Below are 57,221 nucleotides of genomic sequence, written 5' to 3' on the forward strand. Positions count from 1 at the left end.
GGGGTAACGGGATGTCCGTACTTACCCATGCCGGGTTAGATGCGGTTCTGGCGCTATCTACCTCTTCCAAAGCTATTCAGGGTAGAGTGCTTATGGAATCCAAAAAAACAGCCGTTGAAATTGGTCGTCTCCTGGGTGATGTTCAGTAAAGGTCACACGACCAGAGTGCGGAAAGCCCCGGCAGGTCAAAGGATGGATAACGTTGTCCACTGTAAAGATTGAAAAAGAGCTGGAAATGCTATGCCAGAGGTCCAGCGATATCCGGTTATGCATGGTCGTTTCATCTGACGGGCTCGTTATTGCCCATCAGGGCAATGTAAGTGAGCCGGACCTTTTTGGTGCCTATTTTTTAGAGCTCAAGGTGGTTTGTGAAAAGATTCTTACGGAACTGGAATACGAAGGAATAGAAGAAATTTACATTCGCTCGAAGTCTGGAGCGATAACGCTTTTCCCTATCTTCGACAAAGGGTATCTGGCGTGTATGTCATCGGCTAGCATGAACGCAGGTAAAGCTCAGATTCTGGCGTGGAAGTATGTCAGAAAAATCACTGAATGTTTCTGAGTACTTTGACAGTTTGCTCTCAGCGGCTGAAAATTTCCCGGGAGCGCTGATGAATTGCGGGCAATTACCCGGCGTGATGCCGGGATCAGAAGGCAGGCCCGTTTTTTACTGGTCTGCCTTTTTCATTTTGCTGTCTTTCATGTGATCTTTCATTTCGTCTTGCATCGGCTTTTTGTTGTGATCCATAGTTTCACCATTGTCTTTCATGTCCATGGCGTCTTTCGCCATACCATCGCCTTCCATCTTGTGGCTCATTTTATCTTTCTTCATATCGCCATGTGCCATAGACGATTTCATATCGTCTTTCATTGCGTTTTCCCCGGCATCCATGTTACCAGCCAGAGCAGTGCTTGCCATAAAACCGAATACGCAGGTTGCAGCGATTGTCATGAGTTTGTTCATTGTTTGTTCTCCTGGGTGATTTCGGCCTGCCCGGCGAGCCGGCCTGGGAACAATGATGTGCGGTCGCTGTAACGGGGCAATCACGAGGTGTTCAAAAATTTATAGCGGAACCTTAACGAATCTGTAACGGGCGGCAATATCTGTGCTTTCGTAATGCCCCTATGGAAGCTGCTCCCGCCAGCGCTTGACCCTGACCTGGACTTTGATAGCGTCAATGATTTCAACGATCAGCGCGATGAGGGCCTCGTTTCTGGCCTCTGTACTATCCGGCTTGCCCGGCCCCCGAATGAAGGTGTTCACTATGTCTTCAATAAAGGCGTGGTTTGATGAAGAGGCAAGATCTTCAAGAATCTGTTGGATAACATTCGCGACAATATCACCTACTGCATCTTCCAGGGTTTCCTGAATGGTTGAGCCCACAACGGGCAGATATTTCAATCGCGACAGTTCCACATTCTGCTTCAGGGCATGATTAACCCTGTCTTCCAGGTAGCTTCTTAAGGCCCCACGGTTAGGGACATAGCCTTCTTTAGCAGCCTCGGCTACCCGTTGTGAGATCCAGCCGGATAGCATCTCCCGCCGCGGATAAAGAATGTCGTTCTGGATTTTCTCAAACAGCGGAGAGCCGAGTTTTAACTCATGCTGAACACCACTCAGCACTTTCACCACAATGCGATCTGATAGTTCCTCCATGAAGGCTTCGTAGTAGAAATTTACGAAGCGGTAGATGCCGGTACTGGTAACGTCGATGATCTTGTACTGGTGCAGGCGATACACAATGGAAATAACCCGCAGAATCCGCAGGAACCGCAAGCTTCCGACCGGGATACAACCCACAAGATCGTACCAGTGAATAAAAGGGTAAAAGTACCAGCGGTCGTACACTTTGGTCCGGATGGCATAGCCCCAGCGAACAAAGAATTCGGTCAGAAAGACCGTTACAAACATGAAATCATAGAAGATGAAATTTTCGTGTACAGGCTGATACAAGGAGTGGAATGCAGGTAGCTGCTCTTTCAGAACACTTTGAATGGCGGCAAAGTTATAGATTGAATCCCAGATTATAAATGCGAGGTTGATGATCAGAAGGCCCAGCATCAGGAAGTCGATAATGAACCAGGTAAGCTGGTGACTGGATTTCAGGTTCTCGCGGTTTATTTTCAGCATTCGCTGGTATCCGTCCTCTGTGGTGTAATAGCGCTCGCAGATCGTTTCACAGGTTAGCGTATTTGAACCCGGCCGACGAATTGTCCCGGCGCGGATTAACTTGACCGGTCGACATTAAACTCTCACGCTTGAGCGATAATCACTTTCATCATTCCCATTGCGACCAACACTGAAACAGCCGGATGCTATTATTTGATCACATTTTGAAATCTGGTCTGATCCGGCTGCCGGGCCTGCTGCTTTTGCTGTGGTCTACTCTGAGTCTGGCTCAGCAAGTGGAAGTTAGCGTTGATGGGGACTATCCGGAGCTCCAGGAAAATGCTGAAGCGTTCATCGGCGAGGTAGATGGCCGGAGTGCCGGTAATCTTCGTCGATACGCCTCTACAGCAGTTAAGCAGGCCGGTAAGGCATTGCGCGCGCTGGGTTATTACAACCCCACAATGACCTGGAAAATAGATGAGGGTAGTTCGGATGACCTTCCCCGGTTGCTTCTGAATATCACGCCCGGGGATCCGGTCCGGATTAAATCCCGAAATGTTGAGATTCGCGGCGAGGCCGCTTCGGACGCACTTTTCACCGACAACCTGCCTGAGCACCCTGCCAAAGGCGATGTCCTGGATCATGGCGAATACACCAGTCTCCGGAATACCCTTCAGACCCGCGCGCGGCGTCGAGGCTACTTTGATGGCCGGTTTGTTACCCGTACTCTTGAAGTAGATCCTGAAGCCGGTACTGCCGATATTACGATTGTGTTTGAAAGCGGTGACCGGTATCGGCTTGGAACAGTTACCTATGAAGAAGGATATTGGTTCGATCGTCGACTCCTTGATGAGTTTGTGACGTTTGAACCGGGCGTTGCCTATCACGCAGATCAAATAGCAAAACTCAACAGCGATCTTCTTGGCAGTGGTTATTTTTCAGGTGTGGACATAGATGCCACGCCCGGGAGCGCAGAAAATGGTGTGATTCCTGTTCGGGTAGGGCTGACTCGCCGAAAACCCCGGTCCCTGGCCACCGGCCTCGGCTTTTCTACAGATGTAGGGCCTCGCTTCCGGGGTACCTGGAGGGAGCACTGGATTAACCCGATGGGGCACCGGCGAGGTGCTGACACTGAACTGTCAGAGCCCCGACAGAATCTGAGTACCTGGTATGAATTGCCGCTTGATCCTCCCATGACGGATCTGATCCGGCTTACGGCGGGTTATCAGCGTGAAGATATCGAGAATGTTGAATCAGAACTACTGACACTGGGACAGCAATGGCAGCATCAGCTCGATGAGGGCTGGCTGCAGGTGTTGTCTGTGCGTTGGGAAGGCGAGCGTTTCAACATTGGCGATGATGAAAAAGGAACCAGCTCCCTGCTGTTACCCGGTGTGGGCTATTCCAAACTGCAGGTTGACTCGCCGCTGGATCCGTCCCGGGGATATCGTTTGCAGTTTGATGTGAGCGGCTCCCACAGAGCAGTGCTTTCCAATGTTGATATCCTGCATGTTAACGCCATTGCCAAAGGTCTGTTTACACTCGGGGGTAGACATCGCTTTCTGTCGCGTTTTCAGTTCGGGGGTGTAGCGACTAACCAGTTTGAGGATGTACCCCCTTCGCTGCGTTTCTTTGCCGGTGGTGACCAGAGCGTTCGCGGCTATGCCTATGAAAGCTTGTCTCCGGAAAATGAAAACGGCGTCAAGGTAGGTGGCCGCTATACCATGGTGGGTAGTGCGGAATACCAGTATCAGTTTGCAGAGAAATGGCGTGCGGCCCTGTTTGTTGACCATGGCAACGCGATTAATGATCTGCTTGATCCCCTTGCGACGGGTGCAGGCGCCGGTATTCGCTGGATCAGCCCTTTGGGGCCCTTGCGTCTGGACATCGCCAAGGGGCTGGACCCCGAGCTTGGTGGCGGCTGGCGGATTCACTTCTCAATGGGGCCGGAGCTGTGACAGAAGCACATAAGGCCAACGGAGCGTCGGATAACGCAGAGCCGTCTCAGAGTATGCGGAGGGGGCGTCTTCGGTTCTGGTTGCTGCTGCTCATCGGGTTGTTCGTGCTCTTACCGGTGGTGCTGGTTTCAGCAATCTTGCTGGCATTGCGTTCAGAGCCGGGCACTGCCTGGGTTATTGATCAGATACCCGGGCTTAGCGCTGTTAATGACCATGGCTCCCTGTTCGGTACCTGGCAGGCGGATCATCTTGAGTGGCGGGGGTACGGCGTTGATGTGGCGGTTGAGTCACCGGTCATCGATTGGTCACCGTCCTGTCTTTTTGATCTGCAAGTATGCCTGGAAACGTTTCATTTAAAGCAGCTGGACGTCAGTGTGCAGCCATCCGGACAGGAGTCTGCCCCGGCCGGGGACATCAGTCTGCCAGAACTGGAGTTACCCCTGGGGCTTCGGGCCAATAGTGTGATATTGGGCAGGTTCACATTCAATGGCAGCAAAGTGTGGGACAGGTTTGAGCTGGGTGCTGGTGGTTCCGGGGCTGACTGGAAACTCGAGCGGGTCTATTATCAGCTTGATGATTATATCGTAGTGGCTTCCGGCCGCCTTGAAACGCGTCGGGACTGGCCGGTTAATCTTGAGGTAAACGCCAGCCTGCCGCCGCCCTATGGTGAAACCTGGACGGTTGACCTGGCGCTTTCGGGCAGTGTTCGGGACCTGGTACTCGCAGGCCAGAGCCGCGGCTACCTGAACGCCGCTCTCGAGGGCAAGGTTCAGCCATTGGCGGCAGATCTGCCGGCACGATTGCGGATAACCTCGAAAGAGTTCCGGGCGGCCGAAGCCTTGCCCGAAACCCTGATACTGAAAGACTGGTTTGTTGAGGCCAGGGGCAGCCTGCAGCGAGGATTTACAGCGACCGGGAAGGCCAGGCTTCCGGGCACAGAGGGGCCGGTCGATCTGGCGCTCGCCGGCCTGGTAACTACTGTTGAGGCTCGCGATATCCGGCTGGAGCTTTCCTCGACGGATGGGAGCGCCCAGGGTGATACCGATAAGACACCGCAAACACTTGTGGTTACCGGTAGTGCGCAATGGCAGGGCGGGCTCAGTGCAGAAGCAAAGGTACAACTCCGCCAGTTCCCGTGGTACTCACTGATTGCTGGGATGGACAAACCGCCCGTTGCGCTTCAAAAACTGGACGGTGATGCCGTTTGGCGTGATGGTCGTTATCGGGCGAACCTGACAGCTGAAGTTGACGGGCCTCTGGGCCCGGCAGAGTTGGCGACGGCTATTGATGGTGATATGAATCATGTGCGGTTGGCGGAACTTTCTGCATTGACGGGAGCTGGCTCGCTTTCAGGCGATGGCTCTGTGAATTTTTCCGGCCCGCTGACCTGGCAGGCAGCCCTGGATCTCACGAATTTCAATCCCGGGTATTGGGTGCCAGTTCTTGAGGCAAGTCTCAGTGGTCAGGTCACCACAGAAGGGCAGCTTACAGGCGGGCCGGTTCCAGCGATGAAAGCCGACTGGGATCTGGATGGGCAGTGGCGCTCCAGCCCGACGGTTGCTACTGGTCGACTTGACACCTCAAGCGGTGACTGGGTTGTGCCGGAACTGACACTGATTGTTGGTGACAACCGCCTCGAAGGCAGTGGTAAGTGGGGCAGGGAGTTGCAGGCTAATCTGGGGCTCAAACTGCCGGAACCGGAGAAAATACTTCCGGGGCTTGGTGGAGAAGCGGAGCTTCAGCTCAAGCTTGCAGGAACCTCCGGTGCCCCCCTCGCAGAGTTAACGGCAAGTGCGGTCAAGCTGCGCTGGCAGGACCTTCTGGTGGTTGACAGTTTAAGCCTGGATGCGCAGCTGGAATCCGGATTTCGTATGGATACCGAATTGCGGGGCAAGGGTATTGTTATTGCGGGGCAGAATATAGAGTCTCTTTTGGTCAGGGCTGAGGGTACCCGGAGCGGCCATGCGGTTGCTGTTGATGTCCGTCACGAAGAAGCTCGAGTGCAGCTGGATTTTCAGGGTTCTGCCGCTCAGTCCTGGGCAAGCTGGCAGGGAGAACTGGCTCGCGGTGTTATTGATTTGCCGGGACCGGAGCAGAGCTGGTTGCTGGAATCGCCCGCCGGGCTGGATTACGCAGACACCGGAGAGCTCAGGTTTTCGGCTCACTGCTGGCGCTGGCAGCAGAGTTCTGTTTGTGCAGATGACCAGACCCTGCTGCCGGTACCTGTCATTGCCTACCGTATTGATAGTCTGCCTGCCTCGGCTTTGGCTCCGCTCCTGCCAGAGACCTTACGCTGGTATTCGGATATTAACGGCCAGGTTGGCTTTACTTCCACTGAAAATGGCCCCGATGGCAACATAACGCTCGATGCCGGTGAAGGTAGATTTGAGCTTCTTCTGGATGGTGAGTGGGAGAGTCTGGGTTACGACACACTTGCGACAGAACTGCATCTCAAACCGGATGAGGCGGACGTCGCGTTGCGGGTGTCGGGCCCTGAACTGGGTAGTCTTTCGGCGAGTATGACCCTGGATCCTATGGCGGATGGCCGCCCGGTTGAAGGTCAGTTCAGGCTGGAAGGTCTTGATATAGCGTTGGCGGGGCTTTTCGCCGGGCTTGAAGAGGTGGCCGGAGAGGTGAACGGTGAGGGTCGCATCTCCGGGCCGCTGATGAAGCCTGCGGTACATGGAGAGGTAAGTTTAACCAAGGGCCGGGTCGTGGATCCTCGCCTGCCTTTGCCCATGGATGAAGTGACCGTGAGTGTTGAACTGGACGGTTATTCTGCGGAAGTCAGCGGGCGGATTGGCAGCAACGGTCACAGTGAGGCCTTTATCCGCGGCGGGATTGACTGGCAGGATGCACCAGGCGGTGAGATCCGTATTACTGGTGACAGGCTGCCGTTCAGCCTGGAGCCATACGCTCACCTGGAGGTAACGCCGGATTTTGCTATTGAATTCCGCAAGGGAGCCTTGCGTGTGGAAGGCCGAATCGAAGTGCCTCGGGGTAGTATCGAGATAAAAGGTTTGCCGGCCCAGGCTGTCTCGGTTTCCGAAGATGAAGTTATTGTCGGAGTAGAACCGGAGGAGCCCCTTGTCCGCTCCATCGATATGGATGTCACTGTTGTTGTGGGTGAAGACCAGGTGAGTTTTGTTGCGTTCGGTGTGACAGGTGATCTGGAGGGCACACTGAGAATAGGTAACGATATGGACACCCGGGGCACACTGCAGCTTGTGAATGGCCAGTATGAAGCCTACGGCCAGGAGCTGGAATTGCGGCGCGCCCGATTGTTGTTTGTTGGTAGTCTTGTTCAACCCTACCTCGATATCGAAGCTGTCAGGCAAGTCGATACGGTCGTGGCGGGGATTCGCCTGAGTGGCTCGGTTCAGTCACCAACTACCGAGGTATTTTCCAGTCCGGATATGCCCCAGTCAGATGCTCTGTCTTATGTGGTGCTTGGTCGGGCACCGGGGGGGCAGACGGATGATGGCCAGATGAGCCAGGCAGCAATATCTCTGGGACTGACTCAGGTAAATAAGGTAACTGGCGAGATCGGAGAAGGTTTTGGTATTCGCGACCTGACGCTGGAAGCCGAGGGCAGTGGAGACCAGGCGTCGGTTGTCGCGAGTGGTTATCTGACCGACGAACTGAGTATCCGCTACGGGGTGGGAATTTTTGAACCGATCAGCACCGTGGCACTGCGTTATGATCTGGGCAAACACTTCTATCTTGAAGCTGCCAGCGGCCTGGCAGCTTCTCTGGATATTTTCTATACCCGGGATTTCTGAGTTCAGTCCAGTTCAAACGTCGCATTTACCGATGCGCTGATTTCCCGTTCTCCGACACTGGAGATGGAGTCGGCCCCTCTTGCCTCGGATGCCATCATCATTGGCACGGGGCGATGGCCACCATTGACGTTGATAGATACTACGTCTCCGCATTGCTGGTTCATCTGCTGAGCAACAAATTCGCAACGGGATTTCGCATCGGCCAGTGCGAGTGCCAGTGCTTCGCGCTCCATGCTCCCTTCTTCGGAGTGAAAAAACTGATGCGGGCCCAGGTTGTAATTGAGCCCGAGTGCCTGGGCCTGCTGCAGAAGCGGGTTCAGCAGCGATAAATCCGTAATGACAAAACTGATGGTCTGCGAAGCAACGGCCCGCTTTTCGGGTTCTGCTTCTCTCGTCTCGACCGGCAGCGTGCGGCTGTAAAGGTTCACCGACGCATCCGTGTACTCCTGAAGTTCCGGCCTGTATTTGCTGATTCCCTCGTGCCATTGCTGCACCATCGATGCCACCTGGGCTGTAGCGTTTGCAGGTAACTCGTGCTCTGCGGTGGCAGTGAACTTAAGGCGGGCACTGTCGGGTTCATAGCGAACCCTACCCTCTCCCGTGAGAGAGACCTCGCCGGCCATGACTAAACCAGGTGCCAGTAGTGGTAAGGCCCACCAAATAAGGGTTTTCCGATTATTTCTGGCCATCAATTATACCTCCCCATTGACGGGTTTAACGTCAGGTCCCGGTGGATTCGGGCTCCAGCCGGGCGAGTTTGAATGCCAGGGCTGCCTGAACGAATTCGCTGAAAATCCGCCGGTGCCCTCTGTGATAAAGCAGGTACTCGGGATGCCACTGCAGTCCCATCAACCATTGCCCATGTGTGCTTTCTATAGCCTGAACAAAAAGGTCATTGTCCACAGCTGTGACCTGCAGGTTTTTACCCAGACGTTTTATGGCCTGGCTGTGTATCCGGTTGGCACCAATTACCGGTGCCTGCATGAGCTTTCCCAGGCGGCTGGTACTTACAAGCTGCACGGTTTGCATGGGCAGCAGTAACGGCCTGTGCCGGGTGTTCACTCGGAGCGGCGTTACGTTCTGGCACAGGGAGCCACCATGAAATACGTTGATAAACTGGGATCCCCGGCAGATACCCAGTACCGGAATTCCGACAGATTCTGCCTGCTCCAGAAGGTTATAGTCGGTCATGTCCCGCGCCTTGTCGTAGCGTGCGCTAACCTGGGGTTCCTGGCCGTAGCGACCCGGATGAACATGTGTGCCGCCTGACAGCACCAGGCCATCCAGCATTGAAACGTCCACCCGTGCACCGGGACGGATGTAATAAGGTCTCGCACCCTGCAACCTCAGACCAAAACTGATCAGCCGCTGGGCAAAGTGTTTGCGGGCGGGGCCGCTGATGCCAATAGTGAGCCCGGGGAGGTTGTGTTCCGTAAAATCCCGCTCAGACATAGCCTTTTCGGCGCAACCAGTTTTCAGAGGTTTCCAGCCAGCTGTGTGTCAGGTTGTGCAGGCTGATCCTGCGACTTTCCCGGAACAGAGCCCGAAGCTCGCCCAGGTCATCCGCATTGTTGGCAACCTGCTCTACCACAACCCAGTCATTCCAGACGCTGGAGAAGTTCCATTCCGGGTTGTCGATGTCACAGTCCGGCAGCCGGTAATGAAGAGTGGGTCTGCTCTTGATGCGAGGGTCTGTTACGTATTTGTCGAGAAGAGGCTTGTCCAGATGGGCAAACAGCGGCAGAAGATCCAGAGCCCGGTTACGCGTGGGGTTGGAGTTCAGGTAATCCACCATCATCTGACGCTGGTCCGGGGCGTACCCCTCACGCATCAGCAGGTCCGTATAATTGTTGCTCCAGGGTTCAATATAAGGTGTAAATTTTCTGCTGATATCCAGTTGATGCCGGGCTTTGAGCCAGTCATAGGTAGCGGCAAAGGCCTGAAAGTAACGAACCAGTGTGCCCGGTTCAAGGTCTGGAAGCTCCGGGTTCAGTTGCAACCCGAACGCAAAATAGATTGCTTCCCGGCTACCCAGTGCACCAGCCTTGCGTAGTTCCTTGACCAGAGTCTCAATCTCCGGCAGTTGTGAAAACCGCATAGGCGGGCTGACAATTTCAAGTGGAACAATACGCTCAGCCGCAGCATCTATGACTTCCATTGCATGTCCTCCGAGTTCACGGAGGACTTCGGGCACGCTTTCATCTGTCAGGTCCAGATCTTTCACCGGATCCGAATCCAGTTCGATGGTAAAACAACCCAATGGTGTCTCAAGTTTACTTACGTAGCGGGATTCCAGAGCGGAGGTTCCACCAAGAAGTTTTGCTGTGAGATCTACTAGCTGCCCATAACCGAGCCCGGATAACTCAATTTCAACACCCACGCGACGTTCCTGTCCGTCAGTGGTGTTCAGAATGTCTGGCATTCTGCAGGGAGTCGCTTTGCTCATGAGGTTCACTGCCTATAGAACTGGGTGTCGGTGAATATGATGACTTTTCACCATAACATACTCATGCAGCACTGTTAGTTAAGGGGCTGCAAGAAAATAGGTCACCTGCCTTTACACTGGATAAAACACTGTATATAGTCAAATCACTGTATAAAAAAACAGGATGGATGGCGACCTGTATAAGCCGCCAAATATCAGGCCAAGCATGTATCAGCATTGCATGCAGCAAGCGGAGCAGCGCAACAATGAAGCTGACAGCAAGACAGACTCAGGTACTGGAAATTATCCGTCGATCCGTGGATGAGACCGGTTACCCGCCAACCCGCGCGGAAATAGCGGCGGAGCTTGGATTCCGCTCCGCTAACGCCGCGGAAGAGCATCTGCGGGCACTGGCACGTAAAGGTGCTATCGAAATGGTGCCTGGTGCCAGTCGGGGTATTCGTCTGCCGGAAGTTGCTGAAGACCCGGGGTTGCCTGTGATTGGTCAGGTGGCTGCAGGCAGCCCGATTCTGGCCCAGGAGCATATTGAGGACCATTGCACACTCAAACCCGAGTTCTTCTCGCCGTCAGCAGATTATCTGCTCCGGGTCAGGGGAATGAGTATGAAGGACATTGGCATTCTTGACGGTGACCTTCTGGCAGTGCATAGCACTCAGGATGTCCATAACGGTCAGGTTGTCGTGGCCAGAGTGGGTGACGAAGTGACTGTTAAACGATTCCGAAAGGAAGGTTCGAAGGTCTATTTGATTGCCGAAAATGAAGAGTTTGCGCCGATAGAAGTCGATCTCCGGGAGCAGGAACTGTTCATTGAAGGGTTGGGTGTAGGTGTTATCCGGCGCTCTGATCTGCACTGATCAGCCTGGTATAACCGCAGACGCATTGAAAAACGGGTGAATTATGGAACAGCTAAGTTTTAATCAGAACATGGCGTGGCAGCAGGGCATATTACCCAGCTCACCTTTTTTACCTGAACCGGCGCCGGAACATGCCGTCCGGAAACAACGTGCCGTCATTCGAACCCGGCAGAAACCGGGTGTCGCTGACGCCACTCCGGCTGGCAACGTGACAGAAATTATCTTGCCAGAAGGGCAGGTGGAGAACTTTCAGTTGTTGCTGCCGATGCTGACTCAGCTTAATCAGGAAAAACGCTGGCTGGCATGGATTGACCCTCCTCAGGCGCTGGTGAGCAAGTGGCAGAAAATGCACGGTATTGTTGCCGGAGAGCTTCTGGTTTTGCGCTCCACCACAGAATATCCCGCCCGTCAGCTTGCAGAAAGAGCGCTGAGTGCGGGTACCTGTCATGCAGTGGTTATGTGGACGCGTAAACTGGGTAAGACGGCCTTCGACTCGTTACAGAAAGCTGCGGCGGAGGGCAACAGCCACGGAGTCGTACTCAGGCAGCGTTGAGCGTTGTTATCAGTGCAGAGTATAAGCGGGCTGTGCGTCTGAAGCGTCCAGCTCGTCATCTTCCCAGTCAATATCGTGAGCAATATTTCCGGCAGCTTCTATCCCTGCAGCAATCATCGCTTTGGCTACAGACATATCCCGATCGTCCATCATTTCCCGGGCTTCATCTGAAAACGAAATTCTGACCAGTGGTGCACTGTCGTCGTCAATGCGCCGCAGGGCATAGTCGCCGTTGCCTAATTGTACAATTTCGAAAAACGATGGTGACATTTCATTAACCTTTTAGTGTTGAATACCGGAAGCGACGATTACCACTCGCCGTGTTGTTCTTCCAGATTTTCGGCAAACTTTTTAATGGCGTTCAGCGTATTCATCTGTGCCTGGCTGGAGCAGTCTGGCCCTGATTCTGCAGATACGGCAATAATATTTTCCGCATTAACCGTTTTCTGTGCGGTAGGTGGTCTGCTCTGCATGGTTTCCAGCTGGTCAAGATGATTCCACCAGCTTCCGGTCTCCTGCTCAAGGGTTCTTAACTGGCCTGTCTCAGTGGCCTGCTCCCCAATCAGGGTTACAAGTTCTTCCAGGGACCCGGGCTCCTCTGAGTGCTTCTGGTAGAAACGGGCAATCATCACCAGCAATATCCGTCGGGCTCTAAGTAGAAGCTCGATAGAGCCCTGAATAGCCGCTTCATGCTGCAATCGCTGTTGAGAAGTATTAACCGGGTTTCCGGTATCGGCTGCCCGCTCCGATGTTTCAAGAAGAGTTCTTGCCAGAAACAGCTTTTGTGAAATCAGCGAATACCATTGAGATGCCATTACTCGTGTCTGCCGTGGGTTTGGGGAGTCTTTGATAAGCTCCCGGCTGCGGAGATTTTGCCGAGGGTCTCTGCTCGAAACCAACTCGATAGAATGATCTGAAATCATATCATTTCGATACGCAGATTTCTTTACCCCTTCTGTATTTGACTCTATTGCTCCCGGGTGACAATAAGACACAAACAATCACTTGAAACAGATGTTTGAATTTGGCGAGAATCAACTTCTGATTATGGGTTTTGATTGTCTGGAGGGGTTAGAAATGCGAAGCCAGTTTATTGCATGCATTACAGTGCTTTCGTTTGGGTTTTCCGGGCAAGTGTTGTCAGGGGTGTCAGTAACCGAAGCCAACCGGCTCATGCAGGACCTGACTCCCGTAGGTGCTGAGCGGGGAGCAAATGCTTCCGGCAGTATCCCTGAGTGGACTGGCGGGTTGGTTGAGGCGCCATCCAACTGGCGCGAAGGTGAGGTTGAGGCAAATCCGTTTCCGCAGGATAAAGCCTTGTTTGTAATCACTGCAGACAACATGCATCAGTATAAGGACAAGCTCTCTGAAGGGTCGATCCGGATGCTCAGCCAGTACGATCCTGGTTATTTCATGCCGGTTTATCAGACCCGCCGCACCGCCGCGTTTCCAGAGCATGTGTATGAGAAGTCGTATGAGAATGCGCTGAGCGCTGAATTGCTGGATAACGGCAACGGAGTACGGAACACTATTATGACCAGTCCGTTCCCGATTCCGAAAAACGGGCTCGAAGTCATGTGGAATCACATTCTGCGTTACCGGGGAGAAGAGGTTTCGTTTCGCAGCGCTTCAGCCACGCCGCAGGTGGATGGATCCTATAATCCGGTAATTAATCAGTATGATTACTATTTCGCCTACAGCAAGAAAGGTACAGAACTTGCTGATATTGATAACAAGATTTTCTATCTGAAGACCGATACCATTTCGCCTTCTACGCTTGCAGGTACCATTACGCTTGTACACGAAACACTTGATCAGGTGCGTTCACCGCGCCTGGCCTGGCGTTACGATTCAGGCTCCCGTCGACTGAGACGGTCACCAAATCTGGCTTACGAGACGGATTTACCTAACTCGTCATCTTTGCGCTCAGTTGATCAGAAGGATATGTATAACGGAGCTCCGAACCAGTATGACTGGGAACTGAAGGGCAAGCGGGAGTTGTACGTTCCCTACAATGCCTACAAGTTGCATGATAAGTCAGTCCGACCGGATGACGTAATCCGTGCAGGTCACATTAATCAGAAACTGGCACGCTATGAGCTGCACAGGGTGTGGGTTGTTGAGGCGAAACGCCGCACTGGTATCAAACATATTTACGATCGTCGTGTGTTCTACATTGATGAAGACAGCTGGCAGATCCTGTTATCAGAAGAGTATGACGATGCAGGAAATCTTTGGCGGGTTTCTGAAGCTCACAACATAAGCTATTACCAAGTACCCGTGTTCTGGACTACCATGGAGATGACATACGACCTCAAGGCGAAGCGCTACTACGTTGATGGACTGGATAATGATTTTCCGGCCTACAACTTTAACCCCGGATTTCGCAGTAATGAGTTTACTGCTTCTTCTGCGAGGCGAGCTGCTCGACGCTGATTGTTGTAATACAGTGTGAGATGCTGGCATTCGTCAGCATCTTCTCCGGGTCGTTCGTTCTTCACCTCTTCGTATAAGGAGAAAACGTCATGGCCGACTCTCAAGATGCCTCCAACTCTGAAAGCGAGGCTTGTCTGGTAAACTTTGATCAGCTCATGGCAGATCTCGGCCGCGCTCTGGCCGCTCAGGACTGGGATGGCCTTGTCAGCCTTAATGCCGGTGTAAAGCCAGCCACTGAACCTTTGATAGCCGCTCTGGAAGCTGGCCTCGTTGAGCCAGAGCCCGTTCGGACCCGGCTTGAAGAATTGCGTCAGTTTCTGGACGCAGCTGGTGAAGGTGCTGCCCGGGCCAAAGCTGAAGCGGAACATGCCCTGAAAGGAATGAACCGGAATCGCAATGCAGCCAAGGCATATCAGAATATTTCGGGCCCTCGACGCAAATAGCGTCATAAAATTGACTCTTTCAGTGATACCGTCTTAAATACCGCACAAATCCCCAAAGAGAATCTTGTGAATGTCCAAAAACAACAAGGTGCTGCTGCTGAGTGAGGACGAATCGAGGCTCCGAGACGTGGCGACGATTCTCGAATTCATTGGCGAAGAGCAAGTGACTGCAGGTAGTGATGCCCTGGCACTCCTTGAATCGGGAGATGAAGAAGGGCTGGCGGACATTTCTGTTGCCATTGTAAATGGCGCAGACCCGGGTGTCGTAAAGACGATTGAAGCAGTGTGCAGGGCAGTTCAGGGTGTCCCCGTTCTGTTGGTGGGTGATCCTGAACTCAAAGGGCTGGCAGAACAGGATGCTGCCCGCGTAATTGCCCGTATGGAATGGCCGTTGAATTATACCAAATTTGTGGATTCACTCTATCGGGCCCAGATTTTTGCCGATCAGTTTCGTCGCTCCAATGAGCGGGGGCAGCAACGTGGGCTGCAGTTGTTCCGGAGCCTGGTGGGCACCAGCCGGAAGGTACAACAGGTACGCCAGCTGATGGAGCAGGTGGCAGACAAAGATGTGAGTGTTCTGATCACCGGCCCCTCCGGTACAGGTAAAGAAGTGGTCGCCCGTAATCTTCATTATCATTCTTCTCGCCGGGAAAAGCCGTTTGTGCCCGTCAACTGCGGGGCTATTCCGGCGGAGCTGCTTGAGAGTGAGCTTTTTGGTCATGAAAAAGGCGCGTTTACAGGTGCAATTACCGCACGGGTAGGGCGCTTCGAATTGGCGGAAGGGGGTACACTTTTTCTGGATGAAATCGGTGATATGCCACTCAACATGCAAGTCAAAATACTTCGTGTGTTGCAGGAGCGTACGTTTGAGCGTGTTGGCAGTAACCGGACGATTTCTGCGGATGTCCGTATTATTGCGGCGACCCATAAGAATCTGGAGGATATGATCGAATCGGGTGAGTTCAGGGAAGATCTCTATTACCGGCTGAATGTATTTCCCATTGAGGTGCCGTCACTGCGGGATCGGGTAGAAGATATTCCGCTACTGATCAATGAGCTGATTTCCCGGATGGAAAAGGAAAAGCGTGGTTCCTTGCGGATGAATTCGGCGGCGATCATGAGCCTGTGCCGGCATGACTGGCCTGGAAATGTCCGCGAACTGGCGAATCTGGTTGAGCGGCTGGCAATCATGCACCCTTATTCAGTAATCGGGGTGCAGGAGTTACCGAAGAAGTTTCGGTATATAGATGATTTTGATGAGAACCGGCCGGTTGAGGATTCGGGGATGCCTTCTGGTATTCCCGGGTTGGTGGGGCTGGATGCGCCCGCTTTATTGCCGGTGAATGGTATTGATCTGAAAGATTATCTTTCGAATCTTGAGAAACAGCTTATCCAGCAGGCTCTGGATGAGGCCGGAGGCGTTGTTGCCCGGGCGGCGGAGAAACTTCGTATCCGGCGGACGACTCTGGTGGAAAAGGTCCGGAAGTATGGGCTTCGGGATGAGGAGTCTGAGGAATCCTGACCGGGCTCGGGTGTAAACTCTGGCGGTACGGGACTTTTTAAAAAGATCTCCTCCTGATCCCCTTGAGACACTTTCTATTGCCTTCGCGGTGTTTGATTTTTTTCCGCTTGTGGTTGTGACAACAAAACGTCAAAGGTTCGTAGCCTTTGGCGTTTTCTTGTTTTCAGGCGACGTAAAACCGTCGTTTACCTTCCTTTGGGTTTTCCTGCCTATTGATTTTCAAGAAAATATCCTAGTTGGCACGGAGCTGGCTTAGTAACTTTCAAAACGAATCATCCGAAGGGTGTAGTCCGGTGTAACGGGCTGATCGGGAGTCAGGTTATGAGTCAGGCACAGTTTGTCATTTCGTCAGTGGAGCATGATGCGCAGGCCAATGCGGCGGCGGATGCTAACGATAAGGTGAGAGCGTTATTTCCGCAGCAGGATGATCAGGCTGTGGATTCTGCGCTGGAAATGTTTAACCAGATGTCGCGGCAGATTACCGATTCTTATCGCACGCTTGAGTCACGGGTTAACCAGTTATCCGGTGAGCTGAGCCTGGAGTCTTTGCAGCGGCAACAAGAGCTTGAAGAGAAGGAGCAACTGGCTGACCGGCTTTCTACACTGCTGAAGGCTCTGCCTGCAGGAGTGGTGGTTCTGGATAGCCAGGGTGTGGTGTCCCAGAGCAATCCGGCGGCTATTGCGCTATTGGGAGAGCCGTTGGACGGTGAACGCTGGGTAGATGTGATTCGTCGTTGTTTCTCTCCGCGCAGGGATGATGGTCATGAGGTGTCCCTGAAGGACGGGCGCCGGGTGAGTATTGAGATTCGTACCATGGATAATCAGCCGGGGCAGTTGATCCTGCTTACGGACCTGACGGAAACCCGCCACCTGCAATCGCAACTTGCCCATGCTCAGCGGCTTTCGGCCATGGGTAAGATGGTGGCTTCGCTTGCACACCAGATTCGTACGCCTTTGTCTGCAGCGATTCTTTATGGCGGGCACCTGACTCAGGACGATCTTGATGAGGAGATGCGTCAGCGCTGCGCATCCCGGTTGATGTCACGGCTTACGCATCTGGAGCAGCAGGTGCGGGATATGTTGATTTTTGCACGGGGTGAAACCCGTCTGGCGGAAGAGCTGTCTGCGGCAACGCTGGTGTCGGCTCTGGAATCTGCACTGGAGGGAATCAAGCCTGCAGCTGGTTCGGATGTGGTAATGACAAATAACCTGCCTGAGAACTGCCGGCTGTTGTGTAACCGGGATGCTCTGGTTGGAGCCTGTACAAATCTTGTGAATAACAGCCTGGAGGCAGGCGCTACTGCCGTTGCCGTTCAGATAGTATCGGCAGCCGGCGAGCTGGTGATTCTGGTTAAGGATAATGGCCCGGGGTTTGGTAAGGCAGAATCACCCCGTTTGACAGAGGCTTTCTACACTACCAAATCCCATGGCACCGGGCTTGGCCTGGCGGTTGTGCAGGCAGTGGTGAAGGCTCATCAAGGGCAGTTTTCCATTGAATCGCCGGAGCAGGGTGGCGCTGTTGCCACTCTGCGTCTGCCGCTATTGCGTAACAAAGGCTGATCGGAGGTAAACATGGCCAAGGCCCAGATTCTGATTGTTGAAGATGACCGAGACCTGCGCGAAGCGTTGGTAACCACTCTGGAGCTTGCGAAGTTTCGCGTGCGTGAAGCTGCGAACGCCCATGACGCGCTGGCGCGTCTGGCTGAAGCTCCGGTTGATATGGTTGTCAGCGATGTCAACATGCCCGGACTTTCCGGCCATGAACTGCTGGGCGAAGTGCAGCGGTTGTATCCGGGGTTGCCGATGATGCTGATAACTGCGTACGGGCAGATCAACCATGCTGTATCTGCCATGCAATCCGGGGCCGTTGATTATCTGGTTAAACCGTTTGAGCCAAAGGTACTTGTTGATGCGGTTACCAAGGTCGTTGGCGGAAGCCGTCAAAAATCTGGCGATGAGCCGGTGGCTGAAGATCCTGCCAGTAAGCGCATATTCCAGTTGGCAGCCAAGGTGGCCGGCAGTGATTCAACAGTGATGATTTCCGGTGAAAGCGGCACAGGCAAAGAGGTTCTGGCGCGCTATATCCACCAGCAATCGCCACGGGCAGATCAGCCTTTTGTCGCAATTAACTGTGCGGCGATCCCTGAGAACATGCTGGAAGCCATTCTGTTTGGTCATGAGAAAGGCGCGTTTACCGGTGCGGTTGCATCTGCACCGGGCAAGTTTGAACAGGCTAATGGCGGAACCATTTTGCTGGACGAAGTTTCGGAGATGGACCCGGGGCTGCAGTCCAAGCTGTTACGGGTTTTACAGGAACGGGAGGTTGAGCGGGTAGGTGGGCGTAAAACCATCTCGCTGGATGTCCGTGTGATTGCGACAACTAACCGGGACCTTGCAGATTTCGTGCGGGAAGGGCGGTTCCGCGAAGATTTATATTACCGGCTGAGTGTATTCCCCATCCGCTGGCAACCACTACGAGAGCGCCCGCTGGATATTCTGCCCATGGCGACTTCGTTGTTGAAGAAGCACTGCCGCAAGATGAAGCTCACCGGTATCAGTCTTGCAGCCGATGCCCGCAACGCGTTAATGCAACACAGCTGGCCTGGCAATGTACGGGAACTGGACAATGCTATTCAGCGATCGCTGGTTCTGCATCAGGGTAATGTGATCCATGCTGAGGATCTGTGTCTTGAAATTGGCACTACCGGACGTTTTGATGGTCAGGGTATTTCTCCAGTATCTGTGTCAGCTCCTGAGTGTTCAGAACCTTTCAGGGAGGAGTTTGCGCAGCCCGTAGAGAGAGCTTCTGGCCTGCTTTCTGACTCCGGCATTTCCGGGGCAGAGTGTACACCTCCGGTATCGGTTGAAGCCGGATCGCTCGGAGATGATCTGCGTCAGCAGGAGTTCCGTATAATCATTGAGACACTCAGGAAAGAGCGTGGACGCCGGAATCGGGCCGCAGAGCAACTGGGAATCAGCCCGAGAACTTTGCGATACAAACTGGCGCAAATGCGTGACGCCGGGATTGATCTGGACGTTGAGCTGGCCACGGCCTGAGGAGTGTTGTGTAGTGCCTTTTGTTGTAATTTCCACTCATTGTAGTACCCCTTCATTGCGGCACCCTTAATGGGTGCCTTTTTTTTGAGCGTTTTTTTGTCCGGCCCAATATGTATTCTGGTCAATTTAACGTCAGTTGCCGGCAGGCCTCGGTTTTTGGCGTTGTAGGGCACCTGTCCCTGCTGTGTTAACAAGGTTATCCACAGTTGCTGTGGGTAACTGTAATGTTCCGGAATTTTGTCTTTCGACTATGAAAATAGAAATTTCCTCTGTCAAAACTCCGTCGCCGGTGATTTTCTGCATGTCTTTTTGTCTTTTAACTGGCTGTTAACAAATAAGAAAAAAATCATGGCCTGACCATTGCTTTGTTTTCATCAATAAAGTCAGATCAGCAAGCCTGCCCCTTTTGGGGTTTTGCCAGGAGAAAGTTATGGTTCAGCGTGCCGACATCAACAGCGTTCTGTCCGACATCCGTTCACTGCGTTCGCAAATGAATCAGAACCAGCGTGTTGAGCAGGATCAATCGGTGCGTGGCCGCATTGATGGCCCGCGACAGGTTGACCAGACCCGGGAAACGCCGAGTTTTGGCGAAATGCTTGGTAAAGCAGTGAACAGCGTGAACGAGGTCCAGCAGAATGCCAACGAACTACGGACGGCATATGATATGGGCGATCCCAATGTGGACATTACGCGAGTGATGATAGCCGCCCAGAAGTCTTCTGTGTCTTTCGATGCTTTGACCCAGGTACGTAATCGCGTGGTCAGCGCTTATGAAGACATCATGAATATGCCGATCTGATAACGGAGCACAGACATGGCCAGCGTTCCCGCAGAAACCAACTCGAACATGCCAATCTCTCAGGGCGGCGATGGCTCCGAGGGTAACAGCGACCTGTTTATGGGATTTAATCGCCTCAACCTTTTGCGCCAGATTGGCCTTATGGTTGGCCTCGCTGCCAGCGTTGCGTTAGGAGTTGCGGTTGTGCTCTGGGCCCAGGAGCCGAACTACCAGCCGGTAGTGGGGGACTTGTCGGCATACAATCCTCAGGACGTAACCTCTATCCTGGACAGCAACGGTATTGAATACAAAATGGATACGCGCTCCGGCGCTCTGCTGGTGCCTTCCGATCAGGTCTACAATGCGCGGCTCAAGCTGGCTGCCGAAGGCGTAACAGACCAGAAAACCATGGGCTATGAGCTGCTGGACCAGGATCGCGGATTAGGTACATCCCAGTTTATGGAAACCGTCAGTTATCGTCGGGGTCTTGAAGGGGAGCTTGCCCGTACCATCAGCAGCATGCGCGGTGTCCGCAGTGCCAGAATTCATTTGGCCATCCCTGAACGTTCTGTATTTGTGCGGGATGCTCGTGAGCCGTCAGCCTCGGTATTTCTCGAGGTATTTGCAGGCCGCCGGCCGGAACAGGAACAGATTGCTGCCATCGTGAATCTGGTTGCCGGCAGTATTCCCATGATGAACAAGGATCATGTCACTGTTGTTGATCAGAACGGCAACTTGCTGACGGGGAAAGAGAGCCGCGGCGATGGCGAGCGCATGCAGGATCAGTATGAGTACACTTCTCGACTGGAAGAGCGTCTGACACGCCGTGTCGCGTCTCTGATTGCTCCAATTGTGGGTGAAGGCCGGTACCGGGCAGAAGTCTCCGCAGATCTGGATTTTTCTTCAGTGGAGCAGGCGGAGGAGTTATTTAATCCCGAGCAGCAGGCGGTTCGCAGTGAACGTGATCTGACAGAACAGCGCGTTGCCGGTTTTAACGGTGGTATTCCAGGCGCTTTGTCCAACCAGCCACCTGCTAATGCTACTGTGCCGGAACAGGTGAACGGGCAGGCTGGTGACGGGAATGACGAAGCGGCAGCTCAGCCAGTCAATGTGCGTAAAGAATCTACCCGCAACTATGAGATGGATCGTACGGTGAGTTACACCCGGCAGGAGCTGGGGCGCGTGAGGCGGGTGACGGTTGCACTTGCAGTTGATGATATGAAAGTGGTCGACCCGGAAACCGGCGCTGTAAGTTATGAGGCGTGGCCTGAGCAGGAGTTGCAGCGCCTGAGCATGCTGGTACGCGATGCAGTGGGCTATTCAGCAGCCCGGGGTGACAGCGTAACCGTGATGAATACAGCTTTTGCTGCTGAAGAAGTGATGGAGTTTGAAACGCCGGGGTTCTGGGAGCAGCCATGGTTCTGGGATCTCATGAAGCAGGTGTTGGCCGGTCTGGTTATACTTGTCCTTGTACTGGGTTTGCTGCGCCCGACACTAAAGAGCCTTTCCGGTGGCGGGCGTCGTGAGCGGGAAGATGATTCCGGCTCTGGTAGTTATGATGGTTTTGATGATGCCGGTGACAACGAAGCTCTGCGTCAGGCCATGGCGCCTCAGGACGACTTGCTGTTGCCAGGCGCGGCAGACAGTTATGATAGACAGTTGAATGCTCTTAAGGGCTTGATCGCTGAGGACCCTGCGAGGGTTTCACAGGTAATGCGCCAATGGGTGAATGTTGATGACTGAGCAATCCAGAGCGGCGGGGGGTGACTCGCCTCAGAAGCCTCAACGGAAAATTCCGCGGGTAGAGCAGGCTGCAATCCTGCTGATGTCGCTGGGCGAGGCGGATGCGGCTGAAATACTCAAGCACATGGGGCCGAAAGAAGTTCAGCGTGTGGGCGTCGCCATGGCCCAGATGAAAGACATCAGCAAGGACGAAGTAACCTACGTATTGAACCAGTTTGTGGAAGCAGTGGGCGGGCAAACCGGCCTGGGTGTCGGCAATGATGACTATATCCGGGCCATGCTTACACAGGCACTGGGAGACGACAAGGCGGCGAGCCTGATTGACCGCATTCTCATCGGCGGTAATACCACCGGGCTGGATACGCTCAAATGGATGGAGCCAAGAGCTGTCGGAGACATTATCCGCTACGAACATCCGCAGATTCAGGCCATTGTAATTTCTTATCTGGATCCTGATCAGGCCGCAGAGATACTGGCAACTCTGGACGAGAAGGTCCGCCTCGATGTCATGATGCGGGTTGCCTCACTGGAAAGTATTCAGCCCCAGGCTCTGCAGGAGTTGAACGACATTCTGGAGAAACAGTTCTCCGGTGGTTCAGCCGCTCAGACCAGCCGCATAGGCGGTGTGAAGCGTGCAGCGGACATCATGAACTTTATGGATCGCAGTATTGAAGGCACTCTGCTGGATTCGATCAAGGATATGGATCCTGATCTGGCCACGACCATTGAAGATCTCATGTTTGTGTTTGATAACCTCAAGGATATTGATGACCGTGGCATCCAGGCTTTGCTGCGTGAGGTGTCCTCTGAAGTGCTGGTGGTTGCTCTGAAGGGAGCTGACAACGAGGTACAGGAAAAGATCTTCAAAAACATGTCCAAGCGTGCTGCCGAACTGTTGCAGGATGATCTGGAGGCTAAGGGGCCGGTGAAAGTCAGTGATGTTGAATCCGCCCAGAAAGACATAATCACCATCGCCCGTCGCATGGCTGAGGCGGGAGAAATCACGCTTGGTGGTGCTGGCGAAGAAATGATGTGATGAAAGATTCCTCTAAAGACCTTCCCAGAGACCCCCGGCAACTTCCCAAGGAACAGCTGACCGCCTACGAGCGCTGGGAACTTCCGTTGCTGGACGCCAGCGGTAATGAGGTTGCCCGTGAGGAAGAGCGTGATGTCAAGCCTCTGACGGCAGGCGATCTTGCCGATATCCGTCAGGCGGCGCGGGAAGACGGCCTGAATGAAGGTCGGGAACAGGGGTTGCAGGAAGGCCGCGCGGAAGGTTATGAACTGGGCCACAAGGAAGGGCTGGAAACAGGTCTGGCTGAGGGCCGGGAGCGTGGACACAGCGAAGGCTATGATGAAACACGGGCAGAAGTAGCCGCAAATCTGGATCGTCTTGAACTCTTGTTGAAAGAACTCTTGTTGCCCATCCGTCAGCACCAGGATGAACTTGAAACTTCGCTTCTTAATCTCACCATGGTGCTTGCCAGGGCCGTTGTCTACCGTGAACTGAGCATAGATTCCTCACAGATCCGGCAGGTAGTACGCCGGGCGGTAGAGGCGTTGCCTTCTACGGCAGACAATGTCCGGATTCATGTTCACCCGGATGACTGCAGCGCAGTTCGCGAAGTGGCAGAGCGTTTTGAAGCGGCGGCCTCCGTTGTGGAGGATGACAGTATTCTGCCTGGAGGTTGCCGGGTTGAAACCCGCAACAGCCTCGTCGATTTTACCGTCGAAAAGCGCTTTCAGCGCGCTGTGCAGAGCATGCTGGAACAGCAGACAGATGATGACTCGAACGGTGAGCCCGAAGAGCTGGGCGCCCTGATGGAGGATTTGACTGACTTTCAGCGGGATGTTCTGAGTTCACCTGATAAAACCCCTGATGAAGAGGCTGTTGAAGAGCCCTCTGTCGGAGACATATCTATCGAAAGCGAGCCCGCCAGGAATAACCCCAACGAAGGCAAGCGTGATGACGTCCTCCCTGGCTGATCGCCTGGATCGATATAAAGCATACCTGCGGACCGAACCCGAGCCGGAGCTGTCAGGTCGCCTGACCAGAATGGTAGGGCTGACTCTGGAATGTGTTGGCTGCCCGATGGTAGTTGGTGATCGCTGTGTTATCAAAGGTGAGGGCACCGGCACCGTCGAGGCTGAAGTTGTAGGGTTTGAGGATGACAAGGTCTACCTTATGCCATTGACTGCCATTGAGGGCCTGAAACCGGGTGCCAGAGTAGTTCCATTGTCTGCTGCAAGCCGCGTTCCTGTTGGCCCGCTTATGCTGGGCCGTGTGGTAAATGGCAGTGGTGAACCTCTTGATGGCAAAGGCCCACTCCAGGCGGAGGCGCGGGTTCCGCTTACAGGCGAAATTATTAACCCACTGAACCGGGCGCCGGTAAGGCAGTCAATGGATGTGGGTATCCGGGCGATTAACGCTTTGCTGACTGTAGGCCAGGGTCAGCGCCTTGGTCTTTTTGCCGGCAGTGGCGTAGGTAAAAGTATGCTGTTGGGAATGATGACCCGGTTTACCGACGCCGATGTAACTGTGGTTGGGCTGATAGGCGAGCGGGGCCGGGAGGTTAAGGAATTTATAGAAGATATTCTTGGTGAGGAAGGCCTGGCAAGATCGGTTGTGGTTGCCGCACCGGCTGATGATTCGCCTTTGATGCGTCTGCGAGCGGCCATGCTCACCACCAGGATTGCTGAATACTATCGGGATAAGGGCAAGCGGGTACTGTTGTTGATGGATTCGCTTACCCGATACGCCCAGGCCCAGCGCGAAATAGCGCTGGCCGTCGGGGAACCTCCGGCTACAAAAGGTTATCCGCCTTCCGTATTTGCCAAGCTGCCTCAGCTGGTGGAGCGCACCGGCAATGGTTTGCCTGGGGGTGGCTCCATCACAGCGTTTTATACTGTACTGACAGAAGGCGATGATCAGCAGGATCCGATTGCGGATGCAGCACGGGCGATTCTGGATGGACACATTGTTCTCTCGCGGCGGCTTGCAGAAGAGGGGCATTATCCGGCCATCGACGTAGAGGCTTCGATCAGCCGGGTTATGCCACAGGTAACCGAAACCGAGCATTTTGCCCGGTCCCAGCGTTTCAAACAGGTCTATTCGCGCTATCAGCAGGCCCGGGATCTGATCAGCGTTGGGGCTTATGTGAAGGGCTCTGACCCTGAAACCGACTTTGCCATAACCCATATCGGGAATATGCGCCAGTTTCTGCAGCAGGGTCTCAATGAGCGTGCTTCCCTGGCCGAGAGTATTGAGGGGTTGTTGTCTGTGGTGCCCGAGCGCCGTTCACCGGAACGTCGCAAATCCGCAGTTCCTGATCCCGCAGCTGCCAATACAAATCGAGGTGCTGGTTAATGTTACGGTCCCAACGCCTGGGTGTGGTGCTTTCACTGGAAGAGCGCAAGGAACAGAAAGCGCTGGAGCTCATGGGGCAGGCGCGGGAACTGATGGAGCAGCATAAGGGCCAGGTAGAAAATCTTAATCGTTACCAGCAGGAATACCGGGATCAGATTCGCAATAGCCAGCATGGTGTGGTGCAGGTGAGCCGTTTGCAGGCATGGCAGGCGTTTATTGCGCAGCTTGATCAGGTTATTCTGCAGCAACAAAAACAGTTGGTTCAGGCTGAAGCGGTTTACGAGGCTCGCCGCAGCGAATGGCAACAGGCCTGGGAGCGTCGGCGAGGCATGGAGAAGTACATCGAATCCTGCCGTAAGCAAGAACAAAACGCACGGGATATGCAGGAACAGAAACTGTCTGATGAGGCTGCAGGGCGCGCTTTTTCACGCCGCGGCCGGTAATGACGGGTTTGAAGTTACTGTAATTTCATGCAATCTGTCAGCGCTGGTCTATTCTTATAAAACATCAGTCGCGCCAGCATATGGCGGCTGGGAGTTTCAGTGAATACCTCCGGAGGTTTAGCGGATGCCGATCCATACCCGCCGTGGTCACGACGGTAAAACTCTGATTATCAGGATTGAAGGCCGTTTTGATTTCAGCACTCATCAGGCCTTTCGCGATGCATACGAGCACGGTGGCACGGGTATCCATAGCTATGTTGTGGATTTGTCTGAAGCAACCTATCTCGACAGCTCCGCGCTCGGCATGCTGCTTCTGCTGAGGGATTATGCAGGAGGTGATAATGCCACTATCGCCATTGAAAACTGCAACAGCGATGTCCGAAAGATTCTCACCATTTCCAACTTCGAGCAATTGTTCACAATTCGGTAATTGCTCAGGCAGCCGGAACCTTTCATGGATGTACCCGCCACGGAATCCGATGCAGACAGTGCCGCAGCAAACGGCCCTCTGAAAGTTCTCATCGCAGATGATAGTGACAGTGATCGACTGATTCTGAAAACCCTGTTAACGCGCCTTGGTCACCATGTGCTGGATGCGGCTAACGGTCATGAGGCGGTTGCGCTTTTCCATTCAGAGCAGCCGGATATCGTCCTTTTGGACGCATTGATGCCTGCAATGGACGGGATGGAAGCCGCGCGGGAGATTAAACGGTGTGCGGGTGAACGCATGGTGCCGTTGATTTTTATTACCTCCCTCTCAGCAGCAGAAGATCTGGCACGATGCCTTGAGGCCGGGGGCGACGGATTCCTCAGTAAACCTTATAACCGGGTAATGATCGAGGCCAAGATCAATGCCTTTAACCGGATGCGCCTGATGCATCAGACTCTGTCGGAGCAGAGAGATCTGATGCATGAGCGTAACCGGCAACTCCTTGAAGAGCAGCATATGGCGCGGCGGGTCTTTGACAACGTTGCACACACCGGGTGTCTGGATGCGCCCAATATCCGCTATCACGCGTCTCCTTTGTCGATCTTCAGTGGCGATGTTCTGTTTGCTTCACCTCGCCCAGCTGGTGGGATGCTTGTTTTTGCAGGTGATTTTACCGGCCACGGATTACCCGCCGCCATGGGAGCCATGCCTCTTGCGGAAACCTTCTATGGCATGGCTCGCAAAGGTTTTGATGGGGCCGATATTATTCGCGAAATCAATCAGAAACTTGTACATATACTGCCGAAAAACATGTTCTGCTGTGGGGTGATGGTTGAGGCAGACTTTGAGTTAAGTCAGCTGAAAGTATGGAATGGTGGTTTGCCTGATGGCTGGCTGGTGGGCTCTTCTGCTGCATTGTTTCGTCTGCCATCCCGGCATTTACCGCTGGGTATTCTGAATGCCGGACAGTTCAACGCTGAAATGGAAACCATCAGGACCTGCCCTGGTGACAGGCTGCTACTGATGACGGATGGCGTGCTTGAATGCAGTAATGAAAGCGGTGAGCTCTTTGGTGAGCGCGGTGTGCGGCTTGCGGTTGAGGGGCTGGATACCACCGGGCGACATCCGTTTGATGCTCTTATGAGTGGGATACAGCGGTTTACCGGGAGCCAGAAATTCGGAGACGACCTTACACTTTGCTGTGTGGAAATGGATTATCAGGAAGGGTTTGCTGCATTGCCTGCAGGGGCAGTACCTTCCATTCTGGCCGGCCCCGCTGAATGGACGTGCATGTATGAAGTCCGGGAACACTCTCTGGGAGAGTTCAACCCCTTGCCATTGCTGCTGCATATCTGCATGGAAGTGCCTGGGTTGCGGCGCAAGAGCGGGGAGATATATACCCTGCTCTCGGAGCTGTATAATAACGCGCTGGAGCATGGCGTGCTTGAACTGCCTTCTGAATGGAAATATACCCCGGAGGGGTTTGGCCGGTACTATTCCGAGCGTGCCTTGCGCCTGAGCAGGGTGAGCGATCACTACATCAGGTTCAGTTTTCATCATGAACCCATGCAGTGGGGCGGGCGCCTGCGAGTTATTTGCGAAGACAGCGGTCAGGGCTTTGATTTTCAGAATCATCCCGTTCTGCAATCCACGGAGATGGAACAGATTGGGCCCCGTTATGCGGGGCGTGGCTTGATGCTGCTGAAACAGTTGGCTGAATCTATCAGGTTCCATGAACAGGGGAACCGGGTGGAAATTAATTATGACTGGTACTTTTAATCGACATTTTACAGGAGCAAGGGAGTTGGTCATGGTTGATACACCACACCTTGATGAAGAAGCTTTGGCAGAGCTCAGAGAGGTCATGGAGGATGAGTTCCCGATACTGATCGAGACCTATCTCATGGATTCGAAAGAGCGGGTTGAAAGCCTGAAAGAAGCTGTGGCGAACGAGGATTCAGATGCTTTTGCGAAAACCGCTCACAGCTTCAAGGGCAGTAGCATCAATATCGGAGCCCCTCGCCTTGGAGAGCTTTGCCTGAAAGCAGAACGAGTCGGTCAGAGTGAAAAGCTGGACGAGGCTCCTGCTGTCATTGAAGACATTGATGCAGAATTTCAAAGAGTTACCGAGGCATTTCATTCCCTGATAGGCCGCAGTGTCGGATAAATATGTAAGGTGGTAACAAACTCCCGCAAGGTTGAGTGTGTGAATGGCATCGCTTTTGCAGTTGTTTCGGAAATAGCCTGAATTTCAGCCCTGAAACGGACTGAACAGTGGGCTACCGATTAAAAGCGGCAAGAGGTTGCCATGGCACAGATGGTTCTTCCCCAAACTCAGGTGCCCGGAATCCAGAACGATCCCGGCGTATCAAAACCCGGTTCCGATCGAGAGAATGATATCGGTGAAAGCCGGTATGAATCTGTCTCTCGTGCGGAGCAAAAACGTGTCGATCAGCGGAAAACTGACGCCAGAAACTCTGAAGAACAGGACCAGGCGCAATCAGCAACCGAGGCTGAGCCGGCCCGGAAAAACGATCAATCGGGCGAGGCTGATAACAAAGTTGCTGCGACTGAAGGCGAAACGGTCGGTGATGAAGTAACAGGAAAGGAAAATGTCGCGGAGGTAGCTCTCGAAATGGAAGCCACTGCGACTCCGCTGACCTTTGCAGAGTTGCAGGCTCTGTTGTTGCCTGTAACCGGGCAAACTGCTGTGGCAGGTAGTGTTGCCAATAATCCTGCCGCAATTCCGGGTGCTGGACTTTTTGCTGGACTTGTCGGGAGTAAGCCCGGCACTGACGGTGTGAATGCAGGGTCGCAAATAACCGACGGCCTGCTGTCGGCCACCGGCGAGAAAGCCGGCGCCCTGAGCTCTTCCAGCCTGCTGACAGGTACCCGCTTTGAAGCCACCATGGAGCTGGTTTCTCAACAGGGCATTGGAAATTCCGCCAGTAAGCTGACGGCAGAAGCGCAGGTGCCCCTGAGGAGCTACGCGACATCGGTCGATGTTCCTGTAAACCATGCCGAGTGGGGGGACAAGTTGATGGGGAAACTCAGTTGGCTGACAGCCAAAAATCTTTCTGTGGCCGAGATCCATCTCACCCCGCCTGATATGGGGCCAATGGAAGTTCGGGTTCGCGTTCATAATGACCAGGCTAATATCACTGTTCATGCGGCTAACCCGGTAGTGCGGGATCAACTGGAGCTGCATTCCCATCGTTTGCGCGACATGTTGGGTGAACAAGGTCTTTCTCTGGCCCAGTTTGATGTTTCTGACAACGCGCGGAACCAGCACGGGGGGCAGGGTACAGGTGAAGGTGATGGCTCATCTTCTGGCGCGGGCACTGAGCTCTCTGCTGCCGAAAACAGTGACGCGGAGGCTCAGGGGGGCAGTCTTGACCTGAGCTGGAACGGCGCTGTTGACATTTTTGCCTGAGCGCCTGCGTCATTTCTGTGGGCATTCCTTTCCAATCTGCTTTGCCCATCCTTTCATGCAACGCTAAACTGCGGTTCTGAGCGGAAGGGTTGGGCCTTTTGGCCCGCCCTTTGCAGTCAATCTGTAAAGGTCATGGAAAAGAGCTTCCACTGACGGATTTCTGGCGAAAAACACTATGGCAGAAAATAACGCACCTGCGGCAGCACCGGCCAAGAAAGGTAAACTGAAACTGATTATCCTGGTAACGCTGGTGGTCGTATTGGCGATCGCCTTGTCTGTTGCGGGCACCTTGTGGTTTCTTGGGGGCGGGTTGCCCGGAATGGGTGAGGATCCGGCAGGCCAGAATGATGTTGCGGTCGAGACTTTTACTCCGAGCGCTTATCTGGAAATTGAAAAGGCCCTGGTCACGACGGTGCAGAGTGAAGGGCGCCAGCGTTATGCTCAGGCATACGTAGCTCTGGGCGCAACGAACGCTCAGGCGCTCTCGGCAGCACAGCTGCATATGCCTCTGATCAAGAGCCAGTTGGTTATGGTGCTTGGTAACAGTGATTTTACTGAGCTGCAGACACCGGAAGGCCGGAGGGCTCTGGTAGAGAGTATGCTTACAACGGTGAATCAGGTGCTGGAGCAGGAGGGCGAGCCCGGCGTCGATCAGGTGCTTTTGAGGAATTTTGTAGTGCAATAGAGCTTGAAGTAGCGAGTTCAATAGAGCCCGGGCCCGGGCAAGGTTTTTCAGCGGCAGGACAAAGTATGCAGGATTTACTGTCACAGGATGAAATTGATGCGCTCCTCCACGGCGTGGATGACGGTGACATTGATACTTATGAAGACGCTGACGAAACCGGCGTAAAATCATACGATCTTGCCAGCCAGGATCGTATCGTCCGCGGTCGGATGCCCACGCTGGAGATGATCAACGAGCGATTTGCCCGTTATACCCGTATCAGTCTATTCAACCTTCTGCGCCGCAATGCGGATGTCTCTACCGGCGGCGTGCAGATCATGAAGTTCGGCGAATACGTCCATACGCTGTATGTGCCAACCAGCCTGAATCTATGCAAGGTTCGTCCGTTGCGGGGGACATCCCTGTTTGTTCTGGATGCAAAGCTGGTGTTCAAACTGGTTGATAATTTTTTCGGCGGTGAGGGGCGGCACGCAAAGATCGAGGGTCGGGAGTTTACGCCCACCGAAAATCGCATAGTACAGATGGTGCTTAACCAGGTCTTCAACGACATGCAGGAAGCCTGGCAAGCGGTTATCAAAATAGATTTTGACTACCTCAGTTCCGAGGTAAACCCTGCCATGGCCAATATCGTCAGCCCCAGTGAGGTGGTTGTGGTCAGCACCTTCCATATTGAACTGGATGGTGGCGGGGGTGAGCTGCACTTTGCTTTACCATATTCAATGATTGAGCCGATCCGGGATGTGCTTGATGCCGGAGTACAAAGTGACGTTGATGATGTGGACGAGCGTTGGGTCAATGCATTGCAGGAAGACATCAAAGAGGTGGATGTTCCTGTCAATACTACCGTTTGCAGGCGCAGAATTTCTCTGCGGGACGTCGCCAAACTGAAAGCCGGCGATATTATTCCGGTGGAGGTACCTGAATATCTGACAGTCACCGCCAATGGCGTGCCGATATACAAGGCAACCATGGGAACCCGGGACGGAAAACTGGCGCTTAGAATCCATGAGCGGGCGACACGGCCCAAGTTAAAAAAACAACTGAAGGTAGGACGCAATGGCTGACGACAACAAAGACGGTCAGGAGCTGAGCGAGGACGAAAAACTGGCAGCCGAATGGGAGGCTGCCATGGAAGAAACTGGTGAAGAGGCTACTGAAGAGGCCCAGGGTGATGAGTGGGCCCAGGCCATGGAAGAAGCTGGTGAAGATGGCGGTGAATCCGCAGATAATGGCGTTCGCTCTGCGCCCATGGAAGATTTTGGTCAGTCCTCCCTGGCTACCGAGGGTAGCGGGCCGCCACCAGATCTTGATGTGATTCTGGATATTCCCGTCAGCATTTCGATGGAGGTGGGTAATACCCAGATACCTATCCGTAACCTTCTGCAGCTGAACCAGGGCTCAGTTATCGAACTGGACAGGCTGGCAGGTGAACCATTGGATGTGCTGGTTAACGGTACGCTCATTGCTCACGGTGAGGTGGTTATGGTTAACGAAAAGTTCGGTATCCGCCTGACCGATGTGATCAGCCCGGGCGAACGCATCAAACGGCTGCAGAAATAGAATGCGGATCAAAACCTCTGGATTGTCACTTCTGTTTCTGGTGATGCCAGCTTTTGCCGAAGAAACAGCAAAAGCGACAACGGGCGCTCCGGGCAGGGCGCCGGACACGCTCGGCACCCTGCTCAGCCTTGGGGTTGGCCTGGTTGCAGTGATCGCAGTCATATACGGTTGTGCCTGGATTATCCGCCGGATGAACGGCATGACGGGCATGAACAATAATGCGATCAAGGTTGTTTCCGTAATGGCCATTGGCGCTCGCGAGCGTATTGCGCTCATAGAAGTGGGGGGGCAACAGATTCTTCTGGGTATTACCCCATCGGCCATCCGCACGCTGCAGGTCTTTGAAGAGCCGGTTGTGGATGCGGGCAACCCGAATACCGGCGATTTTGCCCGGCGACTGCAGAGCATGATCGGCAAATCCTGGACAGCCCCGGACAAGGAATGAACAGGCCCATGATAGTGGCAACGCTGAAACGATTTATTCCGCTGGCGGTTATGCTTGGGGGCCTGCTCTGGGCGCCACTGTCGTTTGCGGATCTGCCCGGTATTCCCGCCTTCACGGTTCAGCCCGGGGAAGGGGAAGGAACCCAGGAATACACGGTAACTCTGCAGATTCTGGCGTTGATGACCGCGCTGACATTTCTGCCTGCCATGTTGATGATGATGACTTCCTTTACCCGCATCATCGTTGTGTTTGCGATTCTGCGTCAGGCGCTGGGCCTGCAGGCAACACCTTCAAACCAGATACTCCTTGGCCTCGCTCTTTTTCTCACTATTTTCATCATGAAACCGGTACTGGAAGAAGCGAATCAGGTTGGACTGCAGCCATATCTTCAGGAAGAGGTCACTTCACTCGAAGCTGTGGCTCTGGCTAGTGAACCCTTCAAGAAGTTCATGCTGGAGCAGACCCGGGAAGATGACCTTGCGCTGTTTATGCGTATTGCTGATGTTCAGTATGACACGGCACAGGATGTCTCTTTCTGGATACTGATGCCTGCGTTTGTGACCAGCGAGCTCAAAACTGCATTTCAGATAGGGTTTATCCTGTTTATTCCGTTTCTGATTCTCGACATGGTTGTTGCCAGTGTTCTGATGGCAATGGGTATGATGATGTTGTCACCTATCATTATCTCGTTGCCATTCAAGATTATGCTGTTTGTTCTGGTGGACGGCTGGGCTCTGATTATGGGCACTCTTGCCGCCAGTTATGGGATATAGGAGGAAGCCATGACTCCGGAAACCGTTATCGATATCGTGCGGGAAGCCCTGTGGATGATCGTTCTTCTGGCCTCGGTGATTATCGGGCCAGGATTGGTGATCGGTCTTGTGGTGAGTACATTTCAGGCGGCCACCCAGATCAATGAACAAACGCTTAGTTTCCTGCCGCGTCTGCTGGTTACGCTCATTGTTATTATTGTGATGGGGCCATGGATGCTTACCAAACTTCTGGATCATGCACACCGGTTGATATCCAGCATTCCTTTCCTGATCGGCTGACCCATGATTCCTGCAGAAATCAGTGCAGACCTGCTTGGGCAATGGGTCGGGCAGCACCTCTGGCCGTTGTTCCGCCTGGCCAGCTTTCTGATGGTCATCCCTATTTTCGGTACTCAACTGGTGCCGGCCCGTGTACGCCTGGGTCTGGCTCTGTTAATGACTATACTGATTGTGCCCATGATCCCCGAAGTGCCACAGGTTGAAGCCCTGAGTGCCGACGCTGTGATTATAACCTTGCAGCAGATACTGATTGGCGTAGGTATGGGGTTTGCACTAACGGCCCTCTGGCAACTGTTTGTTATCGCTGGCCAGATGATTGCCATGCAAATGGGGCTGGGCTTCGCATCCATGGTTGACCCTGCCAATGGCGTCAACGTGCCTGTGCTGGCCCAGATCTACACAATTACGGTCACCTTGTTGTTCCTTGCCATGAATGGTCATCTGGTGGCGTTTGAAGTATTCATCGAAAGCTTCCGCACACTGCCCATCGGAATGGAGGGGCTGGGGCAATCGGGTGTCTGGGCGCTGGCGCATCGCATAAGCTGGATGTTCACCTCAGCTATGTTGCTGGCACTGCCAGCGGTAACCGCTGTACTCATCGTGAGCATATCCTTCGGTGTGATGACCCGGGCGGCACCCCAGATGAATATCTTCGCCCTGGGTTTCCCGATTGGCCTGATTTTTGGATTGTTTGCTATATGGGTGCTGCACGCCAATTTTCTGCCGCACTTCGAAGAGTACACCCGGCAAACCTTTGAGTTTATGCGAAACCTTCAGGGGCAGCCGTAGACGAGCCCTGGCGACACCTCAAGAGTTAGAGCATGGCAGACGACAACGACAACAGTCAGGAAAAAACCGAAGAGGCCACCCCCCGAAGGCTTGAAAAAGCCCGGGAGGATGGCCAGACAGCCCGATCAAAAGAGCTGGCCACCATGGCCGTGTTGATTACCGGTGCTGGTGGTCTTCTGATTTTCGGAGCTCAGCTGGGCGCTGCAATGGAAGCCATCATGCGTGATGCCTTCACGCTGGAGCGCTCGGCCATATTCGATACCCGACACATGAGCATTCAGTTGATGGCTTCGGCTAAAGAAGCCGCGTGGGCTCTTTCACCAATTCTCGCGCTCCTCCTTATTGCCGCCATCGCCGGTTCTATTGGTATTGGCGGGCTGCTGTTCAGCGGCAAAGCCATTGCGCCCAAGCTCAGTCGCATGGACCCCATGAAGGGGCTTGGCAGAATGTTTTCCGCACGCTCCCTGATCGAACTGGTCAAGGCCATTGCCAAAGTCGGCCTGGTTATGACGTTGGCAATTCTCATCCTGGATATACGCACCGAAGACTTGCTTGCCATTGCCGAAGAGCCTGCGGTACCGGCTATGGAGCACGTACTCTGGACCCTGGGCTGGAGTTTCTTTCTGCTTTCCTGCGCTACTATCATCATTGCGGTAATCGACGTGCCATTCCAGATTTTTGATCATCAGAAAAAGCTGCGAATGACCAAACAGGAAGTCAAAGACGAATATAAAGATTCGGAAGGCAAGCCGGAGGTTAAAGGTAAAATTCGCCAGCTGCAGCGCGAAATGGCCCAGCGCCGCATGATGCAGGATGTGCCCACTGCCGATGTTGTTATCACCAACCCGACCCATTATGCGGTTGCATTGAAGTATGACTCTGATTCCATGGCAGCGCCTGTTGTCGTTGCCAAGGGTAATGATGAAACTGCTTTCAAAATCATGGAAATTGCCCGTGAGCACAAGGTTGAAATTCTCCGTACGCCACCTCTTGCCCGTGCGGTTTATCACAACAGTGACATAGGCGACGAAATTCCGGATGGCTTGTATATGGCCATTGCTCAGGTGCTCGCCTACGTGTTCCAGCTTCGACAGTTCCGCAAGGGGCGTGGGCCCAAGCCCGGGATGCCTGATTTACCGATTCCTTCTGACCTGCGGCGGGATATTTAGTTTGGTCCCTAGCTTTCTGGTTTTGGGGGAGGAGTGATGGTGGGTGGCCTTTTCAGGACACGCTACGAGCCCATCCATGGGGGCTTGACGGTGGCCGTCCTTGGCCACCGACAGTCCTGAAAAGGCCACCCACCACCACTCGGTAGACCTCACGATGTCGCTAAAGCCTAAGCGCATAATTGTTGAGTGGTTGTAGTTTTGTTGGATATCTGAGGCTGAATCCACTGCTTTCAACACAGGGATTTTGTAGTTGCGGTATCTCGAAAGTTGAACAGCAGGGGTTCTGCGCGCCTGCAACTATCGAATTTTCAGGCTACAAGCAGAGGGTAAGTGTTGAGAGGGGAGCATCGCCACCAGTGCCCGAAGACACCAGTGGCTGGCATTAACGTTTTAGTCAGTCTTCTTTGTGCTCGTAAATAGCCTTACCCCAGGCTTCGCGGCTGCCCGGGAGTACCAGGTTCAGAACGATCGCAGCTACCGCACACAGGGCGATACCTTCAAGGTGGCCCAGAACCATGCCGCCGATGCCGAACACCAGAGTTACACCCACGATAACCAGATTCCGAGCCTGGGAAAGATCCACCTGGTGGCGGATCAGCGTATTCAGACCAACTACTGCAATGGAACCGAACAGCAGGCACAGAATGCCACCCATAACCGGTACCGGAATCGTCTGAAGAACTGCACCGAACTTACCTACAAAGGCCAGTACGATGGCCGTGCAGGCGGCCCACCACATCACCTTCGGGTTGAAGTTGCGGGTCAGCATGACCGCTCCGGTAACTTCAGAGTAGGTGGTGTTGGGTGGTCCACCCAGTAAGGCTGCCGCACTGGTGGCCAGGCCGTCACCCAGCAGAGTGCGGTGGAGGCCAGGCTTTTCCAGATAATTTTTGCGGGTAACATTGCCAATCGCCAGAATGTCGCCGATATGCTCTATGGCTGGAGCAATCGCAACAGGAATCATGAACAGTATTGCTCCCCAGCTGAACGCCGGAGCCACAAAGTTCGGAACCGCAAGCCAGGCAGCCTGCTGAATGGGGGTGGTATCAACAATGCCTGCAAACGCAGACAGGATATAGCCGACAATCACACCAAACATGATAGGAATAAGGCGGAAGATACCCCTGGACCAGACTGAAGCGATAATGGTGACGGTCAGCGAGGTCATCGCAATCCATAGCGCTATGTTCTCAGGGACCAGTTGAATGCTGCCATCGCCGGCGCGGCCGGAAGCCATGTGAACCGCAACAGGGGCAAGTCCCAGTCCAATCACCATGATAACCGGACCGATAACCACCGGGGGCAGAAGGCGTGTTACAAACCCGGTGCCGCGCATGCGTATCGCACCGCTGAGGAGGACATAGAGAATACCCGCTGCCATCAGGCCGCCCAGGGTTTCCTCCAGCCCGAACTTGCCCTTGGAAGCAATAACCGGCGCGATGAACGCAAAAGATGAGGCCAGGAAAATCGGAATCTGACCACCGGTCACAATGTGGAAGATCAGCGTGCCCAAACCTGCGGTAAAGAGAGCTACATTGGGGTCAAGGCCGGTGATAAGCGGCATCAGCACCAGAGCGCCGAAGGCTACCAGAAGCATCTGGGAGCCGGCAATTGCCTGTTTCCAGACGGGATCCCTGGAATGGTCTTCCATAATCAGGCGTCCTTCTGCTTGGTGCCAAAGATCTTGTCGCCTGCGTCTCCCAGCCCTGGAAGGATATAGCCTTTGTCGTTCAGGCACTCATCCACAGACGCTGTGTAAATAGACACATCCGGATGCTTGTCCAGAACGTTCTTTATGCCTTCGGGGGCTGCGACCAGCACCAACGCGCGGATTTCGGTACTTCCGGCTTTCTTTAGCACGTCGATGGTGGAAATCATCGAGCCGCCGGTGGCAACCATGGGGTCAACGATCAGCGCCATCCGCTGGTCCAGTTCACCCACCAGTTTTTCCAGGTAGGTGTTGGCTTCCAGGGTTTCCTCATCGCGGATCTGTCCAACCACGCTTACCCGGGCCACAGGAATCAGGCTAAGAACGCCATCCAGCATGCCAAGCCCGGCCCGCAGGATGGGGACAATCGTAATTTTTTTGCCGTGGATCTGCTCTACAGTTACCGGGCCAGCCCATCCCTCGATGGTCTTTTCCTGCAGGTTGAAGTCCTTGGTAGCCTCGTAGGTGAGCAGTGAGCCGACTTCCTGAGCCAGTTCACGGAAATTCTTGGTGCTGATGTCGGCACGGCGCATCAGGCCGAGTTTGTGTCTGATCAGGGGGTGTTTTACCTCGTGGATCGGCATGGGCTCACCTGTCTGTGGGTCTGGGGATGTTGGGTTCAGAGTGCAATATTGCAATTTAAGTGGCGCAAGGATACCGCATCTTGGAATGTGAGTCAGGCAGGGAAAGCCTGCTCCCGGCCGAAAAATGCCTCACGGTGGTACGGATCTTGCGGTATCTCTGTAAAAGACGCACCGGCGTCAGAATTTCGACCCTGAATACGCCACCAGAAACAGCGAATCGGAGATGCTTCCGGCATGGACAGAGCTTTAGTCCTTAATAACGTCAAATCCCTGACGCGGGGCAACCTCGGTGTGCCCGTCATGCTGATGGGTCTGCTGGGCATGATGATCCTGCCCATGCCCGCGTTTTTACTGGATGTATTTTTCACGTTCAACATCACGCTCTCCATTGTCATTCTGCTGGTGTGCGTATACGCACTCCGGCCCATGGAGTTTGCGTCTTTCCCGACGGTATTGCTGGTAGCTACTCTGCTGCGTCTGGCTTTGAACGTGGCGTCCACCCGGATTGTGTTGCTGGAGGGGCATGAGGGCGGAGATGCAGCGGGGAAGGTTATTGAGTCTTTCGGTGCGGTGCTCATTGGTGGTAACTACGCCGTTGGCCTGGTCGTATTCGCGATTCTTATGATTATTAACTTTTTGGTTGTCACCAAGGGCGCAGGCCGGGTTTCAGAGGTAAGTGCCCGTTTTACCCTGGATGCAATGCCAGGCAAGCAAATGGCTATCGATGCTGACCTGAACGCAGGACTGGTTAATCAGGATGAAGCCAAGCACCGGCGCGCCGAGATTGCGCAGGAGGCTGATTTTTATGGATCTATGGACGGTGCATCCAAGTTCGTCAAAGGTGATGCGGTTGCAGGTCTGTTGATCCTGGCAATCAATATTATTGGCGGTGTGGCCATTGGTATGGTCCAGCATGGTCTGGATTTCGGTCTCGCCATGGAGCGCTATGCGCTGCTTACCATTGGTGACGGTCTTGTCGCCCAGATCCCGTCACTTCTGCTTTCTACCTCTGCGGCAATCATGGTTACCCGGGTAACGTCCAGTCAGGATATGGGGGGGCAGATTCTTCAGCAGATGTTCAATGCACCCAAGGCCCTGGCGATAGCAGCGGGTATTCTTCTCATGCTGGGACTGATTCCGGGCATGCCCCATGTGGCGTTTCTGGGGCTGGGGAGCCTTGCGGCCGCGGGAGCCTGGTTTATCTGGAAGAAAGACCGGCAGGTTATAGAAGAGGGTGGTGCATTCCCCGGTCGTGGTGGCGCTGGCGTCGTTCCTGGTCAGGGAGGGCGTGACATGCCGCTGGGCGGTGATGCTGGCGGCGATCAGGGGCGCCAGTTACCCGCGCCGGGAGAAACCCGGGAACTGGGTTGGGACGATGTGGCAACGGTGGATGTTGTCGGGCTGGAAGTTGGCTACCGTCTGATACCTCTGGTCGACAAGTCCCAGGGTGGTCAGTTGCTTAGCCGTATCAAGGGTGTCCGTAAAAAACTGTCGCAGGATATGGGGTTCCTGATGCCGTCGGTGCACATTCGTGACAACCTGGATCTCATGCCAAATGTGTATCGCATCACCCTGATGGGAGTGACCATAGCCGAGGCGGAAATACACCCCGACCGGGAACTTGCGATCGATCCCGGTCAGGTATTCGGGAAAATCGAAGGGGTAGAAGGTAAAGATCCGGCCTTTGGTCTGGATGCGACCTGGATTGAGCCGGAGAAGAAAGATCAGGCCCAGACCCTTGGCTATACGGTGGTTGATGCCAGTACGGTAGTTGCGACGCATCTGAATCAGGTTCTGCAAAAGCATGCCCACGAACTGCTGGGGCACGAAGAAGTTCAGAAATGGCTGGATCAGCTGGAAAAAGCTTCACCCAAGCTGGCTGAAGAGTTGGTGCCGACGACGGTATCCATCAGTCTTTTGTTGAAAGTGCTTCAGAATCTTCTTAAAGAAGAGGTGCCCATACGTGATATGCGCTCCATTGCCGAGTCTATTGTAAACGTGCATCCGAAGAGCCAGGACCCGAAGTTGCTGACTACAGTAGCGCGTCAGGCCCTGCGTCGGATGATCGTTCAGAGCATCTGTGGCAACGATCAGGAGATACCGGTGATTACGCTGGATCCGGATCTGGAACAGTTATTGCTAAAGTCTGTTCAACAGAGTCAACAAACTGGCGGTCAGGAAGATATAGGCATGGTTCTGGAGCCGAATATGGTGGAGAAGCTGCAGCGTTCTCTGAAAGATAGTGTGCAGCGGCAGGAAATGCTGGGTAAACCCGCCATTCTGCTGGTATCCGGCCCGCTGAGGCCAGTACTTGCCAGGTTTGCAAGTTACGGTGTGGAGCGCCTGCATGTGCTTTCGTATCAGGAAATACCGGATAACAAGCAAATTACGATCGTGGCGTCCGTGGGCCAGTAAGCACACGGATGAAAGAACGGATAACGCCAAAACAGCGTTGCCGGTGGAGGATGCACTAATATGAAAGTGAAACGTTTTTTTGCCAAAAGCATGGCTGAAGCGCTGAAACAGATCAGTGAGCAGATGGGGCCAGATGCTGTCATCCTTTCTAACCGGCGGGTAGACGGGGGCGTTGAAATTGTCTCTGCGCTGGATTACGACGAAAATATGGCGCGCCAGAGTCTTGGCGAAAAAGCCAGTGAGGCTACCAACGGTGCCCGGCTTGCCGAAATGCAGGCAGAAAAGCACCGTAAGCTGGAAGATGAGCTAAGCCGGTCCCGTACGCGTATTCAGGATGTTCGCGAAAAACGGGCTGTGCGCAGCCAGGGCTATGCAGAAGCTTCGTTTTCTGGACTGCATGAGGCAAAGAACGAAGGCTTTGAGGAGCCCGTCGTCGCGAGCGCCGGCAGCAGTACAGATTATTCCGGTGAGCTGGCCAGTATGCGTGCCGAAATCAGTTCGCTACGGGATCTGATGAGCGGCTCTCGTGGTGAACCGGAAAAGACTGGCGTTAACGCAGTCCAGCAACGGCTTGCTGAACGGTTGCAGGAGTTCGGCCTGAGCCCGGATCTGGCCGGCTCTCTCTCTCGTCGACACAAAGGCGGAAAACTGGATGACGGCTGGAAGCAGGCTTTGAAAATGCTTGTTGCCGGTGTGCGTACACCCGCACAGGAGTGGCTGGATGAGGGCGGCGTTTATGCATTGGTCGGCCCCACGGGCTCCGGGAAAACCACCACGATCGGGAAACTTGCTGCCCGTTATGTGCTGAAACATGGAGCTGACTCTTTGGCCCTTGTCACCACAGATCGTTACCGGGTTGCTGCCCATGAGCAGCTTTTTGTATTTGGCCGGATTCTGAATGTGCCGGTTCGGGTCGTGGACGAAAGCCATACCCTGGATGATATTCTTGACGAGCTTTCGGATCGCCATCTAGTGCTGATTGATACTGCGGGGCTGACCAGCTCCGACAAAGGTTATCAGGAACAGCTGACGGAGCTGGCCCGTAGTCACCACAAGGTGCGTACCCACCTCGTAGTTTCCGCAACCAGCCAGCCGCGTATTATGAAATCCGTATGGCATTGCTATAAGATGGCAAATCTAACGGGTTGTGTGATGACAAAAATTGACGAGGCTTTGACTCTGGGTGAATCTCTTGGCTTTGTGATGGAAACCGGGTTGCCGGTGGCCTATTACACAAACGGGCAAAAAATCCCCGGAGACCTGCATCATGCTGAAGCTGTTCCGCTTGTGCGGCTGGCTGTCGAGCGCCTCAAAACGCTTCAGCAACAGGCTGCAGCAGAGCTACCGTCAGGTGCGGATCGCCCACGCGAAACGGCATGAAACCCTGATAATCCGAGTTTTGTATAGCTGTGAATCATATCCGGCTAAACGTTGCGAGAGATAACAAATAGTATGAGCAGAGCACATCCGGTACAGGTGATCGCAGTTTCCGGCGGCAAGGGCGGCGTCGGTAAGAGTAATGTGTCGGTTAATCTGGGCATCGCTTTGGCCCAGAAGGGCAGGCGTGTGGTTCTGCTGGATGCTGACCTTGGTCTGGGCAATATCGATGTGCTGCTCGGGATTACGGCTAACCGTAATCTGCAGGATGTGCTGTCGGGCGAGTGCGATCTTAAAGACGTGCTGGTTGACGGCCCGGGCGGTATCAAGATCGTTCCGGCATCTTCCGGCACTCAACGCATGACCCAGCTCAGCCCTCTGGAACATGCAGGCCTGATTAATGCTTTCAGCGAGCTGGGTGATCAGATTGATGTGCTTATTGTGGACACGGCAGCAGGTATTTCCGAGGCGGTTGTAAGCTTTCTTCGGGCTTCCCAGGAGTTGCTGCTGGTGGTTTGCGATGAGCCGACATCCATCACTGATGCTTATGCTCTGATCAAGCTGATGAATCGTGACTACGCCACTAACCGGTTTCGCATTCTTGCCAATCAGGTGAGCAGCGAGCAGGAAGGTCGTCATTTGTTCGAAAAACTGACCCGGGTTACTGAACGCTTTCTGGATGTGGCATTACAATATGTAGGTATGGTGCCTTACGACGAAGCCGTGAAGAAAGCGGTTCAGCGCCAGAAAGCCGTGCTGGACGCTTATCCCCGGGCTAAAGCCTCGCTCGCGATCAAGGCGCTGGCTGACAAAGTTGAGAGCTGGCCTCTACCTTCATCTCCCCGGGGACATCTGGAGTTTTTTGTGGAGCGGCTCGTCGAAGTCTGAAACGGATCCCGTCAAACAATACCGGATACATGACATTGACGAAAAATCTGGGAATCTATAACCAGAGTGGCGTAAAGAGTTCCTCAGAACTGATTGAGGCGCATGCGCCCCTGGTCAAGAAAATAGCTCTTCATCTACTTGCCCGGCTGCCGGCCTCTGTGCAGCTGGACGACCTTATGCAGGCCGGCATGATTGGATTGCTGGAGGCTGCCCAACGCTATAGTTCCACCAAAGGCGCTACCTTCGAGACATATGCCGGTATACGCATTCGCGGTTCTATGGTGGATGAGATCCGTAAAGGTGACTGGGTGCCCCGCTCGGTCCACCGGAATGCCCGCCGGGTTAGCCAGGCAATCAGGACAGTTGAAAACCGTATGGGGCGCGAGGCCCAGGACGCGGAGGTTGCCGAAGAACTCGGTATGGAGCTTTCTGAATACCACTCTACTTTGTCCGATGCGAGCAGTGGCCGACTTTTTAGCCTTGATGAGCTCAATGAATCCGGAGACCTGCCGATAGAAGAAACAGAGACCAGAGATAATCCTCTGGACGGGCTGGCTTCAGATTCTTTCCGGAGCAGTCTGGCCGCGGCCATTGAGCAGCTTCCGGAGCGTGAAAAGCTGGTTCTGAGCCTGTATTACCAGGAGGAACTGAATCTCAAGGAAATTGGCGCTGTGCTGGGTGTCAGTGAAAGCAGAGTCAGCCAGATTCACAGTCAGGCGGCGTTGAGGCTGCGTGGCAGGCTCTCGGAATGGCGCCATGAAGATGGCAGTTAGGCCCGGCTTAGGTGTCCGGATCGTGCTTGAGTGTAGTATTTGGTAACCGGTGCTTTACAACCGTGATAAAGATCAGACAATAGATGGTTAAATCAGCGGCCTGCAACACTTTGAGCGCAAAGGTCAAAACGAATTCCGGGTCTTATTAACTGGAGGTCCCTTTGGACAAGAACATGAAGATTCTCATTGTGGACGATTTCTCCACAATGCGACGGATTATCAAGAACCTGCTCCGTGATCTGGGCTTTACAAATACGGATGAAGCGGATGACGGCAACACTGCTCTGCCCATGCTGAAAAGCGGCAAGTACGATTTTCTGGTGACAGACTGGAATATGCCTGGAATGTCTGGCTTTGACCTGCTTAAAGCGGTACGTGCGGATGACAGCCTGAAGACCCTCCCTGTTCTGATGGTGACGGCTGAAGCCAAGCGCGACCAGATTGTGGCTGCTGCCCAGGCCGGCGTTAATGGGTATGTTGTAAAGCCTTTCACCGCAGCCGTTCTCAAAGAAAAAATTGAGAAGATCTTTGAACGAATCCAGTAAGCAGAGATTGGATGGATCGTATGAGCGATAACAAAAAGATCCACCGCGGTCTCGAGCCGGAAGTAACTGAAAAGCTTCGACATCAAGCGGCGGAACTCAATCAGAGCATTGAAAGCGGGGATTATGCCCGTGCCATGGTTCTGATTAATGAATTAGGCGAGGTCCGGGATCAGAGTCTGTATCGGGAAGTTGGCCGGCTGACCCGTACGCTTCATGAATCAATCCGCAATTTTCAAATAGATCCACGCAGTGCCGAACAGAAAGAAGTTCTGTCGATGATGACAGACGCCTCAGACCGGCTCGCTTACGTGGTTCAGATGACTGGCCAGGCTGCCAACCGCACCATGGATCTGGTTGAAGAAAGTATGCCAGTTGCAAACGCAGTACGTGACGAAGCCTCTGCTTTGCGGGAGGAATGGCAACGCCTGCGCCGTCGTGAGATGCAACCGGCAGAGTTTCGTGAGCTGTATGGCCGGATTGATAATTTTTTTGTGAGCCTGACCAAGGACGCAGACACCATCTATAGCAGTCTTTCGGAAATTCTGTTGGCACAGGATTTCCAGGACCTGACCGGACAGGTCATCCAGCGCGTAACGACACTGGTCAAAGACGTGGAAGAACAGATGCTCAGCCTGGTGGTTATGGCCAGCCATGTTGATCAGCTCACTGGTACTGTGCATCAGATTGACAATGAAGAAGTGTCTGCTGAGCAGGGTGTGGGGCCTCAGATGAAGGCTGAAGAGCGTGAAGATGTAGTCTCGGGACAAAACGACGTAGATGACCTGTTGTCCAGTCTCGGTTTCTGAATATATGAGGGTAACCCATGGCGTTTGATGCCGATGATGAGATCCTGCAGGACTTTCTTGTAGAGGCCGGAGAGATTCTCGAAAAGTTGTCTGAACAACTTGTCGATCTTGAGCAACACCCTGATGACAGCGATCTTCTCAACGCCATCTTTCGTGGGTTTCATACCGTCAAGGGTGGTGCAGGCTTTCTTCAGCTTGATGCTCTGGTCAATTGTTGCCACTCGGCAGAGAACGTTTTCGATATTCTGCGCAACCATAAGCGGAAGGTGGATTCGGAACTTATGGATGTGGTCCTGGAAGTCCTGGATCACGTTAATGCCATGTTTGAGCAAGTCCGCAATCGCGAAGAGCTGACGTTCGCACCTGTTGAACTGATTGCTGCACTGGACGCTCTGGCTTTGCCTCAGGATGCTACTGCGCAGAGCGCCGGCCAGGAGCCAGGCTCTGAACAGGAAGGCCTCCCGGCAGCTTCCTCTGATGGTGGTGACATCACTGACGATGAGTTTGAACAGCTGCTGGATGCTTTGCAGGCGGATACGCCCAGTCCCGTGACTGACAGCAAACTGCCGGCTGGCAAAAGTGATGAAGCTGGCGATGACATAACAGATGACGAATTTGAAGCTTTACTGGATGAACTTCACGGTAAGGGTAATTTTGTCGCTCAGTCGGCTCCCGAAGCAGAGGCCGACGCTCCGGCTGCGGGTAACCCGGGAACAGACAGCGGTAGTGGGCTGATCAGCGACGACGAATTTGAAAAGCTCCTGGACGAACTCCATGGCAAGGGTGGCAGCCCGACAACCGGCAACTCCGGCAAAAAGCCAGCCGGGCCTGCTCAGGAAAAAGCTGAACCCGCTAAAGCAGGTACTGAGAAGGACAGGAGTGACTCCCAGCCGGATATCCCTGTGCCGGCCAAGAAAGTTCCGGCCAGGAAAGATACCCCGGCGGCTTCCCCAAGGGAGCAGGCTCCGGTAGCAGAAACCACCGTCCGCGTTGATACCAAACGTCTGGACGATATCATGAATATGGTAGGAGAGCTGGTGCTGGTGCGTAACCGGTTGCAGCGCCTGGGTTCTGCAAGTGAAGACGAGCATATGCACAAGGCAGTCTCCAGCCTTGATGTTGTGACTACCGATCTTCAGGCGGCTGTAATGCAAACCCGGATGCAGCCTATCAAGAAAGTGTTCGGTCGCTTCCCTCGTGTTGTTCGCGATCTTGCGCGCAGCATGAAAAAAGAAGTGAATCTGGTCATGCACGGTGAGGATACGGATCTCGACAAAAATCTCGTCGAAGCCCTTTCTGACCCGCTTGTTCACCTGGTCCGGAACTCGGTGGATCACGGTATTGAAGCTCCGGATGTGCGCGAAAAAGCCGGCAAGCCAAGGCAGGGTACAGTCACCCTTTCTGCGGAGCAGGAAGGTGATCATATTCTTCTTTCCATTGATGACGATGGCGCCGGAATGGATCCTGAAGTACTGCGACGCAAAGCAGTAGAAAAAGGAATCTACGACCAGGATGCTGCTGACCGCCTGACAGAAACCGAGTGCTTTAACCTGATTTTTGCAGCAGGTTTCTCCACCAAAGAACAGATTTCTGACGTTTCCGGTCGTGGTGTTGGTATGGACGTGGTCAAGACCAAGATCGGTCAGCTCAACGGCCAGCTCAGTATTGTTTCAGAATTGGGCAAAGGCTCACGCATTATTATCAAAGTACCTCTGACGCTGGCGATCATGCCAACGCTGATGATTATGCTTGGTGATCAGTCCTTTGCCCTGCCTCTGGTGAATGTAGTGGAAATTTTCCACCTGAACCTGAGTCGCACCAACATAGTTGATGGCCGGGAATGTATCGTTGTGCGCGATAAGGTATTCCCCCTGTTTCATATAAAACGCTGGCTGGTGAAAGGTTCGGCAGGCAATGTTGATCCTGAAAACGGGCATGTAGTGATCGTGGCCATGGGTACCCGGCAGGTTGGTTTTGTTGTTGATCAACTGGTGGGCCAGGAAGAGGTGGTTATCAAGCCTCTTGGGCGTGGGCTTCAGGGCACACCGGGTATGGCTGGCGCAACAATTACCGGCGATGGCCGCATTGCGCTCATTATTGATGTACCCAGCCTGCTGCAGCATTACAGCTGAGCATTCCGTCGGAACAAAAGGTTTTGGTAGGAGACATGGATGACAGTTTCTGTCCTGGTCGTTGATGATTCAGGGTTCTTCCGCAAACGGCTGACGGCGATACTGACTGCGTCCGGGCAAATCCGCGTGGTGGGTGTTGCTTCCAATGGCCGTGAAGGCGTAGAACTGGCCGAATCGCTGCGTCCGGATGTCATTACGATGGATTACGAGATGCCGGTGATGGACGGTATTTCGGCCGTGCGCGAGATTATGAAGACGCATCCGGTACCTGTGTTGATGTTTTCTTCTCTGACATATGAAGGTGCCAGAGTTACGCTGGACGCGCTCGAAGCCGGTGCCGTGGATTTTCTGCCCAAGAACTTTGAAGAAATTGCCCGGGATGGCAGTCAACTACAGAAAATACTGATTGATCGCGTGTTGGATGTTGCACGTAGCCGGCCTGTAGGTCGTGTTATGCCTGCGCCAACGCGCTCCCGGGAATCTGTAAAGCCGGCTGCAAAGACTGCTGCTCCGGCTCCCGGGCCAGTGCCAAAACCTGCTGTTCCGAGCCGCCAGGAGCAATCCCCGCAGCCCGCACGTCCTTCCCGAAAAGGCCCGGCGCGCCACTATGCTGTTGTCGGGATCGGAACCTCTACCGGAGGCCCGGTTGCACTCCAGCGCGTGCTGGCGGCATTGCCGGCGGCGTTTCCTTCACCAATTGTGTTGGTGCAACATATGCCCGCGAGCTTCACTCCGGCGTTTGCGGAGAGGCTTAATAAACTTTGCAGGATCGAAGTCCGCCAGGCTGAGGATGGCGATATGCTTCAGCCCGGGCTGGCGTTGCTTGCCCCGGGTGGCAAACAGATGATGATTGAAAACCGGGGTGGTCGGCCACGGGTACGTATTTTGCCGGGAGACGAGCGCTTGAACTACCGGCCTTGCGTAGATGTCACCTTTGGCTCTCTGGCCCGTTCCTTCCCCGGCAAAACCCTTGGTGTGATCCTTACGGGAATGGGAGCGGACGGCAGGGAGGGCTGTCGCATGATGAAGCAAAGCGGATCTCAAATCTGGTCTCAGGATGAAAAATCCTCAGTGATCTATGGCATGCCCATGGCTGTTGCTAAAGCTGGCCTGAGTGATGAAGTTCTGGCTCTGGATGACGTAGCTCCCCGATTGATTGAAGGTGTCTGCTGATGGATGTCCTCAGTCTGCTGGGTGTCGTTCTGGCATTTGCAGCCATTCTTGGGGGCAACCTGCTGGAAGGTGGTGCGCTGAGCTCACTCTTCAATGGCCCGGCGGCCATTATCGTTATTGGTGGCACTCTGGCGGCGACCATTCTTCAGACCTCCTGGCCGACGTTGAAACGGGCCTGTGCCCAGGCCAGATGGGTGTTTGTCCCGCCCTTTATCAGTATCGAAGATGGTATTGGCAAGGTGATCGACTGGAGTGTGAAGGCCCGGAAACAGGGGCTTCTGGGGCTTGAGGGGCTGGCCGAGAAAGAGCCGGAAGATTTTGCCCGCAAAGGTTTGCAGCTACTGGTGGACGGGGCTGAAACAGAAACTATCCGAAGCATCATGGAAATTGACCTGGATTGTCGGGAGCAACGGGATCTGGAAGCTGCCAAGGTGTTTGAAGCCATGGGCGGATACTCGCCGACGATCGGCATCATTGGCGCAGTTATGGGGCTGATTCAGGTAATGACTAACCTTGAAGATCCCCAGTCGCTCGGCAGTGGCATTGCCACTGCTTTTGTGGCAACTATCTACGGGGTAGCACTGGCAAACCTGTTTTTCTTTCCAGTTGCCAACAAGTTGCGGGGTCTGGTTAAAGAGCGCTCAAGATACGAAGACATGATGATCGATGGCATTATCGCCATCGCGGAGGGTGAGAACCCGAAATCCATTGAATTGCGTCTGCGGGGCTTCCTGCAGTAAGCACACCCGGTTCCTAATATGCGGCGTCGCAGGCAACCACAGGATGATTTGCACAACAAGGAACGTTGGCTGATTTCCTATGCGGATTTCATAACCCTGCTATTTGCTTTTTTTGTAGTGATGTACTCGGTGTCGTCGGTAAATGAAGGCAAGTACAAGGTACTCTCAGAAACCTTAACCGGGGTTTTTAACGCGCCTCAGAGATCCTTTCAGCCCATTGAAGTGGGTGATCAGCCCCGCCGCCCTGCGGTGAGTGTCTCGGAGGATGTTATTCCTCCAGTCGTGACGGAAGCGCCCAGAAATCCGGAGCAGGATGCCCGGGAGCGTACGGAAGATCTGCGAGACATGGCAAACCAGCTCGAGATAGAGTTTGGTGATCTGATCAATCGTGGCGTCGTTACTCTGGAAACCAACGACCGCTGGCTGGCGCTTAACTTACCGGACAGTTTGTTATTCGGTAGCGGTGATGCCGAGCCGCATTACGACGCGTTTGGTGTTATCGAGAAGATCTCAGGGGTTCTCCGGAACAGGGATAACGCAGTAAAAGTTGAAGGATTTACCGACAACCAGCCAATTCGTACGCCCCGCTTTCCCTCGAATTGGGAGTTGTCAGCGGCTCGGGCTGCTGCAGTCGTGCGCATGTTGGATATGGAAGGTATCGAACCTGAACGGCTTGCGGCAGTTGGATACGGACAGCATCAGCCTGTAGCTCGCAATGACACTGAAGAAGGGCGTCGGAGAAACCGGCGTGTCGTGCTTCTTATTTCCCGCGATGCCAGTATCCGGGGTGTCATGCGCTAGAACTCCGTTTCCGTTCAAGTTGTCTGACCTCTGGCCGATAAAATGATTACAGCGGGTTTCAGTGGCTTGCAATAACGTATTTTCCGGAGAGAAAACGTGCGAATCTGGGCAGTAGCCAATCAGAAAGGTGGTGTGGGTAAAACCACCTCGGTAGTCGCTTTAGGCGGTTTGCTGGCAGAACGCGGTAAGCGCGTCCTCGTAGTTGATCTTGATCCCCATGGCTCTCTGACCAGTTGGTTCGGATACGACCCGGACACGCTTGCCCACAGTGTTTTTGACCTGTTTCAACATCAGGGCAAGGTACCTGAAGGTCTTCCCGCCCAGCTTATTACAGAAACCAGTTGTCCCGGGCTGGCTCTGCTGCCAGCGAGTACGGCACTGGCTACTCTGGAGCGCCGCATGGTTGGCGTTGAGGGGATGGGGCTTATCGTTTCCCGGGCTCTTGCCCAGCTGTGGGACGATTTCGACTACGTTATTCTGGATAATACACCGTCGCTGGGTGTGCTTATGGTCAATGCACTGGCAGCCGCGCAACATCTTGTTATTCCAGTACAAACAGAGTTTCTCGCCATCAAGGGTCTTGAGCGTATGCTGCATACCTTGCAGATGATTATGCGCTCCCAGAAAAACCAGTTGCCCTATACCATCGTGCCTACAATGTTCGACCGCCGCACCCAGGCTTCAGTCAAGAGCCTTAACCTGTTGCGAAAAACCTACCAGGACAACCTGTGGAAGTTTGCGGTGCCCGTTGATACAAAATTCCGCGACGCAAGCCAGTCGGGCAATGTGCCATCGAAACTGGACTCGCAAACCCATGGTGTCCGCGCCTACCGGCATTTGCTGGATGATTTACTGGCGCGGACGGGGACTTTAAAGGAACGTCAGCATGGCTGACGAAAAATTGACAAGCCTGGCGGACCCGGCCAGTGCGATTGCCAGTTATCTGGACGAATTACTGCATACGGCAACGGATATAGCTCTGCATGAAGAGATTCGTGAGCCAGAGCCAGAATTAATGCCAGAGCCAGAGCCAGAGCCAGAGCCAGAGCCAGAGCCACGGCCGATAGTGGCAAAGCCGCGGCAAACTGCCCAGAGACAAGAGCCTGTTACTGCTGTAGCTTCAACACCTGAGCCCATGCCAGAGCCGGACACGCTTCCAACTCGCCCGGAGTGGTCGGAGCGCCCGTTCGAATGTCTGATTTTTACTGTGGCCGGTCTGCAACTGGCTGTACCTCTTGTTTTGTTGGGCGCTATTCATCAGATCGAAGGTGACATCCGGTCGATTCCTGGCAGTCCTCGCTGGTATATGGGGATACAATCGGGCGCACATCAGAATCTGCGGGTTGTGGATACGGCGGAGTGGATTATGGCTGGAAGAGTGCCGGTCAATGCCCGGGACAACTACCGTTTTGTGATCCGGCTGGATAACAGCGAGTGGGGACTGGCCTGTGATGATGTGGCTCAGTCGTTCACTCTAAGCCCGGATAACGTGCGCTGGCGTACAGCTCGCAGCAAGCGTCCCTGGCTGGCAGGAACCGTTATTGAACAGATGTGTGCTCTGGTGGATGTGCGCACCATGGCAAATTTGCTTGTACGTGCAGAGCGGGAGCAGCATCTTGATCTGAGCTGACCAGCAGGCTGGTTACTGAATGAAACCGTGCCGTGCTGGCACGATTTGTGCCCTTGAATATAGTATTGGGCACTGATGATGTTTTTTTGACGATCAGGTTGCCCGCAGGGTGGCCTAACAGGAGAGACAGGTTATGGCATCCCCGAGCGGACAGCAAAGTCAGGCCCAGGACGATCAGGTACTGCAGTATGTGACTTTCCGGCTGGATAACGAGACCTACGGTCTGAACGTTATGCAGATTCAGGAAGTATTGAGATACACAGAAATCGCGCCTGTGCCAGGCGCGCCGGATTATGTTCTGGGCATCATCAACCTGAGAGGCAACGTGGTGACGGTTATTGATACCCGCCGCCGCTTCGGGTTGGCAGATGCGGATGTTACAGATGCAACCCGGGTAGTAGTGATGGAATCGGCCGATCAGGTGATGGGTATTCTGGTGGATTCCGTGGCTGAGGTTGTGTACCTGAAAGCCAGTGAAATAGAGACCGCACCGAATGTGGGTAACGAAGAAAGTGCCAGATTTATCCAGGGTGTGTGCAACAAAGATGGTGAACTGATCATATTGGTCGAGTTCGACAAAATGCTGTCAGACCACGAATGGGCTGAAATCTCAGGACTGTAAACCGGGGTTGTACCGGACAGACCTTATGATGGACGCCTTCCGTGGCTAATAAACCGGAGACGTCCATCATGTTTACTGAAATTCCTGCTTATACCCCCTGGGTCCTGACCGCTGTAGCGCTGGTACTGGTTTTTGCGCAGGGTGTCATGCTCGGGCGCCAGAACCGGCAGCTGAAAACTCTGGTCAAGGAACGCTGTGACACTCTCGGTCGGGAATTACACGCTACGGCCAGCGGCAGTATGGGGGTGGGCCAGCGCCTTGTCGCTTGCGAACGCCAATTGCACGAGCTGCGTTCAACCATTGACGAGATGCGCCAGAACGATCCTTTGCGTATTTCTTATGACGAAGCCTCGCGGCTTGTTGATCTCGGTGCGGATATCGACGATCTTATGAACACTTGTGGGATATCCCGTCCCGAGGCCGAGCTGGTATCAGCGCTGAGAAAGCGTCAGGCGGCCTGATATTACGCTGCTACGGACGCTCTTGAATGAAGAAGGTTTACCAGAGGGCCCGTGAGGCCCTTCTTGCTGTATCCCGCCATGATTTTGTTACCGGCTCTGACCTGATTCCCTCCATGACCGGGCACTCCATTCCCCGGGAAGAGACTGTAGGCCATATTCTGTCTATCATGCCGGAAATTACTCCTGCTGATGTTGTGATGCATGTCGGGGGTGGCTCGGGCTATCTCGCAGCAGTGTTATCCAGCCTGGCCGGCCGTGTTATCTATGTAGAAAAAAACCGGCACGTTGCGGAAGCTGCAAAGGCACGTTTTTTCAGTCTTGGTATGCACAATGTGGATGTTCAGGCTCAATCGGCTGAAAGCGGTTTTGAACTCGACCAGCCCTGTGACCTGGTGCTGTGTACAACCTTCATGGCGGATCGCGATGTTTTGTCGCGTTATCTTCGGGAAGGGGGCAACCTGATTTGCCTTGAAGGGAAGGCCGGGCCCGTTCCGAGTATGGCGATGTTTGTAAAGCGTGCAGATAAACTTGAGCGCGTACGCACACTCGGATGGGTGGATTTTAACCGGAATTCCGGACAGATTCTGATCGATCTGGGTATGGTCGACGACGAAGAACTGGCGAAAGCGAAGGCCGAGGCCGAAGCTGGTAACTGTCGTGTGCTGGATGTCTTGCGCCGTAATCTGAACATTGAGGAAACCGACCTCTATCGTTCGCTGGCCCAGCAGCGGGGAATGGTTTTTGCTGAGGCTGACGAGCTTTTGCCTTCGTTGAAGACGGATCTTTTCCGGCGGTTTTCCCGCACGTTTCTGGATTTGTCCCGCATTATCCCTGTGGCCCAGGGGAATGAGAAAGTCACGTTCGTTACCGATGATCCAGACGCCCGTACTGACCAGCTGGAGCGGATGAGCCCCAATCACGTGGCGGAGTGCTGGTTGGTTACACCTACAGATTTCCGGAGAATCTGGTCGGCACTGGACCTGTCAGCAAAGGGTAACCGGTTTGCTGCAGACCAGTCAGTGCAATCGTCTTCGGGTTCGAGGGCCGGCATACAGCGAGACAGACCTTTGGGCGGTGAAACCGGAAACTATCATGTCAGCCCTTATCTGGTCTCTGTGTATGAAGCGATACTTCTGGATGCGGTCAGCGAAAAGGCCAGCGACATACACATTGAACAGTATGGGGAGCGGGTAAGAATCCGTTTGCGGGTCGATGGAGATCTTCACGATCTGGGGCAGTATCAGCTTACGCCCCGGGAAATCAAAGGCGTTATCAACATTATCAAGTTGCGGGCGGAGCTTAATATTGCCGAGCGCCGTTTGCCTCAGGGCGGGCGTTCTCGTCTGCAACTGGGGGATATGTCCTACGATTTGAGAATACAGACTCAGCCGTCACTTCATGGTGAGCATGCGGTTATCCGGCTTTTACCGCAGACGGGGCGGGCCATGACCATTGCCGAGCTGGGTATGTCACCCATCATCGGCTCCCATTACGAGCGGCTGCTTGATAACCCGGCGGGCCTTGTTCTGGTTGTGGGGCCAACCGGCTCCGGCAAGTCCACAACACTCTATGCAGGTCTGCAAACTCTCGCAGATGATGGCCGCCGGAAGGTGATTACGGTAGAGGATCCTATTGAGTACTCCATTGACAATATTCAGCAGACCCGTGTCCGGAGCGATATAGGTTTCAACTTCGCGGATGCCATGCGCGCTTTCGTGCGCGAGGATCCGGATGTGATTCTGGTGGGTGAAATTCGCGACCATGAAACCGCCCTGGAAGCTGTTCGCGCATCCCAGACGGGGCATGTTGTACTTTCTACACTGCACTGTAACGATGCGGTAGATTCCCTTCAGCGCCTGTACGATCTGGGTGTTCATCCGAACTCCATCGCCGGTGAACTGCTGGCTGTGATTGCCCAGCGTCTCGCCAAGAGAATCTGTATACACTGTCGCCAACCCGCAACGCCGGAACCGGCCATTCTTGAAGAAGTGTTCCCTGACGGGACTCCGGATAATTTCCGTTGTTTTGAAGGAGCAGGGTGCGATAAATGTAACGGTCGTGGGACTCAGGGCAGGGTGGCCATTGTAGAGTATATGGAGGTGGACGCCGACATCCGCAATGCGATTTCGAACCAGCCGCCTGTTGCTGAGCTACGCTGGCGGGCACTGGATTCAGGCCTTATCACTATGCGCGATAGCGCGCTGGATCACGTAATTGAGGGTGTTATCCCCATGTCGGAATTACCGCGTATTCTGCCTCGGGAACGTATGGCTCCGGAAGTTCGCGGTGGCCGCAGGAGTCCGTTATGAATGCCGGGAAGCAGCACAAAAAGGCCGCACAGAGGGAGTCTGCCGAGGTTGTCTTCAGTGGTGAACTGGACAAGCTTGCCACAATGGATCTTGGGCCGGTGCCTCCAGGCTGGCGCATGTCGCCACGGGCGGTTGAGAAGTTTGTCATGGGTGATGACAGTCTGGGTATAGAGCAGAAATTTGTTGCAGATCGGGCCATGGTTATCCGCATTATCATTTCTTTGTGCACCAGCCGGGGCTGTCTGCTGGTTGGTGAGCCTGGTACGGCCAAGTCCTGGCTGTCTGAACTGCTTACAGCGGCCATATCCGGAAACTCCACTCTTGCCTTGCAGGGCGGCGCTATCACGCAGGTGAGCCAGTTACTCTATGGCTGGAACGAGGCGATTCTCGCCGCCCAAGGCCCCTGCATGGAAGCTCTGGTGCCCAGCCCGCTTATGAGAGGCATGATGGAGGGTCGGCTGGTGCGATTTGAGGAAATTGCCCGCTGTCCGCAGGCTCTGCAGGATGCCATCCTGTCAGTGCTCTCCGACAGGGTTGTCGTAGTTCCGGAAATTCCCGGTGATGAGGGTGTTGTTCTGGCCAGGGAAGGTTTCAACCTGATAGCCACGTCTAATAGTGTGGATGCGGGTGTTCACGAGATGAGTGCGGCCCTGAAACGCCGCATGGACTTTGAAGAAATTCGTCCAATCAGGAATTTACCGGATGAAATCGGCGTGGTTCTGCGAGAGGTAAGCAAGGCCAATAAGCGCGCGGGTATACGCGTGGATCTGGATGAAGAGGTTATCGAGGTTCTGGTAACCATGTTTCACGAGCTGCGTAACGGCCAGACAATGGATGGCCGAAGTACCGACCGCCTGGCTGGTGCCGCACTTTCTACAGCCGAAGCTGTATCGGTTGCCCACGCTGCGAGCCTTGGTGCATGGTATTACGGTGGCGGCATTATGACCGTGGAGCAGCTGATGCATCACATCATAGGCTCAGCTCTCAAGGATCATCCGGATGACCGCCGACGGCTAAAACACTACTTTGAGACAGCAATTGCACCCCGAAAAGGGGCCGTATGGACCCAGGTATGGGCGCTGCGCTCACTCATCCATTGACGGTGACTGACTGGGAAATGAAGCGGAAGTATCCTTGCCTGCGTCTTCCGGCGTTCGGCCACGTATATGAAATGCAAACGCAAGAACTTCAGCTATAACCCGATAGAGGTTTTCGGGGATTTCCTCGTTCAGGGACAAGCGCGCAAGAATGCCCGCAAGTTCTGCATTCTCATACAGGGGCACGTTGTGTTCCCTGGCTATCCGTATGATCTCATCAGCCAGTTCGTAAGTGCCTGTGGCCGTTATGGTGGGAGCTTTCTCGCCGTCGTATTTCAGGGCAACTGCGGCGCTGGAGCCTGAAGAAAAGCTTTCGTTTTGTTTGTTCATGCCCGGGTATCCACCAATCTGTGCTCCAGCTTCGTTGCCGGGTATGAGGGGCTGCCCCGGCGGCACTCAAGGTCGGTTACTTCCAGTCCCAGGTCCATCAGGCTGCGTCGAAGAAGTGGCAGTTCTTTGTTCACCTGTTTCAGTGTGTCCTGATTTTCTGCCCACACCCGTGCGCTTATCTCCTGCTGGCGCAGGGAAACCTCAAAATTCAACGCGCCGGCCTGCTCCAGATCAACTGAAAGGTTCAGTCGCCATTCGCTGATGGCTGCCCGTTTGCGGTCATCGCCTTTCGATGAACTCTCGTTCTTGTGTTGCTCCAGGCGTAACTGGGCCATTCTCGGTTCGTTCTGGGGTGTCACCCAAGGCAGGTCCAGAAGCAGGGTTGATGTGGGCGCAGGTGCTTCTCCACCGCCACGGGCGCTGAGTATCTGGCTATGTAACTGGTTTACGGTAATCCGGTTCAGCATGCCAGCCAACATCCGTAATGTCTGACTTACTGATGCCGGTTCGGAATTACTGGTTGGTGTTGATAATGCCATTGGCTGCGGGAATTGCAGGGGGGTGCTAACCAGTCCCGGGGTGGCCAGTGGTGTAAGTCGATTGAATAAGGTGGCGGCATCACCGTTCTGCTCTGCCAGCAGGCTTGTGATCATGCGACCGATAGCGAGCTTGAGATCAGGAAGATCCGGGGAGGGCGTCCGGGCCAGACGGGATTCTGCGAACAGCCCGCTTTCGGCTATCCATTGCCGGATTTGCTGAACTGTATTGCTTTGTGAACCTGAGCCGGGCGTCAGCGTACTACTTGCAGGAAGTCGTCCAAGCAGTGTTTCAAGTGCCTGTCGTGCCGCTTCAGGCAAGGGTTGCGGACTTCGGGATGCAGGTAGCTGACCGGGTGACAGTTCGGGAATCACGCCTCGATTCAGTGCTGTCATCAGCTTTGCCAGGCCGTTGTCCAGGCTTTGCTGCCAAGGCATACGTTGGGCCAGGGCGCGGGATATGGCAGCTTCCGGCGTGGGTGCCAGTTTACCCATCAGTTGCAGTTCGTTGCCGGCGCGCATCACTTTCACCCAGTCACCACGTGCAAGCTCTGTCGCGCCAATCGCTGCGTTTACCTGAAGCGGTTTTCCCCTTACATCAAGCAGGATCTCGGCATTGCCCTGGCGGTTGATGATTTCCGACACGCGGGCCAGTATGGATTCCCGGTTTGCAAGCTGAAGCTGGTCCAGTTGCTGCCGGGCAGACATGGCTGTGGTTTCGCGGGCAGGTGGCCTGGCGTCGTTGGTTTGCGCCAGCCTTGGGGTTGCAGGCGCCGGAGAAGTGGGAGGCTGTTGATCGCTGGGTAGTTTCATCGCTGCTGACTTGATACCAGACAAGAGTATTCTGTAAACGGTTTGGTTATAATACGCCGCGCCGGCAACTATTGTCGTGAATACACCCGATGCGATTTGCGCATCGTCCTGAATACGGGGCCCCGATGTCCGAGCCGTTACTACAGGCTGTCAATCTGCAGTGTGAACGGGACAAGCGGATACTATTCCGTGAGTTATCTTTCTCCATACTGCCCGGTACGGTAACCCGTGTCGAGGGGCCAAACGGCTCAGGCAAGACAACGCTACTGCGAATACTGGCAGGTCTGAATGATGCCTGGACAGGCGAGCTGAAGTGGTGTGGATCCCCGGTAGACAGCCAGCGGGAAGTGTTTCTCAGGAACATGCTTTATCTCGGGCACCGTCCGGGGATTAAACCTCTGCTCACCCCTCTGGAAAATCTCCGGG

At 54.1% G+C, this 57,221-nt stretch carries 57 protein-coding genes (2 of these 57 running past the window's edge); 46 read left to right on the forward strand and 11 right to left on the reverse strand.

Features of this window, described 5'->3' with window-relative positions; genetic code table 11:
* Positions 1-149: the 3' portion of a roadblock/LC7 domain-containing protein gene (locus CPA50_RS04585; RefSeq protein ID WP_179397151.1), read on the forward strand. The gene continues 238 nt to the left of window position 1, outside the view; the window shows 149 of its 387 coding nt (coding positions 239-387); its start codon lies beyond the left edge, outside the window; the stop codon is at positions 147-149.
* 53 nt (positions 150-202) lie between these two features.
* Positions 203-562: a roadblock/LC7 domain-containing protein gene (locus CPA50_RS04590; RefSeq protein ID WP_096781269.1), complete on the forward strand. Its 360-nt coding sequence runs from the start codon at positions 203-205 to the stop codon at positions 560-562.
* A 105-nt stretch (positions 563-667) separates the two neighbouring features.
* Here the strand turns inward: CPA50_RS04590 and CPA50_RS04595 are convergent, their stop codons facing one another.
* Entirely contained in the window at positions 668-964 is a 297-nt protein-coding gene (locus CPA50_RS04595) for a hypothetical protein (protein ID WP_096781270.1), read from the reverse strand.
* A gap of 159 nt (positions 965-1,123) precedes the next feature.
* Positions 1,124-2,131 (reverse strand): hypothetical protein, encoded by a 1,008-nt coding sequence (locus CPA50_RS04600; RefSeq protein WP_096781271.1) that lies wholly within the window; start codon positions 2,129-2,131, stop codon positions 1,124-1,126.
* Positions 2,132-2,334: 203 nt separating this feature from the next.
* Between CPA50_RS04600 and CPA50_RS04605 the strand changes: the two genes are divergently transcribed.
* Both CPA50_RS04605 and CPA50_RS04610 read left to right on the forward strand, forming a co-directional pair.
* On the forward strand, positions 2,335-4,068 hold the full coding sequence (locus CPA50_RS04605) for an autotransporter assembly complex protein TamA (protein ID WP_227519486.1): 1,734 nt from the start codon (positions 2,335-2,337) through the stop codon (positions 4,066-4,068).
* Positions 4,065-7,850 carry a translocation/assembly module TamB domain-containing protein gene (locus CPA50_RS04610; RefSeq protein WP_227519487.1) on the forward strand — a complete coding sequence of 1,262 codons (3,786 nt, stop codon included), beginning with the start codon at positions 4,065-4,067 and terminating at the stop codon, positions 7,848-7,850. The genes CPA50_RS04605 and CPA50_RS04610 overlap by 4 nt, the downstream gene beginning before the upstream one ends.
* A 2-nt stretch (positions 7,851-7,852) precedes the next feature.
* Here the strand turns inward: CPA50_RS04610 and CPA50_RS04615 are convergent, their stop codons facing one another.
* From CPA50_RS04615 to CPA50_RS04625, 3 genes are read right to left on the reverse strand one after another with little or no spacing between them, the layout of a single operon-like run.
* Complete coding sequence (locus CPA50_RS04615) at positions 7,853-8,539, reverse strand: SIMPL domain-containing protein (protein WP_096781273.1); 687 nt, start codon at positions 8,537-8,539, stop codon at positions 7,853-7,855.
* 31 nt (positions 8,540-8,570) lie between these two features.
* On the reverse strand, positions 8,571-9,302 hold the full coding sequence (locus CPA50_RS04620) for a gamma-glutamyl-gamma-aminobutyrate hydrolase family protein (RefSeq protein WP_096781274.1): 732 nt from the start codon (positions 9,300-9,302) through the stop codon (positions 8,571-8,573).
* Positions 9,295-10,296, reverse strand: a complete 1,002-nt coding sequence (locus CPA50_RS04625; protein ID WP_096781275.1) for an amidoligase family protein — start codon at positions 10,294-10,296, stop codon at positions 9,295-9,297. Before CPA50_RS04625 ends, CPA50_RS04620 begins: the two co-directional genes overlap by 8 nt.
* A 245-nt stretch (positions 10,297-10,541) precedes the next feature.
* On the opposite strand from CPA50_RS04625, the gene lexA reads away from it, so the two are divergent.
* Positions 10,542-11,150, forward strand: coding sequence for a transcriptional repressor LexA (lexA, locus tag CPA50_RS04630; protein ID WP_096781276.1), 609 nt, complete (start codon positions 10,542-10,544; stop codon positions 11,148-11,150).
* Positions 11,151-11,193: 43 nt separating this feature from the next.
* Positions 11,194-11,703: a cell division inhibitor SulA gene (locus CPA50_RS04635; protein WP_096781277.1), complete on the forward strand. Its 510-nt coding sequence runs from the start codon at positions 11,194-11,196 to the stop codon at positions 11,701-11,703.
* Between the two features lie 9 nt (positions 11,704-11,712).
* Here the strand turns inward: CPA50_RS04635 and CPA50_RS04640 are convergent, their stop codons facing one another.
* Positions 11,713-11,973: a hypothetical protein gene (locus CPA50_RS04640; RefSeq protein ID WP_096781278.1), complete on the reverse strand. Its 261-nt coding sequence runs from the start codon at positions 11,971-11,973 to the stop codon at positions 11,713-11,715.
* A 38-nt stretch (positions 11,974-12,011) separates the two neighbouring features.
* On the reverse strand, positions 12,012-12,518 hold the full coding sequence (locus tag CPA50_RS04645; RefSeq protein ID WP_096781279.1) for a DUF6586 family protein: 507 nt from the start codon (positions 12,516-12,518) through the stop codon (positions 12,012-12,014).
* Between the two features lie 262 nt (positions 12,519-12,780).
* Between CPA50_RS04645 and CPA50_RS04650 the strand changes: the two genes are divergently transcribed.
* From CPA50_RS04650 to flhB, 23 genes are all read left to right on the forward strand, one after another.
* Positions 12,781-14,139 (forward strand): DUF1329 domain-containing protein, encoded by a 1,359-nt coding sequence (locus CPA50_RS04650; RefSeq protein WP_096782333.1) that lies wholly within the window; start codon positions 12,781-12,783, stop codon positions 14,137-14,139.
* An 89-nt stretch (positions 14,140-14,228) separates the two neighbouring features.
* Complete coding sequence (locus CPA50_RS04655; RefSeq protein ID WP_096781280.1) at positions 14,229-14,582, forward strand: SOS cell division inhibitor; 354 nt, start codon at positions 14,229-14,231, stop codon at positions 14,580-14,582.
* A 70-nt stretch (positions 14,583-14,652) separates the two neighbouring features.
* Entirely contained in the window at positions 14,653-16,104 is a 1,452-nt protein-coding gene (locus CPA50_RS04660) for a sigma-54 dependent transcriptional regulator (protein ID WP_096781281.1), read from the forward strand.
* 321 nt (positions 16,105-16,425) lie between these two features.
* Positions 16,426-17,664: a sensor histidine kinase gene (locus tag CPA50_RS04665; RefSeq protein ID WP_096781282.1), complete on the forward strand. Its 1,239-nt coding sequence runs from the start codon at positions 16,426-16,428 to the stop codon at positions 17,662-17,664.
* 12 nt (positions 17,665-17,676) lie between these two features.
* A complete protein-coding gene (locus CPA50_RS04670; protein ID WP_096781283.1) occupies positions 17,677-19,161 on the forward strand; it encodes a sigma-54-dependent transcriptional regulator in 1,485 nt (494 codons plus the stop codon).
* A 430-nt stretch (positions 19,162-19,591) separates the two neighbouring features.
* Positions 19,592-19,960, forward strand: a complete 369-nt coding sequence (fliE, locus tag CPA50_RS04675) for a flagellar hook-basal body complex protein FliE (protein WP_096781284.1) — start codon at positions 19,592-19,594, stop codon at positions 19,958-19,960.
* Positions 19,961-19,975: 15 nt separating this feature from the next.
* Positions 19,976-21,682, forward strand: a complete 1,707-nt coding sequence (gene fliF / locus CPA50_RS04680; protein ID WP_096781285.1) for a flagellar basal-body MS-ring/collar protein FliF — start codon at positions 19,976-19,978, stop codon at positions 21,680-21,682.
* Positions 21,675-22,718: a flagellar motor switch protein FliG gene (gene fliG / locus CPA50_RS04685; protein ID WP_096782334.1), complete on the forward strand. Its 1,044-nt coding sequence runs from the start codon at positions 21,675-21,677 to the stop codon at positions 22,716-22,718. The genes fliF and fliG overlap by 8 nt, the downstream gene beginning before the upstream one ends.
* Positions 22,718-23,668 (forward strand): flagellar assembly protein FliH, encoded by a 951-nt coding sequence (locus CPA50_RS04690; protein ID WP_096781286.1) that lies wholly within the window; start codon positions 22,718-22,720, stop codon positions 23,666-23,668. The genes fliG and CPA50_RS04690 overlap by 1 nt, the downstream gene beginning before the upstream one ends.
* Positions 23,649-25,049: a flagellar protein export ATPase FliI gene (gene fliI, locus CPA50_RS04695; protein ID WP_096781287.1), complete on the forward strand. Its 1,401-nt coding sequence runs from the start codon at positions 23,649-23,651 to the stop codon at positions 25,047-25,049. The genes CPA50_RS04690 and fliI overlap by 20 nt, the downstream gene beginning before the upstream one ends.
* Positions 25,049-25,492 carry a flagellar export protein FliJ gene (fliJ, locus tag CPA50_RS04700; protein WP_096781288.1) on the forward strand — a complete coding sequence of 148 codons (444 nt, stop codon included), beginning with the start codon at positions 25,049-25,051 and terminating at the stop codon, positions 25,490-25,492. Before fliI ends, fliJ begins: the two co-directional genes overlap by 1 nt.
* Before the next feature lie 124 nt (positions 25,493-25,616).
* Positions 25,617-25,922: an STAS domain-containing protein gene (locus tag CPA50_RS04705; protein WP_096781289.1), complete on the forward strand. Its 306-nt coding sequence runs from the start codon at positions 25,617-25,619 to the stop codon at positions 25,920-25,922.
* A 24-nt stretch (positions 25,923-25,946) separates the two neighbouring features.
* Positions 25,947-27,701, forward strand: a complete 1,755-nt coding sequence (locus tag CPA50_RS04710) for a fused response regulator/phosphatase (protein ID WP_096781290.1) — start codon at positions 25,947-25,949, stop codon at positions 27,699-27,701.
* 31 nt (positions 27,702-27,732) lie between these two features.
* Positions 27,733-28,089 carry an Hpt domain-containing protein gene (locus tag CPA50_RS04715; protein WP_096781291.1) on the forward strand — a complete coding sequence of 119 codons (357 nt, stop codon included), beginning with the start codon at positions 27,733-27,735 and terminating at the stop codon, positions 28,087-28,089.
* Positions 28,090-28,230: 141 nt separating this feature from the next.
* Positions 28,231-29,355 (forward strand): flagellar hook-length control protein FliK, encoded by a 1,125-nt coding sequence (locus CPA50_RS04720; RefSeq protein ID WP_096781292.1) that lies wholly within the window; start codon positions 28,231-28,233, stop codon positions 29,353-29,355.
* 175 nt (positions 29,356-29,530) lie between these two features.
* A complete protein-coding gene (gene fliL, locus CPA50_RS04725) occupies positions 29,531-30,040 on the forward strand; it encodes a flagellar basal body-associated protein FliL (protein ID WP_096781293.1) in 510 nt (169 codons plus the stop codon).
* 65 nt (positions 30,041-30,105) lie between these two features.
* Positions 30,106-31,104: a flagellar motor switch protein FliM gene (fliM, locus tag CPA50_RS04730; protein WP_096781294.1), complete on the forward strand. Its 999-nt coding sequence runs from the start codon at positions 30,106-30,108 to the stop codon at positions 31,102-31,104.
* Entirely contained in the window at positions 31,097-31,600 is a 504-nt protein-coding gene (gene fliN / locus CPA50_RS04735) for a flagellar motor switch protein FliN (RefSeq protein ID WP_096781295.1), read from the forward strand. Before fliM ends, fliN begins: the two co-directional genes overlap by 8 nt.
* A 1-nt stretch (position 31,601) precedes the next feature.
* Positions 31,602-32,045: a flagellar biosynthetic protein FliO gene (fliO, locus tag CPA50_RS04740; protein WP_096781296.1), complete on the forward strand. Its 444-nt coding sequence runs from the start codon at positions 31,602-31,604 to the stop codon at positions 32,043-32,045.
* Positions 32,046-32,053: 8 nt separating this feature from the next.
* Positions 32,054-32,818 carry a flagellar type III secretion system pore protein FliP gene (fliP, locus tag CPA50_RS04745; protein ID WP_096781297.1) on the forward strand — a complete coding sequence of 255 codons (765 nt, stop codon included), beginning with the start codon at positions 32,054-32,056 and terminating at the stop codon, positions 32,816-32,818.
* Between the two features lie 9 nt (positions 32,819-32,827).
* Positions 32,828-33,097, forward strand: a complete 270-nt coding sequence (gene fliQ / locus CPA50_RS04750; protein WP_096781298.1) for a flagellar biosynthesis protein FliQ — start codon at positions 32,828-32,830, stop codon at positions 33,095-33,097.
* A gap of 3 nt (positions 33,098-33,100) precedes the next feature.
* Complete coding sequence (fliR, locus tag CPA50_RS04755) at positions 33,101-33,886, forward strand: flagellar biosynthetic protein FliR (RefSeq protein ID WP_096781299.1); 786 nt, start codon at positions 33,101-33,103, stop codon at positions 33,884-33,886.
* A gap of 32 nt (positions 33,887-33,918) precedes the next feature.
* Positions 33,919-35,055 (forward strand): flagellar biosynthesis protein FlhB, encoded by a 1,137-nt coding sequence (gene flhB / locus CPA50_RS04760; protein WP_096781300.1) that lies wholly within the window; start codon positions 33,919-33,921, stop codon positions 35,053-35,055.
* A 394-nt stretch (positions 35,056-35,449) separates the two neighbouring features.
* On the opposite strand, the gene CPA50_RS04765 is transcribed toward flhB, so the two are convergent.
* The gene (locus CPA50_RS04765) at positions 35,450-36,706 is read right to left on the reverse strand and encodes a uracil-xanthine permease family protein (protein ID WP_096781301.1); all 1,257 of its coding nucleotides are present in this window, start codon (positions 36,704-36,706) and stop codon (positions 35,450-35,452) included.
* 2 nt (positions 36,707-36,708) lie between these two features.
* Entirely contained in the window at positions 36,709-37,347 is a 639-nt protein-coding gene (gene upp, locus CPA50_RS04770) for a uracil phosphoribosyltransferase (protein ID WP_096781302.1), read from the reverse strand.
* Between the two features lie 234 nt (positions 37,348-37,581).
* Here upp and flhA point away from each other — a divergent pair, with 234 nt between their 5' ends.
* From flhA to CPA50_RS04850, 16 genes are all read left to right on the forward strand, one after another.
* Positions 37,582-39,762: a flagellar biosynthesis protein FlhA gene (gene flhA, locus CPA50_RS04775; protein ID WP_096781303.1), complete on the forward strand. Its 2,181-nt coding sequence runs from the start codon at positions 37,582-37,584 to the stop codon at positions 39,760-39,762.
* Between the two features lie 60 nt (positions 39,763-39,822).
* Positions 39,823-41,142: a flagellar biosynthesis protein FlhF gene (gene flhF, locus CPA50_RS04780; RefSeq protein ID WP_096781304.1), complete on the forward strand. Its 1,320-nt coding sequence runs from the start codon at positions 39,823-39,825 to the stop codon at positions 41,140-41,142.
* Positions 41,143-41,214: 72 nt separating this feature from the next.
* Positions 41,215-42,027 (forward strand): MinD/ParA family protein, encoded by an 813-nt coding sequence (locus CPA50_RS04785; RefSeq protein WP_096781305.1) that lies wholly within the window; start codon positions 41,215-41,217, stop codon positions 42,025-42,027.
* 29 nt (positions 42,028-42,056) lie between these two features.
* Positions 42,057-42,800, forward strand: coding sequence for an RNA polymerase sigma factor FliA (locus tag CPA50_RS04790; RefSeq protein ID WP_096781306.1), 744 nt, complete (start codon positions 42,057-42,059; stop codon positions 42,798-42,800).
* A 161-nt stretch (positions 42,801-42,961) separates the two neighbouring features.
* Complete coding sequence (gene cheY, locus CPA50_RS04795) at positions 42,962-43,345, forward strand: chemotaxis response regulator CheY (RefSeq protein WP_096781307.1); 384 nt, start codon at positions 42,962-42,964, stop codon at positions 43,343-43,345.
* A 20-nt stretch (positions 43,346-43,365) separates the two neighbouring features.
* Complete coding sequence (locus CPA50_RS04800) at positions 43,366-44,151, forward strand: protein phosphatase CheZ (RefSeq protein WP_096782335.1); 786 nt, start codon at positions 43,366-43,368, stop codon at positions 44,149-44,151.
* Between the two features lie 17 nt (positions 44,152-44,168).
* Positions 44,169-46,283, forward strand: a complete 2,115-nt coding sequence (locus CPA50_RS04805; protein ID WP_096781308.1) for a chemotaxis protein CheA — start codon at positions 44,169-44,171, stop codon at positions 46,281-46,283.
* A gap of 39 nt (positions 46,284-46,322) precedes the next feature.
* Positions 46,323-47,456: a protein-glutamate methylesterase/protein-glutamine glutaminase gene (locus CPA50_RS04810; RefSeq protein ID WP_096781309.1), complete on the forward strand. Its 1,134-nt coding sequence runs from the start codon at positions 46,323-46,325 to the stop codon at positions 47,454-47,456.
* Complete coding sequence (locus tag CPA50_RS04815; protein ID WP_096781310.1) at positions 47,456-48,196, forward strand: flagellar motor protein; 741 nt, start codon at positions 47,456-47,458, stop codon at positions 48,194-48,196. The genes CPA50_RS04810 and CPA50_RS04815 overlap by 1 nt, the downstream gene beginning before the upstream one ends.
* 18 nt (positions 48,197-48,214) lie before the next feature.
* Positions 48,215-48,997 (forward strand): flagellar motor protein MotD, encoded by a 783-nt coding sequence (motD, locus tag CPA50_RS04820; protein WP_096781311.1) that lies wholly within the window; start codon positions 48,215-48,217, stop codon positions 48,995-48,997.
* A 96-nt stretch (positions 48,998-49,093) separates the two neighbouring features.
* Positions 49,094-49,891, forward strand: a complete 798-nt coding sequence (locus CPA50_RS04825; RefSeq protein WP_096781312.1) for a ParA family protein — start codon at positions 49,094-49,096, stop codon at positions 49,889-49,891.
* Positions 49,884-50,627, forward strand: coding sequence for a chemotaxis protein CheW (locus CPA50_RS04830; RefSeq protein WP_096781313.1), 744 nt, complete (start codon positions 49,884-49,886; stop codon positions 50,625-50,627). The genes CPA50_RS04825 and CPA50_RS04830 overlap by 8 nt, the downstream gene beginning before the upstream one ends.
* A 133-nt stretch (positions 50,628-50,760) precedes the next feature.
* The gene (locus CPA50_RS04835) at positions 50,761-51,249 is read left to right on the forward strand and encodes a chemotaxis protein CheW (RefSeq protein WP_096781314.1); all 489 of its coding nucleotides are present in this window, start codon (positions 50,761-50,763) and stop codon (positions 51,247-51,249) included.
* A 68-nt stretch (positions 51,250-51,317) separates the two neighbouring features.
* The gene (locus CPA50_RS04840) at positions 51,318-51,710 is read left to right on the forward strand and encodes a DUF2802 domain-containing protein (RefSeq protein WP_096781315.1); all 393 of its coding nucleotides are present in this window, start codon (positions 51,318-51,320) and stop codon (positions 51,708-51,710) included.
* A gap of 26 nt (positions 51,711-51,736) precedes the next feature.
* Entirely contained in the window at positions 51,737-54,019 is a 2,283-nt protein-coding gene (locus tag CPA50_RS04845) for an ATPase, T2SS/T4P/T4SS family (RefSeq protein WP_096781316.1), read from the forward strand.
* Complete coding sequence (locus CPA50_RS04850) at positions 54,016-55,119, forward strand: ATP-binding protein (RefSeq protein ID WP_096781317.1); 1,104 nt, start codon at positions 54,016-54,018, stop codon at positions 55,117-55,119. The genes CPA50_RS04845 and CPA50_RS04850 overlap by 4 nt, the downstream gene beginning before the upstream one ends.
* Here the strand turns inward: CPA50_RS04850 and CPA50_RS04855 are convergent.
* Together CPA50_RS04855 and CPA50_RS04860 are read right to left on the reverse strand one after the other, a co-directional pair.
* Positions 55,105-55,446 carry an EscU/YscU/HrcU family type III secretion system export apparatus switch protein gene (locus tag CPA50_RS04855; protein ID WP_096781318.1) on the reverse strand — a complete coding sequence of 114 codons (342 nt, stop codon included), beginning with the start codon at positions 55,444-55,446 and terminating at the stop codon, positions 55,105-55,107. The two genes, CPA50_RS04850 and CPA50_RS04855, sit on opposite strands and share 15 nt — an antisense overlap.
* Positions 55,443-56,795: a flagellar hook-length control protein FliK gene (locus tag CPA50_RS04860; protein WP_096781319.1), complete on the reverse strand. Its 1,353-nt coding sequence runs from the start codon at positions 56,793-56,795 to the stop codon at positions 55,443-55,445. Before CPA50_RS04860 ends, CPA50_RS04855 begins: the two co-directional genes overlap by 4 nt.
* Before the next feature lie 125 nt (positions 56,796-56,920).
* Here CPA50_RS04860 and ccmA point away from each other — a divergent pair, with 125 nt between their 5' ends.
* Positions 56,921-57,221: the beginning of a cytochrome c biogenesis heme-transporting ATPase CcmA gene (gene ccmA, locus CPA50_RS04865; protein WP_096781320.1), read on the forward strand. It continues 341 nt past the right edge of the window; only the first 301 of its 642 coding nucleotides appear in the window; the start codon lies at positions 56,921-56,923; the stop codon falls past the right edge of the window.

It is taken from the genome of Marinobacter sp. ANT_B65, assembly GCF_002407605.1.
Lineage (GTDB): Bacteria > Pseudomonadota > Gammaproteobacteria > Pseudomonadales > Oleiphilaceae > Marinobacter.

Coding starts and splice junctions, on each gene's coding strand:
- CPA50_RS04800 (WP_096782335.1), top strand. CDS start 43,366: ATGAGCGATAACAAAAAGATCCACCGCGGTCTCGAGCCGGAAGTAACT.
- fliI (WP_096781287.1), top strand. CDS start 23,649: ATGACGTCCTCCCTGGCTGATCGCCTGGATCGATATAAAGCATACCTG.
- CPA50_RS04840 (WP_096781315.1), top strand. CDS start 51,318: ATGTTTACTGAAATTCCTGCTTATACCCCCTGGGTCCTGACCGCTGTA.
- CPA50_RS04855 (WP_096781318.1), bottom strand. CDS start 55,446: ATGAACAAACAAAACGAAAGCTTTTCTTCAGGCTCCAGCGCCGCAGTT.
- fliE (WP_096781284.1), top strand. CDS start 19,592: ATGGTTCAGCGTGCCGACATCAACAGCGTTCTGTCCGACATCCGTTCA.
- fliJ (WP_096781288.1), top strand. CDS start 25,049: ATGTTACGGTCCCAACGCCTGGGTGTGGTGCTTTCACTGGAAGAGCGC.
- CPA50_RS04660 (WP_096781281.1), top strand. CDS start 14,653: ATGTCCAAAAACAACAAGGTGCTGCTGCTGAGTGAGGACGAATCGAGG.
- fliP (WP_096781297.1), top strand. CDS start 32,054: ATGATAGTGGCAACGCTGAAACGATTTATTCCGCTGGCGGTTATGCTT.
- upp (WP_096781302.1), bottom strand. CDS start 37,347: ATGCCGATCCACGAGGTAAAACACCCCCTGATCAGACACAAACTCGGC.
- motD (WP_096781311.1), top strand. CDS start 48,215: ATGCGGCGTCGCAGGCAACCACAGGATGATTTGCACAACAAGGAACGT.
- CPA50_RS04640 (WP_096781278.1), bottom strand. CDS start 11,973: ATGTCACCATCGTTTTTCGAAATTGTACAATTAGGCAACGGCGACTAT.
- fliL (WP_096781293.1), top strand. CDS start 29,531: ATGGCAGAAAATAACGCACCTGCGGCAGCACCGGCCAAGAAAGGTAAA.
- fliM (WP_096781294.1), top strand. CDS start 30,106: ATGCAGGATTTACTGTCACAGGATGAAATTGATGCGCTCCTCCACGGC.
- CPA50_RS04670 (WP_096781283.1), top strand. CDS start 17,677: ATGGCCAAGGCCCAGATTCTGATTGTTGAAGATGACCGAGACCTGCGC.
- CPA50_RS04805 (WP_096781308.1), top strand. CDS start 44,169: ATGGCGTTTGATGCCGATGATGAGATCCTGCAGGACTTTCTTGTAGAG.
- CPA50_RS04595 (WP_096781270.1), bottom strand. CDS start 964: ATGAACAAACTCATGACAATCGCTGCAACCTGCGTATTCGGTTTTATG.
- flhB (WP_096781300.1), top strand. CDS start 33,919: ATGGCAGACGACAACGACAACAGTCAGGAAAAAACCGAAGAGGCCACC.
- CPA50_RS04790 (WP_096781306.1), top strand. CDS start 42,057: ATGACATTGACGAAAAATCTGGGAATCTATAACCAGAGTGGCGTAAAG.
- CPA50_RS04710 (WP_096781290.1), top strand. CDS start 25,947: ATGGATGTACCCGCCACGGAATCCGATGCAGACAGTGCCGCAGCAAAC.
- fliF (WP_096781285.1), top strand. CDS start 19,976: ATGGCCAGCGTTCCCGCAGAAACCAACTCGAACATGCCAATCTCTCAG.
- CPA50_RS04655 (WP_096781280.1), top strand. CDS start 14,229: ATGGCCGACTCTCAAGATGCCTCCAACTCTGAAAGCGAGGCTTGTCTG.
- CPA50_RS04850 (WP_096781317.1), top strand. CDS start 54,016: ATGAATGCCGGGAAGCAGCACAAAAAGGCCGCACAGAGGGAGTCTGCC.
- fliR (WP_096781299.1), top strand. CDS start 33,101: ATGATTCCTGCAGAAATCAGTGCAGACCTGCTTGGGCAATGGGTCGGG.
- CPA50_RS04600 (WP_096781271.1), bottom strand. CDS start 2,131: ATGCTGAAAATAAACCGCGAGAACCTGAAATCCAGTCACCAGCTTACC.
- flhF (WP_096781304.1), top strand. CDS start 39,823: ATGAAAGTGAAACGTTTTTTTGCCAAAAGCATGGCTGAAGCGCTGAAA.
- CPA50_RS04785 (WP_096781305.1), top strand. CDS start 41,215: ATGAGCAGAGCACATCCGGTACAGGTGATCGCAGTTTCCGGCGGCAAG.
- CPA50_RS04635 (WP_096781277.1), top strand. CDS start 11,194: ATGGAACAGCTAAGTTTTAATCAGAACATGGCGTGGCAGCAGGGCATA.
- fliG (WP_096782334.1), top strand. CDS start 21,675: ATGACTGAGCAATCCAGAGCGGCGGGGGGTGACTCGCCTCAGAAGCCT.
- CPA50_RS04665 (WP_096781282.1), top strand. CDS start 16,426: ATGAGTCAGGCACAGTTTGTCATTTCGTCAGTGGAGCATGATGCGCAG.
- CPA50_RS04715 (WP_096781291.1), top strand. CDS start 27,733: ATGGTTGATACACCACACCTTGATGAAGAAGCTTTGGCAGAGCTCAGA.
- fliN (WP_096781295.1), top strand. CDS start 31,097: ATGGCTGACGACAACAAAGACGGTCAGGAGCTGAGCGAGGACGAAAAA.
- CPA50_RS04835 (WP_096781314.1), top strand. CDS start 50,761: ATGGCATCCCCGAGCGGACAGCAAAGTCAGGCCCAGGACGATCAGGTA.
- CPA50_RS04765 (WP_096781301.1), bottom strand. CDS start 36,706: ATGGAAGACCATTCCAGGGATCCCGTCTGGAAACAGGCAATTGCCGGC.
- CPA50_RS04815 (WP_096781310.1), top strand. CDS start 47,456: ATGGATGTCCTCAGTCTGCTGGGTGTCGTTCTGGCATTTGCAGCCATT.
- CPA50_RS04650 (WP_096782333.1), top strand. CDS start 12,781: ATGCGAAGCCAGTTTATTGCATGCATTACAGTGCTTTCGTTTGGGTTT.
- flhA (WP_096781303.1), top strand. CDS start 37,582: ATGGACAGAGCTTTAGTCCTTAATAACGTCAAATCCCTGACGCGGGGC.
- CPA50_RS04620 (WP_096781274.1), bottom strand. CDS start 9,302: ATGTCTGAGCGGGATTTTACGGAACACAACCTCCCCGGGCTCACTATT.
- CPA50_RS04705 (WP_096781289.1), top strand. CDS start 25,617: ATGCCGATCCATACCCGCCGTGGTCACGACGGTAAAACTCTGATTATC.
- fliO (WP_096781296.1), top strand. CDS start 31,602: ATGCGGATCAAAACCTCTGGATTGTCACTTCTGTTTCTGGTGATGCCA.
- CPA50_RS04720 (WP_096781292.1), top strand. CDS start 28,231: ATGGCACAGATGGTTCTTCCCCAAACTCAGGTGCCCGGAATCCAGAAC.
- CPA50_RS04830 (WP_096781313.1), top strand. CDS start 49,884: ATGGCTGACGAAAAATTGACAAGCCTGGCGGACCCGGCCAGTGCGATT.
- CPA50_RS04810 (WP_096781309.1), top strand. CDS start 46,323: ATGACAGTTTCTGTCCTGGTCGTTGATGATTCAGGGTTCTTCCGCAAA.
- CPA50_RS04645 (WP_096781279.1), bottom strand. CDS start 12,518: ATGGCATCTCAATGGTATTCGCTGATTTCACAAAAGCTGTTTCTGGCA.
- fliQ (WP_096781298.1), top strand. CDS start 32,828: ATGACTCCGGAAACCGTTATCGATATCGTGCGGGAAGCCCTGTGGATG.
- lexA (WP_096781276.1), top strand. CDS start 10,542: ATGAAGCTGACAGCAAGACAGACTCAGGTACTGGAAATTATCCGTCGA.
- CPA50_RS04845 (WP_096781316.1), top strand. CDS start 51,737: ATGAAGAAGGTTTACCAGAGGGCCCGTGAGGCCCTTCTTGCTGTATCC.
- CPA50_RS04625 (WP_096781275.1), bottom strand. CDS start 10,296: ATGAGCAAAGCGACTCCCTGCAGAATGCCAGACATTCTGAACACCACT.
- CPA50_RS04615 (WP_096781273.1), bottom strand. CDS start 8,539: ATGGCCAGAAATAATCGGAAAACCCTTATTTGGTGGGCCTTACCACTA.
- CPA50_RS04690 (WP_096781286.1), top strand. CDS start 22,718: ATGAAAGATTCCTCTAAAGACCTTCCCAGAGACCCCCGGCAACTTCCC.
- CPA50_RS04860 (WP_096781319.1), bottom strand. CDS start 56,795: ATGAAACTACCCAGCGATCAACAGCCTCCCACTTCTCCGGCGCCTGCA.